Genomic DNA, 44,287 nt, shown 5'->3' with positions numbered 1-44,287 from the left:
CGTAAACGCCCCTAAAACTCGGTTTTAGGGGCGTTTACGTGCCCCTCGGCGGGTGGTGCGGGTCAGCGGGCGGCGAGGAAGGTGCGGACGGCGCCGAGGACCTCGGGGGTGTCCAGGTGGAGGCCGTGCCGGGCGTCGAGCTCCAGGATCCGCGCGTCGGGGATCCCCGCGGCCAGCAGGCGCGCGTGGGCGACCGGCGTGAGGGCGTCCTCCCGGCCGTGGATCACGAGCGTCTCCGCGCGGATCCGGCCGAGCGCCTCCCGCGCGTCGTGGTCGCGGCTCGCGGCGAAGTGCCCGCGCAGCGCCGCGCGCGTCGCGACCCGGTCGAAGAACCCGGCCACGGCCTCCGGGTTGGCCTGCGCCCAGTCCGCGTCGAAGAACAGCGGCAGCATCCGCTCCTGGTCGCCGCTCAGGAGGTCGCCGATGACGGCCGGGTCGCGCCGGCTGTGCGCACCCGCAGCCCGGTCGCCGGCCGTCGTGCCGATGAGCACCAGCCGGCGGACCCGGGACGGATGCTCGGCCGCAAGCCACTGCGCCACGCGCCCGCCCATCGAGTGCCCGAGCACGTGCGCGGCGGAGACGCCCGCCTCGTCGAGCACGGCGAGCGCGTCGTCGGCGAACTGCCGGGTGCTGTACGCGGCCGGGTCGCCCGCGCCGCTCTGGCCGATCCCGCGATGGTCGAACACGATCACGCGGAAGTCCTCGGCGAGGGCGTCCGCGAACGGCCCCCAGCCGTGCATCCCGGTCGCCTGCCCGGCGATCAGCAGCAGCGGGACGCCGCTCCCCCGCTCCTCGAACGCGATCGGCACACCGTCGTCGGCGGTCGCGAGAGGGGGCACGGCGTGTGAGTCTACCGGCCGCCACCCGCTAGCATCGCGGCATGCATGTGCGACTGCGCCCGGTGAAGGACACGGACGCCGACGCCGCCTTCGAGATGATGCGCGACCCGGAGGCCGTGCGGATGGCGGCCTTCACCGCCGCCGACCCCGACGACCGGGCCGACTTCGACGCCCGGTGGCGACGGCACCTCGGCGATCCGGCGATCACGATGCGCGCGGTGGAGGCCGACGGCGGCTTCGCGGGAACGGTCGCGGCCTTCACCCTCGACGGCGACCGGGAGGTCACCTACTGGATCCGCCGCGAGCTCTGGGGCAACGGCATCGCGACCGCGGCGCTCCTCCTGCTGGTCGCGGCGGAGCCGGGCCGGCCGCTGCACGCGCGGGTCGCCGCGGCCAACATCGGGTCGCAGCGGGTGCTGGCACGGGCCGGGTTCGTGGAGACGGGGCGGGAGACGTCCTACGCGGCGGGCGCCGGGAGGCCCGTGGAGGAGCTGCTGCTCGAACTCCGCTGAGCAGCCGTCCCGTCTCCGTCCGATCGCGGGCCCCGCACCGCCCGCGCACTCCACCTCCCCTCCTCGCGCTCCACCCGGATCGGGTGCTCGAACGCCGCGCTCACCGTCCCGGTGGTCACCGCCTCCGCGATCGGGCCGGCCGTGACGATGCGCCCGTGCGACAGAAGGAGGGCGTGCGAGGTCGTCTCCGGCAGCTCCTCCAGGTGGTGCGTGACGAGCACGCTGGCGAGGTCGGGAACCGCAACGGACAGCCCGTCGATCGTCTCCAGGAGCTGCTCCCGCGCGGCGACGTCGAGCCCGGTCGTCGGCTCGTCGAGCAGCAGGAGGCGCGGCTCGGACACGAGCGCCCGCGCGATCAGCGCCCTCCCGCGCTCACCCTGCGAGAGCGTGGGCCAGCGGGAGTCGCGCAGCCCGTCGAGGCCGATCGTGCGGATCAGGTCGCGCGCGCGGGCGACCTCCACGGGAGTGGGCTCCCAGCGCATCGGCGGCTCCAGCGTGCCGGTGATCCCGGTGAGGACGACCTCCATCACGGTGAGCGGCGACCGCACCGGATGACGCGGGTTGACGTGGCCGATGTGGCGGCGGAGCTCCTGCAGCTCGACCCGTCCGAGCCGCCGCCCGAGCACGTCGACCGTGCCGGAGGTGGGGAACGCGACGGCGCCGCAGAAGCCGAGCACGGTGCTCTTCCCTGCGCCGTTCGGGCCGAGCAGCGCCCAGTGCTCCCCCGCGCGCACGGCGAAACCGATGTCCTCGAGGATGTGGCGGCCGTCACGCCGGAAGGTCACGTCGCGCAGTTCGAGCACCGTCTCCATCCCCCCATCCTGCCCTGTCCGCCAGGTCACCCCGCCCTCCCGCCACAGGTCACGGTTCGGTCACATACGGCACATCGGCACCGGACACGTAGGTAGCGCTCAGCCTCGCTTCGTACGCTGCCCCGCTATGGGGACCCAACCGCTCCGCCTCGGACCGTTCGCCCGGCGCCGGCTGGAGCGCCGGGCGCGCCGCGACGCGGAGGCCGTGCGGCCGCCGACCGCGGAGCCGGCCGGGCTGCGCGTGCCAGGCGACCCGGCGGACGAGGCCACCTTCGGCGCCGAGCCGACGCCCACCGTCGCCGCCCTCCAGGCCAGGGCGAACGCTTACGCCCATCGCGAGGAGCAGCGCTTCCTCGCCCGGTCCAGGCGCGACCTCGCCGAGCAGCGCGAACTGTCCCAGGCGCTGGCTGCCGACCTCGACGCCTACGACGAGCGGCTCGACGCTCTGCCGCCCGCCGACCGCGCAGCGACCCGCATCACAGAGGGCGAGGGAGTGGCGTTCCAAGACCTGCGCCGGCTGCGCCGCCGGATCACCGCACGCAACGCCCGGTCGGAGCAGCTCGGCGCGCGCATCCACGCCCGCTTCACCACCGCGCGGCTGCGCGCGACGCGCCACTTCGACCGTTCGGACGAGAAGATCGCCGTCTACTGGAGCGCGTACCTGCGCGCGCTGTCGCCGCGGCTCGTGCCCGTCCGGGCGCCGGCCTTGCGCCGCGCGGACTCGCTGGCCGGCAGGGAGACCTCCGTCGACCGCTGGCATCCCGCCGGCTCCGTGCAGCCGTTCGCACCACCCACGTCACCATCCACCGAACCGGGGAGCATCGATGCGTCAACGTGACAGGATCACCGAATACCGGGTCCCCGCCACCGCGGGACTGCGACGGCGGCTGCTCTGGCGGCTGCGGAGGCTGCGCGGCGCCGTCGACGTCGAGACGCTCGAGGTCTTCGAGCACGAGCTCGCCGCGTTCGAGCGCGTCGGGGTCGCCGACCTGGAACGTCAGCGCACCCGCAACGTCTCCGACTGCTCCGCCCGCCTGGCCGAGGCGCAGTCGCGGGTCGAGCTGATCCGGCACGCCCTGGAGCGATCGGAGGCCGACATCCGCCGCGCCGAGCAGGACGCCGCCCGCCTCGACGCCAAGCTCGCCGGCGGCGACCCCGAGTTGCACAGTTACGCCTAGGAGGACCGCATGCCGAGAGACATCGTCACCAAGCCCCCGCGGGTCCGCCCGAGCGTCGGCCACCTGTCGCCGGTCGCGCACGTCCTGGTCTACGTGCTGCTGCTGGCGATGCTGACCGTCGACTACATCCTGCTCGCGCAGGCGCTCACGCTGCTGCTGCGGAACGACAGCCAGTACGGCTCGATCGGGCTGCAGATGTACGTGATCACGCTGGGCATCTCGCTCGCGGTCGTCTCGCTGCCGCACGTCGCGGCGATCCTGCTGCGGCGGGTGCAGGCGCGCGTGATGTCCCGCGGCTGGATCGTGGTCTCGGTCGCCCTGCTCCTGGTCTGGGCGGCGCTGCTGGCGGCTATCACGGTCGCGCGGATCAAGGCGGGCATGAACGCGGCGAGCTCGGGAGGCCTCAGCGGCCTGGTCGGCGGCGGGACGACGACCGCCCCCGCGTTCTCGTGGACCGCGCCCGACACGCTGATGGCGTTCCTCATGCTCGGGGTCCTGGCCACCTCCGGGACGATCAGCTTCGTCGTCGCCTGGCTGACCACGCGGCCGTTGCTGACGGCCGCGGAGAAGGCGCACGCGCACGTCGCGAAGCTCCGCACCCACCGCGACCGGCTGCTCGCCGAGGCGGTGAAGGCGGACGAGGCCGCCCGCCACGCCGCCCAGCTCGACGCGCACGACGCCGTCCGCTACACGGGGGCCCGGGTCACGTTCCACTCCCGGGTGGACGTCATCCGCGCCCGCCTCGCCACGCGTCTCGCTCAGCGCGAGCGGGACCCGGAGAGCACGAGCCAGCTCATCCGCGAGCTCCGCGCGCGCCGCGTGGTGGAGGCCGCGTCACCGGCGCCCGAGGTGCCGATGACTCCGGGGGCCGCCGCGGTGGAGGCGCCGGAGACCGCGCCGACATGGCCGTCGTCGACGACCGGGCTGGAGCGATGATGCGCCGTGCGAACTCCCGGTCGCTCGCCCGCTCCGTCCGCGCGTTCGTCGCCGTCGCCGGAGTCCTCGCCGTGGGCGCCGGCCTCACCGCGTGCACATCCGCGACCGCCGCCGGCCAGGCGTGCGACCAGTCGCACAAGCGCAACCTCGGCGTCGTCGCGGGGAGCACCGCCAACGCCCCCGCTGTCGCCGTACCCGCCAGCGCCACCGACCAGCTCAAGGCGGCCGGGACCACCAACGGCAGCGTGACAGTGGTGATCCCCTCGGGGACGCCGCAGACGATGGGCACCACGTCGCTGGGTTCCAGCGCGCAGGACGCGATCGTCTGCCAGAACGACCAGCGCACCAAGCTCACCCAGATCGGCAGCTACCTCGCGGGCCTCAAAGCCGCGACACCCGAGGTCGACTTCCTCGGCGCGATCGGCCAGGCCGCCCGTGACCTCGGCGACCATCCGCTCGGTGTGCTCGTCATCGGCAACGGCCTCCAGACCGCCGACCCCCTGAACTTCGCCGGGAGCGGCCTGCTCTACGCCGACCCGGCGCAGGTGGTCTCCGACCTCCGTTCGCGCAACCTCCTCCCCGCCCATCTCACGGGAGTCACCGTCTACTGGTCCGGCATGGGCGACACGGCGGGAGCGCAGCAGCCGCTCACCGTCCCCGCGCGCAGCAACCTGGCCGCCATCTGGACCGCCGTCATCAAGGCCGCCGGCGGGACCCTCTCGCTGCTGCCCGAGCCGGCGTCCGGCGCAGCCGCGACCGGACTGCCGGCTGTGACTCCCGTGCCGGTGGAGGCCGTGGCGACCAAGACGGACTGGTCGCATCCCGTGGTCATCCGCAACGCTGACCTCCACTTCGTCAAGGACACCGCCACCTTCTCCGACCCGACGGCCGCCCAGCAGCTCCTGTCGACCCTCGCACCGTCGATCGAGCAGAGCAGCGGCGTGATCACGATCACCGGCACCGCGTCCAAGGACCAGGCCACGAACAACACCGCCGACACCGCGCTGTCGCTCCGCCGGGCGAACGCCGTGAAGGCCGCCCTGGTGTCGCTGGGCGTGCCGGAGGCGAAGCTCGCGACCGCCGGCGTGGGCTTCCAGTGGTGCGGCTGGCAGAGCGAGACGGACGCGTCCGGCTCCTACTCGGACGCCCTCGCCGAGCAGAACCGCTCGGTCATCCTCACCTCGTCCGGAGTGTCCCTCTGCGGCTGACCGCCGCTCAGGTGTTCGGCGTCGGAGCTGGGCTCGCCGTCATGCCGTGCTTTCCCGCCCCGAGGTGCACGATGCGCGTCGCCGTGACGGAGTCGCCACTGCGTGCTCCGATCACGCCGACCCTGTCTCCGATGGCGAAGGCGGAGGCGCTGTCCGGCTTCTTCGCTGTGCCGAAGGCGGTGGTGGAGTCGACGGTGACCGTGACGGTCGCGCCCGCGGCCGACTGGATCGTCCAGGTGCCGCCCGACATGGCGGTCACGGTTCCGACCGTGCCGTGAGCGCGCTTCTGCTTGGCGGAGATCGCACCCTTCTTGGCGTGCGCCGCCGTGCTCATCGCCGCGGGCGCCGTCGAGTCGCCCCCGGCGATCGCAGCGGAAACCCCCCACGCCGTCCCGCCCGCGACCACCACGATCGCGACCGCCGCGGCCGCGATGGAGAGCCCGATCGCATGACGGCGGAAGAACGAGGGGCGATCGGCATCGACGGACTTCATCGAGTCCGTGACCGCCTGACCGGCCGAACTCGCGGGCGCGACAGGCGGAACGGACGCCGTAGGCGCTGCGTGCGCCGTGGCCGCCACCGGAACAGGCGCCACGGGCACCGGCACGGTGTCGCCGGCGTCCTCGGCATCCGGCCGCTCCACCCACCACGGCAGCGGCTCGGTGGGATGTCCGTCGCCCGCGCGCTCAATGGGTTCGGTGACGGCCTCGTCGTTCGCGGGCCCGTTCGCCGGGTCGTTCTCGGCGTCGTTCGTGTTCATGCCCACCACCGTGTCAGGCGCAGATCAGGGCGAGGCTCGCGGAATGTCAGAGGAAGGTAAAGTCACGCGGAACTCGGTCCCTCCGCCCTCGGCCGGCGACGCGGTGATCCAGCCGCCGAGCCGCCCGACGAGCGTTCGCGCGATGGACAGACCGAGGCCGGTGCCGACCGGCCTGGCCCCGCGATAGCGGGCATGGAGGGCTCCGCGGTCGAACGCGACCGCGGTGTCCTCCACGCTCAGCCCCGGTCCCCTGTCCCGGACGGCGAGCTCGACGACCCGGTGCGGGGTCAGGCCCCCGAGAATGACGATCTCCGTGCCGGCCGGCGCGACCCGCAGGGCGTTCTCCACCAGCCCGTCGAGGATCTGGCGCAGCCGCATCTCGTCGGTGTGCACCGGGATCGGGTCGCCGGACAGGTCGGCGCGGAGCGCCACGCCTGCGCCTCCGGCCGCTCCCGCCCACGCCCGCACCACGGCGCCGACGGTGTCGCGGGCGTCGAAGTGCTGCGGCACGATCGTGAACTCGTCCGCCTCCAACCGGGCCAGCTCCAGGAGGTCGTCGAGGAACCTCCTCAGGCGCTCGGACTCGGCCGAGAGCGTCCGCCCGGCCTCCGCGACATCGCCGGGAGGGATGACGCCGTCGGCCAGCGCCTCGGCGTAGCCCCGGATGGCCGTCAGCGGCGTGCGGATCTCGTGCGAGACGGACAGCAGGAACTCGCGCTGGCGGTCCTCGCTCGTCGCGAGGGCGGTGTCGAGGGTGCGCAGCGCCTGGGCGATGTCGTCGATCTCGGCGACCGACTGGGTCTCGATCGCGACACCGCGCCGCCCGCCGGCCAGTGCCCGTGCGCTGTCGGCCACCCGGCGCAGCGGGCGGCCGAGCAGTCGCGCGAGCAGCACGCCTGCTGCGGTGGCGACCGCGAGGCCGATCGCGAGGGCGAGCACGATGCCGCGGAGCAGTTCGGCGTCGCCCGCGGCGATGTCCGCCACCTTGCGCACCCCGACGATCCCGCCGCCGTTCGGGCCGGGGATGCCGACCAGCACCGCGTCCTTGCCGTTCAGGGTCGTGTTCGCCGAGACCGTCTTCCCGGCCTGGAGCATCCGCACCACGTCGGGGCCGACCGATCCGCGCGCCGCGCCGGTGACGGTGCCGTCCGGCGAGACGAGGGCGAACCGGTCGCCGACCACGCCCACCCGGCCCTCGGCAGCGCGTCCGGAGGCCACCAGCGCCGCCGCCTGCGCTTTGAGCTGCTGGCGCGCCTGGTTCTGCTCCACCGTCTGCACCACCTGCACGGCGACCAGCGCTGTCACCAGCACGGCGATCAGAGCGACGGCGAACGTCACCAGGGTGAATCGCGCGCTCAGCGATCCGAACAGCCGCGTGCGCCGCGCCATGCCCCTCAGCCCTCGTCCGCGACGCTGTAGCCGACCCCGCGGATCGTCCGCACGATCCCGGCCGCGTCGCCGAGCTTGACGCGCAACTGGGCGATGTGGACGTCGACGGTGCGGCTGCTGCTGTAATCCGCGACTCCCCACACCGACGAGAGGAGCTGCTCGCGGGTGAAGACCCGGCCGGGCTGGCTCATCAGGTGGTCGAGGAGGTCGAACTCGGTCGCCGTCAGCTCGACCCGTCCGGAGGCGGTCTCCACGCGCCGCCGCGCGCCGTCGATGCTCACGCCGCCGACGGTGCGGGTGGGTGCGGGGACCGGCCCCGCCGCACGCCGCACCATGCCTTTGACCCGCGCGACGAGCTCGCGCGGCGAGAACGGCTTGGTGAGGTAGTCGTCCGCGCCCAGCTCGAGGCCGACCACGCGATCGATCTCGTCGTCCCGCGCGGTCACGAAGATGACGGGGGTCCAGTCGTCGCGCGCCCGCAGCGCGCGGCAGACCTCGATGCCGTCGAGGCCGGGGATGCCGACGTCGAGCACGATCGCCGCGGGCCGCAGCCGATCCACCGCGGCCAGCGCCGCGTGCCCGTCGGTCTCGACGTGCACGCCGAAGCCCGCACCGGACAGGTACAGCCGTTCCAGCTCGACGATGGCGGCCTCGTCCTCCACGACGAGCACCAGCCCTCTGTCCTCACTCACCTGTCCATCTTCCCTGGTCGCGCGGCGGCGCACGGCCGTTTCCGGCGCCGTCTTACCGTTTCCTTACATTCCCCGCTCACCGCCCGAACACGGCGGGCGTTGACTCGGCGCATGTCCGCCACCTCCCGTCTCCGCAGCCCGGTCGCCCTGCTGATCGCGTTCGGCGCCGCGCTCGTCCTCGCCGCCGGCGCCGCTGCAGTGACGGCTGCGGCGGTCGCCTCGTCGGCCCCGCCGCCGCCCGTCGACACGACCGGCTTCCCCGCGGGAGGCTCGAACCCGGGCATCTTCACCGACACGTGCACCCGGTCGACCACCGCCCCGAACGATCCGATCATGGTGCCCGGCATGACCGGGATGTCGATGCAGCACGACTTCTTCGGCAATCCGGCGGTGGACGCCTCCTCAACGGCGGCGATGCTCCGTGCCGGCTCGACCACCTGCTCGACCTCCGCCGACGCCTCGGCGTACTGGACTCCGGTCGTCTACCAGGACGGCGCGGCCCTGGTCCCGCAGCGCACGCTGCTCTACTGGCGGACCCCGGCGGGGCTCGCGTCATCGACGCGCACGATGCCGGAGGGCATCAGCCTGATCGCCGGCAACGAGACGGCGACGGCGCCGCAGAGCACCTCCGTGGTCGACTGGACGTGCACGACGACCGCCTCAGACCCCCGGCCGGGACGGGCCGCGCTGCCGCAGGACTGCCCGTCCGGCTCGCAGCTCCGGCTCGTCATCACCTTCCCGGACTGCTGGGACGGCCACACGATGGACGGCCGCGACCGGGCAGGGGCGGTCTACTCCACGAGCGCGGGATGCCCGGCTTCGCATCCCGTGCACATTCCGCAACTCGTGCTGCACATCACGTATCCGACCACGAGCGGCGCGGGGATCACCCTCTCGACCGGCCCGCAGACCCAGGGACCGCCGGTCACCGGGCACGCCGACTTCGTGAGCGGCTGGCAGCAGAGCCGGATGGACGCCGACACCGCTGCGTGCGACACGGCGCAGGTGCGCTGCGGACCGGTGAAGGGGGTGGAGGCGACGCCGCAGGGTGGGAAGGCTCAGGGTGGGAAGGTGCAGCCGTAGAACGGGCTCGGCAGCCCCCTGTACATTTCCATACGGACGCAACACAATGACATAACATGAGCCATCCTCATGTGATCCGGACTCCCGATCAGCGATTACGCATCTTCGTATCGTCGACACTGCAGGAGCTCGCGGCGGAACGGCGTGCCGCCAGGGCCGCCATCGAGCGGCTGCACCTGGCTCCCGTCATGTTCGAGCTCGGCGCGCGGCCGCACCCGCCCCGGGAGCTCTATCGTTCGTACCTCCAGCAGTCCGATGTCTTCCTCGGGCTGTACTGGGAACGCTACGGCTGGGTGGCGCCCGACGAGCAGGTCTCGGGGCTCGAGGACGAGTACAACCTCTGCCCCGACGATGTGCCGCGGCTGCTCTACGTGAAGGTCTCCGACCACCGGGACGAGCGGCTCACCGGCCTGCTGAACCGGATCCGTGAGGACGATCGCGCCGCCTACAAGTACTTCGAGACCTCCAAGGAGCTGGCCCGGCTGGTGGAGGCCGACCTCGCCATCCTCCTCGCCGAGCGGTTCGACCAGAGCAGGACCGCGGTCCTCGACGAGTCCGATCCGGCGCTGCCCACCATCGGGCGGTCGGGACCCGATCCGGCGGTCGCGGACCCCGTCCGCTTGCCCATGCCGCTCACCGGGCTCGTCGGGCGGGAGCGCGACATCGCGGAGCTCCACGGGATGCTGGCCTCCGGAACCCGGTTCGTGACCTTGGTCGGCCCGGGCGGGATCGGCAAGAGCCGGCTGGCGATCGCGGCGGCGCGGGCGTCTGCGCCGGACTTCGAGGACGGGTCCGTGTTCGTCGACCTGTCGGCTGTGCACGACCCGGAACGGGTCCCCAGCCGCATCGCGCAAGCGCTCGGCGTCCGCGACACCGGCGACGCCCCGATGATGGAGAACCTGGCGACCGCACTGCGCGAGCGGAGCATCCTGCTCGTCCTCGACAACTTCGAGCAGGTCGTGGAGGCCGCACCGGCGCTCACCACCCTGCTCGCGGACGCGCCGGAGCTCGCGATCCTGGTCACCAGCCGGGTGCTGCTGCGCATCAGCGGCGAGCAGAGCTACGACGTCGGCCCGCTCGCCGATGAGCCGGCGGTGGACCTGTTCGTCGAACGCGCTCACGCAGTCAAACCCGACTTCGAGATCACGCCGGACAACGAGGAGGCCGTCGAACGGGTCTGCGAGGCCCTGGACGGCGTGCCGCTCGCGATCGAACTGGCAGCGGCGCGGGTCCGGGTGCTCTCCCCCGCCGAACTGCTGGACCGGCTCGATCGGAGGCTGTCGGTGCTGGTCGGCGGCCCGCGGGACCTCCCCGCGCGGCAGCAGACCATCCGGCGGACCATCGAGTGGAGCACGCAACTCCTCGAGAGCGACCAGCGGAAGCTGCTCGCCCGGCTGGGGGTGTTCGAGGGCGGGTTCACCCTGGAGGCCGCCGAGTCCGTCGGGTCGGCGCCGGCCGGACGTGACGACACGACCGACGCCGACCCCGACGTCCTCGAGAACCTCGCCGCGCTCGTCGACAGCAGTCTCGTCGGGCAGCACGACAGCGACGACCGGCCGCGTTTCTCCATGCAGGCGATCGTCCGCGAATACGCCAGGGAGCAGCTCGCCCGCAGCGGCGAGCAGCCGGCGACCCGCGACGCCCACGCGCGCTACTTCCTCGCGCTGGGCGACGACGCCGAGGACGACCTCCGCGGGGCAGGCCAGCGCCGATGGATGCAGCGGCTCGGCGACGAGCGCGACAACCTGCGCGCGGCCGAGCGCTTTCTGCTCGACGGCCGCGACTGGGATCGGGCGGCGCGCCTCGCCTTCAGCCTCTACCTGTACTGGTGGGTCACCGGCCTTCTCGGCGAGGTGCGCACCTGGATGGAGGAGGCGCTGGCGTCCGGTGACGAGCTCGACCCGCACACCCGCGCCATAGCGCTCTACTTCAGCCGGACCATCATGTTCTGGAAGGACCCGGACGGCAGCGTCGCCGCCGACCTCGCCGAGAGCATCGAGCTCTTCCGCCGCACCGACGACCCGAACGGGGAGGGGCTCGCGTCGATCTCCCTCGCCCTCGCTCTGCTCGCCGGCAACCCGCCTGACACCGCGCGCGCCCGCCAGGTGATGGAAGCCGCGCTCGCCCTCTACCGGTCGACCGGCAGTGTGTGGGGCGAGTCGATGGCGCTGGTGCTGCTAGGGCGCGTGGCGCTGCGCGAGAGCGACCTGGCGGAGGCGCAGGACCACTTCACCACGAGCCTCGCGCTCACGAACCGGTCCGGCGACCGCGTGGGCCAGCGCATCGCGTCGTACCACCTCGGCTGGACGGAGCTCATGCTCGGCGACGTGGCGGCGGCGCGGTCGGACTTCGCGCTGAGCGTCACGATCTCGGCCGCGGTCGGGCACCCGGAGGGCATCGCCTACGGGCTGGAGGGCATGGTCGCGGTCGCGGCGCTGCTGCACGACGACGAACGCGCGGGCGAGCTGGCCGGCGCGGCGCAGGCCCTCCGGGAGCGGAGCGGACTCCACAACGGGCCGACGTTCACGTTCCACCGCCGATACCTGGACGACCTGCTCTCGGGGCCGAACGGCGATGCGGTCGCGGCCGCCATCGCGGACGGCCGGGAGCTCACCGTGGAGCAGGCGGTCTCGGAGGCGCTGGCGGAGGGTCGCGGCGAGCAGGTGTGAGACCACCGCCCCTACGGCACCACGATGTCGAACCCGGGATCCCCCTGATCCAGCACTCCCACCAGCGCCGTCAGCACCCCGAGGTCACCCTCCACCGTCAGCCCTTCGGACTCCGTGTCGCCCGCGACCAGCCGCAGCAGCCGCGGCTTCGTCAGCGTCAGCTGCAGCGGCGCCTCCCCCGACGGCTCGCGCTCCACGTACACGAAGACCCCGTTGCGCAGGGTGAGGTGGAAGCTGCGACCCAGGTCGGTCAGCGTGAGGTCGAAGGTCAGGTCGAGGTCCCAGGCGCGCGGGCCGTCGACGCGGATCGCGACCGAGTCGAAGAGCTGTTCCGGCGAGAGCTGGATGAGCATGGCCGGCGACGACGCCGTCGTCGGGGTGCCGAAGTTGCCTTCGCGCAGCTCGGTCGCCCCGGAGAGGAAGAAGTTGCGCCAGGTGCCGTTCTCCGAACCGTAGGCGAGCTGTTCCAGGGTGTCGGCGTAGAGCGCCGTGGCCGGCTCGTGGCCGGGATCGGCGAACACGGCGTGGTCGAGCAGCGTCGCCGCCCAGCGGACGTCGCCCGCGTCGTACGCCTCCCGCGCCAGCTCGACCACCCGGTCCACGCCGCCGATCGCCGCGACGTACCGCTCGGCCAGCGCCTGCGGCGGGTGCGGCCAGAGCCGCGCCGGGTTGCCGTCGAACCAGCCCATGTAGCGTTGGTAGACCGCCTTGACGTTGTGCGACACCGACCCGTAGTACCCGTGCGTGCTCCACTCGGCGACCAGCGCCGGGGGCAGCTCGAAGTCCTCCGCGATCTCCGCCCCGGTGAAGCCGCGGTTGATGCCGCGCAGCGTCTGGTCGTGCAGATAGCCGTAGAGGTCGCGCTGCACGCCGAGGAAGTGCCGGATGCGGTCGCCGCCCCAGGTCGGCCAGTGGTGCGAGGCGAACAGCACATCGGACCGGTCGGCGAAGCGCTCGATCGCCTCGGTCAGGTAGGCGGACCAGATGTGCGGGTCGCGCACCAGCGCGCCGCGCAGCGTGAGCAGATTGTGGAGGTTGTGGGTCGCGTTCTCGGCCATGCACAGCGCGCGGTAGCGCGGCAGGTAGAAGTGCATCTCCGCCGGCGCCTCTGTGCCCGGCGCGAGCTGGAACTCGAACTCGACGCCGTCGATGGTGTGCGTCTCCCCGGTCTCCCGCACGTCGACGGTCGGGACCAGGATGCCCGCCTCGCCGGTGGAGGTCGTCTGGCCGAGGCCCGCGCCCACCTGCCCCGAGGGCCCCTTGGCGAGCGCGGCGCCGTACATGTAGCCGGCGCGGCGGCCCATCGCGGTGCCGGCGTAGACGTTCTCTGCGATGGCGTGGCCGAGGAAGCCCTCCGGCGCCACGATCTGCACCGTGCGGTGCTCCAGGTCGGCGGCCTCCACCACCCCGAGCACACCGCCGAAGTGGTCGATGTGGCTGTGCGTGAAGATCACGGCGACCACCGGACGGTCACCGCGGTGAGCCCGGTACAGGCCGAGCGCGGCCGCGGCGGTCTCCTTCGAGATGAGCGGGTCCACGACGATCACGCCGTTCTCCGACTCGATGAACGACATGACCGACAGGTCGAGCCCGCGCGCCTGGTACAGACCCTCGACCACCTCGTAGAGGCCGTGCTTGGCGACGAGCTTCGACTGCCGCCACAGGCTCGGGTTGACCGTGGCCGGCGCGTCCCCGTCGACGAAGTCGTACGCCGCCGCGTCCCAGACCGCGTTGCCGTCGGCGTCGCGGATCACCGGGTCATCGAGCGTGCCGAGGTAGCCGCGGTCGGCGTCGGCGAAATCGTCGGTGTCGGCGAACGGCAGGGCGTCGAGCAGCGCACGGTTTGCGTCGGCGATGGAGGCGGTCGGGTCGTTCTGCTTCATCGGGGCTCTCCCTCGGGGCCAGGCGGCACACGGTGCGCACACCGCCGAGGGTTCCTCAGGGACGACCGGAGCGTCTAGCCCCGACTCGCCGGATCGCGCCACATCGTCGTGACGGGGGCGCCGTCGATGATCGCGCGGAAGCGGCCGACCGGCCGGAAGCCGGCGCGCGCGTAGCGGTGGTCGTTCGCCGGGTTGGTCGACTCCAAGTAGGCGGGCAGGCCGTCCGCGTCGAACCGGGCGAGGTCCGCCGCGAGCAGTCGCTGCCCGATCCCGTGCCCGCGGTGGTCGGGATGCGTCGCCAGGAGGCTCAGGTACATGTGGGCGGGCTCGTCCGGGTGCGCGTCATCGAACAGCGAGTAGAGCTGTTCATAGGCGGCGTAGCGCTCCGGCGACAGCGCCGCGGCCAGGAGGGCGTCGAGGTCGCGCTCCTGCTCGGGCGTGAGATCGTCGGCGCCCGGTGGCAGCCAGACGGCGACGGTCGCGGCCTCCCCGTCCGGTCCGTCGACGAGCGAGACGGTCCCGTGGCCGACCGCACCTTCCACGAAGAACCGCCAGAACGGCAGGAGGTGGCCGGTGCCACCGTCCGCGGAGACGAGCGCGGGACCCCACACCGGGTCGTCGCGGAACGCGAGCGCGATGGTGCTGGTGACCGCGTCCACGTCCTCGGAGCGTGCGGTGCGCGAGTTCATACCGGGAACTGTAGCGGGGAGGCCGCCGCTCAGGCGACCGTCGTGTAGCGGCGGAAGGCGTCCAGCACCTCGTTGGCGTGGTCGGTTCGGGTGTCAGCGCACCGTTACTGCGGATGCGGCGTTTGGCCCGCCTCCAGCATCCCGATCAGCTTGGCGAGCCGGTTGCCGCGGCTGGTCGCGCTGGGCGCGGTGATGACGCGGTGGATGACGGAGTAGCGGTTCGCCGCGTTGAGCGTCGCGAACGTCGCGGCGGCCGCGGCCGAGACTTCGAGGGCCGCCGCGAGGTCCTCGGGGACCTCCGCGGTGCTCGACGGCGCGTAGGCGCGCTCCCAACGGCCATCGGCCTTGGCGCGCTCGATCTCGGCGTGGCCGCGGTCCCGCATCCTGCCCTCGGCGGTCAGCGCCTCCACGAGCCCGATGTTGCGCTGCGACCACAGCGACGCCGCGCGCCGCGGCGTGAACCGCTCGACGAACGTCGTCGCATCGCGGCTGCGCTTCTGCCCGTCGATCCAGCCGCTGCACAGCGCCTCGTCCACCGCCTGCGCGTAGCTGAGGGAGGTCGGGTCGGTCGTGCCCTTCTTGGCGAGCACGAGCCAGACACCGTCCGAGGCGTCCTCGTTCGCGTCGAGCCACGCGCGCCACCCGGCGGCGTCGGCGACGATCAGCTCGGTCATCGTCTCCGTCATTCGCGTCTTCTCCATTGGCCGGAGTCGTCCGCCCACCACTCCGACCGTTCGCTGGTCCGCTGGACGGCGTCGGTCAGCCAGTACGTCGCGTCCGGGTCCCAGCCCGCGAGCACGGTCGCCCAGTCGTCCACCACCGGGATGGCGCGGCCGGCCGTGCTCAGATAGCCGAGGACGGTGAGGTGGACGCCGTCGTACGCCTCGGCGACCCGCGGCCAGTCGGGGATCAGCCAGCGCCCGTCGCGGCCGGTGGTTCGCAGCCAATCGCCTCGGCGGGAGGCCGAGGCGTCGAGCGGGAAACGCTCGCACAGCTCCGCCCAGCTCCCTGGGCCGTCGATCTCGTAGACCCGCGCCCCGGCACGCACCGTCGTGCGGGTGAGGCCCGCGTACCGCCAGCCGAGCCCGTCCTCCACCAGGCGGAGGCCGAGCGCGCCGTCGTCCGCCAGGCCGCGGGTCGTCCGCGGCAGCATGTGCGGAGGCACCGACCACCAGGAGCCGCCGTGGTGCTCTGGCAAGTCGCCGCGGAGGTAATCCCGACGGCTGCGCTCCTCCTCCTCGCCGAACTCCCGACGCCAGTGGGCCAGCGCCTCGGCCGCAGGCGCGTAACGCTCGGGGAGGTCCTCCCCCACGGGGCCGGCATCGTCCGGCCGGTCGTCGAAGAACTCGACCGACCACTGGTCGTCCGGCTGCTGGGGCGTGGCCCACCACTGCGCGGCCTCCGCGCTCGCGATGGCATCCGCTCCTGCCCGCAGGACGGCGGCGAGCTCCGGCTCGGCCGCGAGCTGATCGTGACCGTCCGGCTCCTGCCAGTAGCGCGCGGCGCTGACAGTCTGCTCGAGCTCGTCCAGCAGCTCATCCGCATCCGGGGTCGCGACCGGCCGCGCGGCGAGCATCCGTGCGATCTCAGCGGCCGCCGGGGCCGGAGGCAGTTCGTGCGGACCGTCGCTCCCGGTGTCCGCGGGGTCATCGGTCGAGTAGAGCACGACCACGCCACCGCCTTCCCTCTCGTGCGCCGCCAGGAAGAGGGCGTCGACAAGCGGGTCCGGCTCGGTCAGCTCTCCAGTGGGCCACGGCGTCGCGACGTCCAGGCACACCCGGCGGCCGCGCGGCCCGGCGACCAGCGCCGCAGGATCGATCCCCATTCCGCAACCCTAGCCACCGCCGCCGACACCGCGGCGTCACACGTGCAGCAGCACCAGCACGTGATACACGACGTACGCCGGCCAGACGATCGCCTGCAGCAGTCCGAGCACGACGCCCCAGAACGAGCCGTCGGAGACCGACACGAAGTAGACCGCCGCGCCGATGTAGGCGATGAAGAAGAAGAACCCCCACTGCGCCGACTGCACGACCACCCGGCCCCGCCCGTTCTCGCTCATGGCCGCCTCCCGTTCCGCTCGCCGCCAGGGTAGCGCCGGATAGGCCGTCGAGGCGGCGCATAATCGGGAACTGGAACGATTCAATCCATATTTTGGGCCGTTTCGGCGGCGGATGGGCGTGTGCGTGTCACTGGTGGGGGTGCGGTGTCGTCTGAGGGGGTGAGCGAACGAAAGGTGGACAGGGTGCGGGTCTTCGTGGCAGGTGGGAGCGGCGTGCTCGGGCGGCGGCTGGTGCCGCAGCTCGTGGCGCGTGGGCACGCGGTGACGGCGTCGACGACGAGCGCGGCGAAGCTCGGGACGATCGAGGCGATGGGCGCGATGGGTGTCGTCATGGACGGGCTGGACGGCGCCTCCGTCGGCCGGGCCGTGGCCTCGGCCGAGCCGGAGGCGATCATCCACCAGATGACGGCGATCAACCCAGCGCACGCGGGCAAGCCGGACCTCAAGCATCCGGACAAGTGGTTCGCCGGCACCAACCGGCTGCGCACCGAGGGCACCGACCACCTGCTGGCCGCGGCCGAGGCGCAGGGCGTGACGCGGTTCCTCGCCCAGGGCTACGCGAGCTGGAACGGCCTCCGCGACGGCGGCTGGGTGAAGACGGAGGCCGACCCGCTCGACCTCCTCCCCGGCACGCCGGCCGAGCCGGGGATGCGGGCGATGAAGCACGTCGAGGACTCGGTCACCGCGTTCGGCGGGACCGTCCTGCGCTACGGCGCTTTCTACGGTCCAGGCGCGACGGACGACCAGGTGGAGCTCGTGCGCCGGCGGCAGTATCCGCTCGTCGGCCGCGGCCAGGGCTACAGCTCGTGGGTCCACCTCGATGACGCCGCGTCGGCGACCGTCCTCGCGCTGGAGCAGGGCGCGACCGGCGTGTTCGACATCGTGGACGACGACCCGGCCCCGGCGAGCGAGTGGCTGCCGTACCTCGCGCAGGCGGCCGGCGCCAAGCCTCCGCTGCGCATCCCGGTGTGGCTGGCGCGGATCGCCGCGGGCGACCAGGCTGTCATCATGATGACCGAGGGCCGCGGCTTCTCCAACGCGAAGGCCAAGCGCGAGCTGGGCTGGGAGTTGCGCTACCCGTCGTGGCGGCAGGGGTTCGTGGAGGGGCTGAGGTGACCGAGGGCACGCAGGAGACGTTCCAGGAGCTGCGCCCGCTGCTCTTCTCGATCGCGTACCGCATCCTCGGCAGCGTGACGGAGGCCGAGGACGCCGTGCAGGAGACCTGGCTGCGCTACGAGGCAGCGGGTGTCGAGCCCGTCTCGGTCAAGGCGTACCTGTCGACCATCGTCACCCGCGTCTCCATCGACGTGCTCTCCTCGGCCCGGGTGCGCCGCGAGGCCTACGTCGGGCCGTGGTTCCCCGAGCCGCTGCTGTCCGACCCGTACGAGGATCCGGAGCGCTCGGCCGAGCTGGCGGACTCGCTGTCGATGGCCGCCCTCCTGCTGCTCGAACGGCTCACCCCGCTGGAGCGCGCGGTGTTCGTGCTGCGCGAGGTGTTCGCGTTCGACTTCCCGGAGATCGCGGCGGCCGTCGGGCGGTCGGAGGCCGCGTGCCGCCAGCTCGCGGTGCGCGCGCGCCGCCACATGGACGCGGGCCGGCCCCGCTTCGACGCCGACCGGGCCGAGCGCGAGGACCTCGCCGCCCGGTTCTTCGACGCCTTCCGCGCGGGCGACGTGGAGGCGCTGCGCGCGCTGCTCCTCGCCGATGTCGAGCTGGTCGGCGACAGCGGAGGCAAGGCGCCGCAGTGGGCGCGGCGGATCGTCGGGGCGGGCGAGGTGGCGGGAGTGCTGGTCGCGATGGCGGGGCCGTTCGCGACGATCGGCGGCACGGTCGAGCCGCACGAGGTGAACGGCCAGCCGGGCGCCGTGTTCCGCGACCGCGACGGCCGGGTGGTGAACACGATGGTCCTGGAGATCGCCGGCGGCGGCGTCCAGACCATCCGCACCGTCATCAACCCCGACAAGCTGACGCACGTCGGCCCGGTCGCCGACGCCTGGTCGGTGCTGCGGGAGGCCAACCGGGCGCGCCTCGCGTCCGGCGGCGACCCGCTGCCTCCCCTGGCCAAACGCGTCCGGCCCGACTGAGCGGCGCGACGCGCTGAACCTTTTCCGCGCCCGCCCGCACCGATACTCTCGGCTCATGGCCTCCGTCCCGCTCACCGACGCGCAGGTGCGCGAGCTGCGCGAGAAGTACGCCGCCGGCGCGCGCCAGGTGCAGCTCGCGGCCGAGTACGGCGTGCGCCAGAACACCGTGTCGAGCCTGGTGACCGGGAGGTCGCGCCAGGAGGCCGGCGGCCCGATCATGCCGGGCAAGGCGCGCAAGGTGACGAGCGCGGAGGTGGTCGCGATCCGGGAGGCCGTCGCCGCCGGCGCCCCGCGCGCGGAGGTCTCCGAGCGCTACGGCATCTCGCACCAGATGGTCTCCAACATCGCCTCCGGCCGCGCGTTCGCGGACGTCGGCGGACCGCTCACCAGCACCGCCGCGACCCGCGCCCGGCCGCTGACCGTCGAGCAGGTGGAGCGCATCCGCGAGCGCGTCAGCGCCGGGGAGGACCGCCAGGCGATCGCGGACAGCTTCGGCGTCTCGCACTGGACGATCGCGTCGGTCGTCCGCGGCGCGACGACAGGGGTGGCGGAGGCGGCAGGCGAGGACGACGAGGTCGTCCAGATGCGCCGGCTGCACAGTGCAGGGGTGTCGCAGACCGAGATCGCCCGCCGGTTCGGCACCAGTCAGCAGCGGGTCAGCCTCATCGTGCGCGGCAGCTCGCACGCCGGGCACGGCGGCCCGATCGCCGAGCCGCACAGGAGGCGGCTCAGCGACGACGAGGTCCGCGGCATCCGGGAGGCGTACGCGGAGGGCACGCCGCTCACCGAGCTGGCGGAGCGCTACGACGTCGCGCCCGCCATCCTGCGGCTCGTGGTCACCGGCCGCACCTACGCGGACCGGCCGGGACCGATCGCGGCGGGGCCGGTCGCAGCCGACGGTCACCACCCCTGAGCGCCGCGCTGCCTGAGCGCCGCGCTGCCTGAGCGCCCCGGTGAGCGCCTGAGCGACTAACCGACCGGGGTCTCCACCACCGCCGCTGCCTCCGCACGTCGGTAATGTCGCAGCACCAGCCACAGCGTCAGTATCCCGGCCGCCGCCACGATCGCCAGCGCGACGACATAGAGGATCGTGGCGAGCGCCTCCACCTGGTTCACCGTGCTCTGCTGCAACGACCCGTTCTGCAACTGCTGCACCGCGTCGCCGTTCAGCAGCACGGCGAAGAAGGACGCCACGTCCCCCGCCGAGTCCCATGCCGCGTGCAGCAGCGACACGCACGCGTAGGTGAGGAGGATCCACCACGACCAGCGGAACCGCCTCCGGCCACGGGCCGATCCGAAGATCACCGCGCCGAGGATCGCCGTCCACAGCACGTGCCCGACCGGCGCGAGGATGGCGCGCACCAGCTCCGTCTGCAGCAGCGAGACGAGGTCGATCCCGCGGGAGGTGATGGCCGCGTTGAAGGCGTAGCCCGCGGACTCGAACGCCGCGAACCCGGCGCCGATCGTCGCGCCGAGCAGCGCGCCCTGCTTCGCGGTCTTGGGCACGGTGCGCCAGCCGAAGATCACCAGCAGCACCACTTTGACGAACTCCTCGATCAAGCCGACCAGCCCGTAGATCCAGAAGCTCTGATGGAGGTCGGCCTCCAGCAGCGACGCCCCGAGGACGCCGAAGATGCCTCCGACGAAGAACGCGAGGATGAGCTGCAGCGTGCTGATCGAACCGGTGACCCGCTCGATGGCGAACAGCACGACGCAGAACGGCACCAGGAAGCTGCCGAGCAGGATCAGCGTCGGGACGAGGTTGCTGTTGCCGGTCACCGCCGTGACGACGATGGTGACGATCCACAGCGCGAACCCGGCGATGAGCGTCTTCCACCACCAGCCGTGGTGGTGGTGCGGATGGTCTCGACTCTCGACGTTCAGCGTTTCAGCTGCGGTCATGCCGCAGACGGTACCCCGATATCGGGACGACGTCGCGGTTGGTGATCGTGAACGCGAGCTGCGCCGCCGGGCCGAAGACCGGCAGGGCACGGGCGGCGGCCGGGAGGTCGAGCACCGCGTGGATGACGTTGCGGTCCTGCGGGTCGGGCGTGAGCACGAGCTCGTCCGCCATCTGCCCGAGCTGGTTGATCGCTCCGGGGACGGCACTGTTCCAGCCCGTCCACGCCCCGAACCGGCCGTCCGCGGCGCGGCCGATGTCGACGATGAGCACGTCCTGCCAGTCGCCGACCTGCTCCAGGTTGCTGGAGAAGTCGAAGACGCCGTTGCGGGTGATGACCTGGTAGACGCGCAGGGTGAGCGCGTAGCGGGAGAGGTCCTCGCTGAGCCGGGCGTAGTCGGAGGCCGGTTGCGCGGCGGCCGTGGTCGCGGCCGCGTCCGCCGCCAGGTCGTGGGACACCGACGCGACCGCCGCCGCGGCCACCGCGGGCAGCGTCGGGTCGAGCGGGTTGTCGAGCGCGACGTTCACCGGCTCGAGCGACGGCGCCTCCCGTTCCTGCTCCTCCTCCCCCGCGGCGAGCGACTCCGCGAAGCGGTGCCACCAGCCCTGGCGTGCGGCCGGCGCGGGAGGTGCGCTCGGCGCCGGAGCGACGGCCGGCGCCGGGTCGTCGCCCACCCCCGGCGTCACGTGCGTCGGCGGCAGGTCGGTCGGCGGCTCCTTCGAGAACAGGAACGTCCCGACCAGCGGGATCGGCGCGTCCACCGAGTCGTCGCCCGGCGCGCCGGGGGCGTGCTGCGCGATCTCGGCGTTGAGCTGCACCGGGTTGTAGTGCACAGCCTTCTGCTCGGTGATCAGCACCGACAGCCCGCGGATGGCGAGCTGGAGGTCGGCCTGCCAGGCGACGTCGGGCTGCGCGGCGATGACGGAGGCGGGCGGGAGCTTGCTCAGCTCCACCTGCACCGACCAGTGGCCGAACAGGAAGCGCGACAGGTTCTGGTAGCCCTCCTCGGAGTTGACCTCCCCGTACGGCCCCGAGTGCGACTTGTAGACGAACGCCCGGTGCGCGCCCTTCACATAGGCGTTCTCGATGAGCACCAGCCCGTCGCTGCGCGGCCCGACACCGAGCTTCGCCAGGTTGTAGTCGTTCTGGTCGGTGCCGATGATGCAGAACACGTCGTCGACGTCGAAGACCTCCGGCGGGATGATCCGCGGATCCCAGGCCACCCCGATCGGCTTGTCCCCGAATTTCTTCCCGGGCGTCAGGTAGCCGTACATCTTCGGCGGCGAGAAGATGTCCGACCCGGCCGGGCCGAAGGTCTCCATCAGCCAGTTGAGGAGGCCGCCGGTGAAGACGATCCCGCCGTGCGGCGTCGCGTACGTGCAGAACTTGGCGACCAGCTCCTTCGCCGGGATGCGGCCGTCCTCCTCGCACACCTTCTGCATCATGCAGCGCGCGACCAGGCCGCCCATCGAGTGCGCGACCAGGAAGACCTTGGGCGCGCCGGTCTTCTCGCGGACCATCAGCACGAGGTCGTACAACTCGCGCGCTGCCTGCTCGATGTCGAAGCCCTGCGCGCTGGTGTGCTCCTTGACGAGGTCCTCCGTCCAGGTGATCGCCCGGTCGAACAGGTTGCCGCTGCGCGGCGTCGGCGCGGCGTAGGTGGTGGCGGCCTCGTCGTAGAAGCGGTGGATCCAGATCGACTTCTGCGGCAGCGAGCCGTCGGCGGCCGTCGCGAGCAGCTCCTTCTGGCTGCCGCGCACGAGCACCTGGTAGGCGCGCTCCCCCAGCAGCCGCAGCAGCGGACCCTCGAACTGGTAGAACATCGGGTCGCCGTCCCCGTTGACCCGGGTGTGGGTGGCGCCCTCGTTGAAGCCGTAGAAGGGATCGTTGACCGTGGAGTCGATCTGACTGGTCGGGCCGGCATACCCGCGGCAGTAGACGATCGGCAGCTCTTGCACGGACACAGGGTCCCGCCGATCGTGAGGAAGTGTCAAGACCGGACGGTCTACCGCGGGACGACGAAGGCGGCCGGCCGCAGGACTGCGACCGGCCGCCTCACGCGTCGGGAACCTCAGCCGCCGATGCGGATGAGCTTCTTGTTCACGAACTCGTCGGCGCCGAAACGGCCGAGCTCACGGCCGGAACCGGAGCGCTTCACGCCGCCGAAGGGCAGCTCCGCGCCGTCGGCGAGCACGACGTTGACGAAGACCATGCCGGCCTCGATCTGGTCGGCGACCCGGAGGGCCTGCTCCTCGTCGGTCGTGTAGAGGTAGGAGCCGAGGCCGAACGGGGTGTCGTTGGCGATGCGCACCGCGTCCGCCTCGTCCTTCGCCCGGAACACCTGCGCGACCGGTCCGAAGAACTCCTCCTTGGAGGCCGGGTTCTCCGGGGTGACGTCGGTGAGCACGGTCGTCTCGAAGAACGCGCCGTCGCGGCCGCCGCCGCGCACCAGGGTCGCGCCGTTGGCGACGGCGCGCTGCACCTGCTCGTCCAGACCCTCCGCCGCGCGGAGCGACGAGAGCGGGCCGAGGGCCGAAGACTCGCTGGTGGGGTCGGTGGCCTCCACCTCGGCGAGCTTGGCGGTGAACTTCGCCAGGAACGAGTCGTACAGCTCGTCCGCGACCACGAAGCGCTTGGCCGCATTGCAGGACTGGCCGCTGTTGTCGAGCCGGGCGTCGACCGCGTTCTGCACGGTCGCGTCCAGGTCGTCGGTCGACAGCAGGATGAACGGGTCGGACCCGCCCAGCTCCAGCACGACCTTCTTGAGGTTGCGCCCGGCGACCTCGGCGACGGCGGCGCCCGCGCGCTCCGAGCCGGTCAGCGAGACGCCCTGCACGCGCGGGTCGGCGATCACGGTCTCGATCTGGTCGTGCGACGCGTAGATGTTGACGTAGGCGCCCTCCGGGAAGCCCGCGTCCAGGAACATCCGCTCGATGGCGGCGGCCGACTCCGGGCACTGCTCGGCGTGCTTGAGCAGGATGGTGTTGCCGATGATCAGGTTCGGGCCGGCGAAGCGGGCGACCTGGTAGTACGGGAAGTTCCACGGCATGACGCCGAGCAGCACGCCCAGCGCCGAGCGGCGGACGACCGCGGAGCCGGCGCCGTCGAGCAACTGGATCGGCTCGTCCTTGAGGAACTCCGACGCGTGGTCGGCGTAGTACTCGTAGATCGCCCCGGCGAAGTCGACCTCGCCGAGCGCCTGCTCCACCGGCTTGCCCATCTCGCGCACGATGATGTCGGCCAGCTCCTGGCGGCGCTCCACGTGCAGCTCACCGACGCGGCGCACCAGGGCGGCGCGCTCCTGAACCGTGGTCGCCTTCGACCAGGTGCGGTACGCGTTCTCGGCCGACGCGATCGCGGCCTCGAGACCGGCATCGGTGATCGTGTCGAAGGTCTTGACCGTCTCGCCCGTGGCGGGATTGGTCACGGCGTAGCTCATGTTGCTCCTTATTCCTACAGTGACGGGGTCGTGGCCCTGGGGTGAACGGGGCGGAGAAGCCCTCGAGAAGACACTACGGGTCCGGTGTCGGCTCGCGCTACGAGTCGAAGCCGAGCCCCACCGCATCCAGGGTCTTCTGGAGGACGTTGCGGCGTCCTTCGTTGTGGTCGGCGCGGTTCAGCGCCCACCGGCTGAGGTTGATGCCGGTGCTCGCCAGCGGCTCCGGCGGGAACGGGCTCGGCTTGCTCCTGACCATCTTCAGCTCGGTCAGCTCGGTCGACGTCCCGCCCAGGAGGTCGAGCAGCACGCGCGCGGCGAAGCGCGTGCTCCCGACGCCGAGCCCGGTGAAGCCGCTCGCGTAGGCGACGCGCCCCGCGCGGGCCGTGCCGTAGAACGCGCAGAACCGGCTGCAGGTGTCGATCGCGCCGGCCCAGCGGTGCGTCGCCCGGATGCCCTCCAGCTGCGGGAACGTCGTCAGCAGATGACCGGCGAGCCGCTCGAACGTGGCCCTGCGCTCCTCGTAGACCGGCTCCACCCGGCGGCCGTAGTGGTAGACGGCGTCGTAGCCGCCGAACAGCAGCCGGTTGTCGCGGGAGAGCCGGTAGTAGTGGAACTGGTTGGCCATGTCGCTGAGGCCCTGGCGGTTCTTCCAGCCGATGTCGGCAAGCTGGGCGTCGGTCAGCGGCTCGGTCATCAGCACGTAGTCGTAGACGGGGACGGTCATCAGCCGGTTGCGCTTCAGCAGCGACCGGAACACGTTGGTCGCCAGCACGACGCGGTCAGCGGTCACGACCGTGCCGTTGACCGGCAGGCGCACCGGGCCTGAGCCGTCCGTCTCCACACCGCCGACCGGCGAGCCCTCGTAGAGCTCGACGCCGAGCGCCTCGCAGGCGTCCGCGAGGCCGCGGGCCAGCTTGGCGGGATGCACGAGGGCGGCGTCGCGGCGGTTCCAGACTCCGGCGAGGTAGGTCGGCGAGTCCACCTCGTCGCGCACGGCCTCCTCGTCGAGGTACTCGCCCTCCCCCTCGGCAGCGGCCTCCTCCGCCCAGGCGACCTGGTGCGGCTCGACCGCGACGTTCAGCAGCCCGGTGCGCTCGAAGTCGGCGTCGACGCGCAACTCGGCGAGCGTCCGTTCGATGGCGTCGAGGTTCTCCCTGCCGAGCTGCTGGAGGCGGTCGAACTCCTTCGGGAACCGGCCGCGGCCGTTGACCTCTCCGTGGGTGAGGCTGGCCTCGCAGAAGCCGCCATTGCGCCCGGAGGCCGCCCAGCCGATCCGCTCGGCCTCCAGCAGCACCACGCGCCGCCCCGGGTGCTCCTGCTTGGCGAGCAGTGCGGCCCAGAGGCCGAGGTAGCCGCCGCCCACGACCGCGAGGTCGGCGCGGAGCGGCTCCTCGACGGCGGGCCGCCGGGCGGCGGGCGCGTCGGCGATCCAGAACGAGCCGTGCTCGCTGCCCTCCAGGAGGTGCGCGACGGCGGAGGCGGAGGGGGCGTGCCGTTCGAAGACGGTCGTGTGGGGCATGGAGCTCCTGTCGAAAGGGTGGAAGGGGAGGTGAGGCCGCTCAGGCGACCGGGTCGGGCTCCGCCCGCGGCACCGAGTCGAGCAGCAGGCGGGTGTACGGGTGCTGCGGGTCGGAGAGCAGGTCGACGGTCGCGCCGCTCTCCACGATCTCGCCCGAGCGCATCACCACCGTCCGCTCGCAGACCGTGCGCACGACGCCCAGGTTGTGGCTGATGAAGAGCACCGTCAGGCCGCGTTCGCGCCGGAGGTCGGCGACCAGCTCGAGCACCTGCGCCTGCACCGAGACGTCGAGCGCGCTGGTCGCCTCGTCCATGACGAGCAGCGCGGGCTCGATCGCGAGCGCGCGGGCGATCGCGACCCGCTGCCGCTGGCCCCCGGACAGCGTGCGCGGCAGGGCCTGCGCGTGCGCCTCGACGAGCCCCACCTGGCCGAGCAGTTCGAGCACCTGCGAGCGCGCGCCCGCGGTGCTGAGGCCCGGGTGGTGGAGGCGCAGCGCGTCCTCCACGGCGCGGCCGGCGGTCATCCGCGGGTCGAGCGAGAGGTACGGGTCCTGGAACACCATCTGCACGCGGCGCGCGTGCCGCAGCCGGTCGGCGCGCGTGCGCGGGCGCCCGGCCTGGGCGACCCCGTCGATCTCGACCGTGCCGGAGTCCGGCCGCTCGAGTCCGACGATCATGCGCGCCAGCGTCGACTTGCCAGAGCCGGACTCCCCCACGACGCCGAGCGCCTCGCCGGACGGGATCGCGATGGTTGCGCCGGCGACCGCGCGGACCGGACCCCGGCCGCGCACCTGGTAGGTCTTGGCGAGGTCGTGCACGTCCAGCACGGGAGGCGCGCCGGCTCCGGCCCGCTCGCGCGGCTCGTCACCGGTCACCTCGATGGTGGGCGTCGCCGCGACCAGCCGCTGCGTGTACGGGTTCACGGGCTGACGGAGCACGCGGGCTGCCTGGCCGTGCTCGATGACCTTCCCCTCGCGCATCACGTAGACGCGGTCGCAGAAGGCGGCGGCGAGGGTCAGATCGTGGGTGATGAACAGCATCCCCATCGCGCGCCGGTCGCGCTGCTCGGCGAGCACGTCGAGGATCTGCGCCTGCGTCGTGACGTCGAGCGCCGTGGTCGGCTCGTCGCAGACCAGCAGCTTCGGCGATCCGGCCAGCGCGCCCGCGATCATCACACGCTGCAGCATCCCGCCGGAGAACTCGTGCGGGTACTGCCGCAGGTGCTGCTCGGGATACGGCAGGTGCACCGCCTCCAGCAGCTCCACGGCGCGGGCGCGGGCCTCCGCAGCCGGACGGCCCTCGCCGAGCCGCAGGGCCTCGGTGAGGTGGTCGCCGATCGTGCGCATCGGGTTGATCCCGGCGCGCGGGTCCTGGAACACCATCGCGGCCGTGGTGAGGCGCAGCCTGCGCAGCCCGGCGCGGCCCGCGGTCAGCACGTCCGTGCCGTCGAGCCGCACGGCGCCGGTCGTCTCCGCCCGATCGGGCAGGAGGCCGAGCACCGTGCGCGACGTGACGGACTTGCCGGAGCCGGACTCCCCCACCAGCCCGACGGTCTCGCCGTCGGCCACCGCGAGGTCGATGCCGTCGAGCAGGCGCCGGCCCATCGCTCCCTTCGCAGTCGAGGGGAGGTCGAGGGTCAGCCCGGAGATCTCGAGCAGGGTCATGGGAGGGTCCTTCCACCGATCCGGTCCGAGAGCTCCTCGCCGATCACGTTCACGGCGACCACGACGATCACCACGGCGATGGCGGGCACGATCGCGGGCAGGAAGTATCCGCCGGCGACCCCGGCCTGGGCCTCGTTGATCATCGCGCCCCAGTCGGCTGTGGGCGCCTGGACGCCCAGGCCGAGGAACGACAGTCCCGCGAGCTCGGCGAGAACGTAGCCGAAGTTCAGCGTGGACTGCGCGCCGACGGTCGGCGCAACGTTGGGCAGCACCCGCCTCACCGCGATCCACGAGCCCGCGAACCCCTGCACCCGGTACGCCGAGACGTAGGGGCGGGACCGCTCCGTCGCGACGAGCTGGCGCGTCAGCCGGGCCACGAACGGCGAGTACGCGATGCTCATCGCGATCACCGGGGCCACCAGGCCCTTGCCGAACAGCGCGACCGCCATGATCGCGATGAGCAGCGACGGGAACGCGAACAGCACGTCGAAGACGCGGGCGAGCGTGGCGTCGAGCCAGCCTCCCCGCCAGCCGGCGACGAGCCCGAGCACGATGCCGAGCAGCGTGGACGCGATGACGACCAGCAGCGGCCCGAGCAGCGCCGTGCGCGCGCCGAAGATCATCCGGCTGAGGGTGTCGCGGCCGAGCGCGTCGGCGCCGAGCCAGTGCGCGGGGCTCGGGTTGGCGTAGACGGCCGAGAAGTCGACATGGTCCGGGTCGTAGGGCGCGATGAACGGGGCGAAGACCGCCGCGAGCGCGATCACGGCGAGCACGACGAGCGCGACGGTGAAGCCGAGCCGCGCGGGCTTCCGCACGGTCGAGCGCATCACCTTCAGCGCGAGGGTCGGGGTCGGGGCGCTCATCGTCCGGCCTCCCCCGCCGCCGCGCGCGGGTCGATGACCGGCTCCAGGAGGTCGACGATCGCGTTGACCACGATGAACGCGGTCACCACGAACAGCACGATCGCCTGCACGACGGGGAAGTCCAGCCGGTCGACCGACTGCACGAGCAGCGAGCCCATGCCGGAGATGCCGAACGCCGACTCCACGATGGACGTCGCGACCAGCAGGCCGGCGACCAGCATGCCGCTCACCGTCACGATCGGCCCGATCGCGTTGCGGAAGACGTGCCGCCGCACGACTGTCGCGCGCTTCAGGCCGCGACTGGTGGCGACCTCCACGTGCTCGCGGCCGAGCTGCTCGACCATCGACATGCGCGTCACCTTTCCGATCAGGACCACGAAGACGATCGCCAGCGCGATCGAGGGGAGCACCAGGTGGTAAGCCATGTCGAGGAGGCCGGTGCCCGAGCCGAACGCGGGGAACCAGCCGAGCTGCACGGCGAAGACCGCGATCAGCACGATGGAGCCGACGAACGACGGGATGGCGCCCAGCACGGTCAGCAGGGTCAGGGTCGCCCGGTCGGCGATCCTGCCGCGGTTGAGCGCGGCGACCGTGCCGGCGACGAGGCCGACGACGGTGATCATCAGGCCGGCCATGATGACGAGCCCGAGGGTCACCGGCAGCCGGTCGCCGATCACCGTGGCGACCGACTGGCGGTACTGCAGCGAGCGGCCGAAGTCGCCGTGCAGCATCCCGCCGACCCAGTTCAGGTACTGCTGCCAGGGCGGCAGGTTCAGGCCGAACTCCGCGGTGACCTGGGCCACCGCCTCCGGGGACGGCTTGCGCCCCCGGAGGAGGAAGCCCACCGGGTTGCCTGGGACGAGGAAGCGGGAGAAGAAGACCAGGAGCGAGGCGAGGAACAGCGTCAGCAGGAGCGAGCCGAGCTTGCCCGCGACCCGCCGCGCCGCCGCCTTACCGCGCGCCAATCGTCGCCGCCCACGGGTAGTAGAGGAAGGCGACGGACGGCGCCACTCCGGTGATCTTCTTGCCGACGAACACGGTCATCGGCCCCTGGAAGAGCGGCAGCCACGGGAGCTGCTGGTTGGCGATCTTCTGCAGCTCCGCCGACTTCTCAGCGCGCGCCTTCGGGTCGGCGATGCCGACGGCCTGGTCGACCAGCGCGTCGAAGCCCGGGTCGGACCAGTTGCCGTAGTTGCTGAACTGGCCGGTGCGCAGCACGCCGTACATCTCCAGCGGGTCGGGCGTGGAGAGGTACCAGGAGGTGTAGAACAGGTCGACGCCCTGGCGCGCGGTCGGGTCGGAGAACAGCGTGGTGTACGAGTCGGGCGTCATCGTCTGGATCTTCGCCTTCAGCCCGATCGACTCGGCCGCCGCGGCCGTGGCCTGCGCGACGACGCTGAAGTCGGCGCCCATCGGGGCGGTGCGGATGGTGATCGTCTTGCCGGTGGCCCCGGCCTTCTCGACCAGCTTCTTCGCCGCGGCGACGTCGTATCTGTAGGGGTCCAGACCGCTGAACGCCGCGTTCTTCGTGGCGTCCGCCGCCTGGCCCCACACCGACTCCGTGGTGAGCGCGTTGGTGACCGAGCCGTAGCCCTTCACCGCGGCGTCCACGATGCCCTGCCGGTCCATCGCCATCAGCAGCGCCTTGCGGACGTCCAGGTCGCCGAGCACGCCCTTCAGGTTGCCGACGATCAGGCTGCCGACCGCGGTGTTGAGGCCGAAGTAGAGCTTCCCCGCGCTGGTCGCGTTCAGCTTCTGGATGGCCTCGGTCGGCACCATCCAGCCGCCGTCGACCTGGCCGGACGTCAGCGCGTTCACCCGCGCGTTCGGGTCGGTCATGAACAGGATGGTGACCTTGCCCGCCTTGGCCTTGAGCTTCGGGTCCCAGTACTTGTCGTAGCGGGTCAGCGTCACCGACTCGCCCGACTTCCAGGAGGTCAGTTCGAACGGCCCGGTGCAGTTGACCAGTCCGATCGAGTTGCCGTAGTTCTTGCCCTTCGCCGCGAGCGTGGCGGCGGACTCCACGACACCGGCGGCGCCGCTGATCCCGAGGTTGAACTGCGAGTCCGGCTTGGTCAGGGTGACCGTGACCTCCATCGGCCCGGTCTGGTCGATGGACGCGACGTTCTGGTAGACGGAGAACCACGACGATCCCACCGCGGGGTCGAGGTGGCGACGCATCGACGCGACGGCGTCTGCGGCGGTCATCGGGGTGCCGTCGTGGAAGGTGACGCCCGGCCGCAGCTCGTACACCCACGTGGTCGGCGTCGGGTTGGAGTACGACTCCGCGAGTCCGGGAGAGATCGTGTAGTCCGGGTTCAGCCGCAGCATCGACTCGCAGACGTTGGAGAGCACCTGGTTGTCGGAGTAGTCGAACGCGTACGCGTAGTCGAGCGAGTACGGCTCCGCATACGAGACCCAGGTGAAGGAGTCGATGTCGCGGGAGGGGGCGGGCGTCTGGGCGGTGAGCCGGTAGGACGGGTGGGCGCCGGACGATGAGGCGCCGGAGCCGGCGGGCGAGCACGCGGCGAGCGCGAGCCCGGTGACGAGGACGGCGGCCGTCGCGAGGACGAGACGGCGTCGGGTGCGGTGTCGAGGCATTGCGTGATCCTCCTGTGCAGTGGGGGCGGGTTGGCTGTCGGGGGTGGTCAGGCGCTCGCGGCGACCTGGTCGCGGACGTAGACGGGCACGCCGCCGACCCAGGTGGAGACGACCGTGCTCTCGTGGATGCGGCCGGCCGGCACCGCGAACGGGTTGGGCTCGATCACGACGAGGTCGGCGCGGTAGCCGGGGGCGATCGTGCCGGTGTCGTGGTCGCGGTGGTTCACGTACGCGGAGCCCGAGGTGTAGGCGGCGAACGCGGTGGCGAGGTCGAGGCGCTGCCGCTCTCCCCCGAGCGGGGCGTCGCCCGATCCCGGCGACACGCGGTTGACGGCGATGTGGATGGCGGCGATCGGGTCGGCGCTCGAGACCGGCCAGTCGCTGCCGGCGGCCAGCCGGGCGCCGGCCCGGTCGAGGTCGCCGAACGGGTACTGCCTGGCCTCCAGGCCGTCCTGGAGGAACGGCAGCGTCAGCTCGTCGAGCTGCGTCTCGTGGCAGGCCCAGAGCGCCTGCAGGTTGGCGACGGCGCCGAGCCCCGGGAAGCGGGCAGCGTCCTCCTCGGACACCACCTGGAGGTGGGCGACGTGGTGCCGGCCGTCGCTGTCGCCGTTGGCGTCGCGCGCGGCCTCCACCGCGTCCAGGGCCTCCTGCACGGCGCGATCGCCGAGCGCGTGGAAGTGCACCTGGAAGCCGAGCCGGTCGAGCTCGGTGACGTAGTCGGCGAGCCGCTCCGGGGCGATGAACGACAGGCCGGAGTTGGCCGTCTCGTGGCCGTGCGCGTCGAGGTAGGGCGACTTCATCGCCGCGGTGAAGTTCTCGGCGACGCCATCGACCATGATCTTGACCGTGCCGAGCGTGAAGCGGTCGTCCCCCAGCCGCTCGAACTCGTCGCGCCGCCGCACGATCGCGTCGACCTGCTCTGCGCCGGTGTCGCGGAGCCACCACTGGGCGCCGCGGACGTGCGCGATGAGGGTGTCCTCCTCCAGCGCTCGGCGGTAGGCGGGGAGGTTGGCCGGCATCGAGGCGACGACGCCGATCATGGCGTCCTGCCAGCCGGTGACGCCGAGCTTCAGCAGCTCGCTCTGGGCGCGCAGCAGGCCGGCGTAGGCGAGGTCGGCGTCGATGTCCGGCTTGACCGCGTCGAACAGGTCGCCCGCGCCCTCGTGGAACGTGCCGGCCGGGAAGCCGTCGGCCTCCCGCTCGATGCGCCCGTCCACGGGGTCGGGCGTGCTCGCGTCGAGCCCGGCGAGCCGGATCGCGGCCGAGCTCGCCCACAGGCTGTGGTGGTCGCGGCTGGCGACGAGCACCGGCCGGTCGCCCACTACGGCGTCAAGCAGGCCACGCGCGGGGGCGCCGCCCGGGAAGTGGTCCATCGACCAGCCGCCGCCGAGGATCCAGGCATTCGCGTCATCCGTCGCGGGATGCTCCGTCGCGTACTCGGCGACCCGGCGCAGCGTGTCCGCCGCGTCGGCCGAGTCGGCCAGCGAGCACTGCAGCAACTCGACGCCGCCGCCGACCGGGTGGATGTGCGCGTCCTGGAAGCCGGGGCTGAGCAGCGCCCCGCGCAGGTCGACGACCTCGGTGGCGGGGCCGCGGTGGGCCTCCGCCGCCGCCTCGGTCACCAGCCCGAGGATGCGGCCGTCGCCGATCAGCACGGCATGGCCGGCAAGCGGCTGCCCTGTCCCGGTGAAGATCTGACCTCCGGTCAGGATCACGTCTGCGTCGGCCATCGCCCTGGTTCCCTTCGTCATCGAGTGGATCGAGGCGATGCTAGAAGACTTTCAACACCAATGTCAACACTGCTGACATGTCTGTTGACATGGGCTAGGGTGGACGCGTGACTGAAGCGATGACGCACGACCACTCGAAGCGCCTCGATCGCGCCGCGATCGTGAAGGCCGGGTTGGAGATCGCCTCCAGCCCGCGCACCGCCACGATCTCCATCCGCGCGCTCGGCACCGCGCTCGGCGTCGACCCGACCGCGGTCTACCGCCACTTCCGCGGCAAGGACGACCTGATGAAGGCCCTGCTGGACGAGGTGCAGGCGGTCGCGCTGGCGCGCCTGTCAGATGTGGAGGGCGACTGGCGCGACCGCCTCCGCGCCCTCTCCCGCGCGACGCTCGACACCTTCGTGCAGTACCCGGCGATCGCCCTGGAGGCCACGGTCCTCACCACCAACGGCCCAGCGGAGCTCGCGACCATCGAGTTCATCCTGGCCGCCTTCGCGGAGGCCGGTCTCAGCGGCTCGGACCTCGTCCGCCACTACGCGCTGTTCGCGTCGTTCGTGCTCTCCGAGGCCGCCGGCATCGCCCGCGGCCGCACCACTCTGTCGGCGACCAGCGACGACACCCGCGTCAGCAACGCCTGGTTCGAGGGCCCCCTCCTGGTCGACCCGCTCACCCACTCCCACATCGCCTCCGTCGCCGCCGAGCTCCGCGACCTCCGCGACGAGGACATCTACCGCATGGGGGTCGACGCCATCCTCGACTCCGCCGAACGCGCCGCCCCCTAAGCCGCCCGAGCCCGCCGCCCCCGCGCCGCGGCCTTCCACCCGAAGTCGATCACCACCGCCAGCACCAGGATCCCGAGCAGCGCGAACGCCGTCGTCGGCTCGTTCACGAGCGTGGTGGTGCTGAAGATCACGAACGTCCCGAGCGTGGCCAGCAGGCCGATCACCAGCACCACGATGTTGCCGCCGGTCTCGTGCCGGATGCGCAGGTGGGCGATGCTCACCGCCGAGAACACCAGCAGGGCGACCGCGCTGCCGATGGAGGCGATCGCGTTGAGGTTGAAGAACGACACCAGCACGATCGCCAGCACCGCCATGACGACCAGTCCGGCCGGGAAAGGTCCCCACTTGCGGCCGAAGAACGGCGGGAACTGGCCGACGCTCGCCAGGTGCTGCGTCATCCCGATGGACGGGTAGAGGCCGGCGTTCACCGCGCCGGTCGTCGAGAACAGCGCCGTCACCACCATGAGCACGTACCCGGCCTGCCCCAGCACCGGCTTGGCGGCCTCGGCGAGCGCGGTCGACCCGTACTTCACGACCTCGTCGGCGGTGAGCGTGCCGAACACCCCGAGCGACACCGCGACGTACACCGTCGTGGCGATGAGCAGCGCGAAGTAGATGGCCCTCGGCAGCTGGCGCGCCGGGTTCGGGAGGTCCTTCGCCGTGAACGTGATGACGCCGAAGCCGAGGAAGGCGAAGAACGTCAGTGCGACGCTGGAGATGATCTGCTGCCAGCCCGGATAGCCGGAGGGCGCGAGGAGCGCCGGGTTCCAGGTCGCGATCGTGACGACCGCGAACACCACCAGGATGACGAGAACGACGCTCACGATGACCGATTGCACGCCCGCGACCGCCGTCGAGCCGATGGTGTTGAGCCCGCTCATCACCAGGATGAGCAGCACGCCGAGCACCTTCGCCCAGAAGGGGTCGTCGTGCGCGACGACCGAGCTGGCGTAGCTGCCGAAGGACGACGCGATCATCGCGACCACGATCGACCCTGCGGTGAAGAACAGCCACGCGCCGATCCCGGCGATGTGGCCCTCCCCGAAGCCTTTCGACAGGAACGTCAGGATGCCGCCGCCGGAGGGGTACTTGGACCCGAGCTTCGCGAACGAGTAGCCCTGCAGGAAGGCGATGATCCCCGCGATCAAGAAGGACAGCCAGACCGCCGCGCCGGCGACCGCGCCCGCAGCTCCCAGGAGGGCGAAGATCCCCGCCCCGACCATCGAGCCGACCCCGATGTAGGTCGCCTGCAGCACCGTCATGTGCTTGGCGCCCGTTGTCGAACTCATCCGCGACCTCCGATCCCACTCCCCAGCGGCGTCCGGCCGCGGGCGCCGCGCGCGGGGGGTTGAACCGCCGCGGCGCCCGGAGCCGGTGATCCGTGCGCGCTAGCCCAGCGCGCGCGCCTTGAGGTGCGCGAACTCGTCCTGCGTGATCGCGCCCGCGTCCAGCAGGGCCTGCGCCTTCGCGATCTCGTCCGCCGGGCTCGTCGTGGAGGTGACGTCGCGGATGTGCGCGTCGACCGCGGCCTGCGTGTCGACGGCCTCCTTCATGTTGCGCTCCGCCATGCCGCGGCCGCGGGCGATGAGGTAGATCAGCGCGGTGAGGAACGGCACGAAGATCAGGAAGATGATCCAGACCGCCTTCCACCAGCCGTTGAGCTTCTGATCGCGGAACAGGTCGCCGATGATCGCGAACAGCGCGAACAGGTAGGCGACGAACGCGAAGCACCAGAAGAACAGCCAGACGGTACTCCAGAAGTTGCTCATTTCGGTCCTCCCCCTCCCATGCCGGGCCACTGACCGGCGACCGGAATGTAACCCCGCCCGGACGTCTCTGGCTACACCCGGTTTTCGCGCACGATTCCCTACTTCCCATCCCGGCCGGGGTGATGCATCCTGTGGCCGGACGGGGAGCCGGCGGTGGGGAGGCCGATCATGGAAATCGCCTTGGTCATCATCGAGGGGTGCGTCGTCATCGGCGCCATCGTGCTGGGGGTCAGGACCGGCGGGATCGGCCTGGGGCTGTGGGGTGTCGTCGGCACCGCGATCCTCGTGTTCGTCTTCCGGCTGCCGCCCGGGTCGCCGCCGATCGACGCCTTCTTCATCATCATCGCCGTGATCACCGCGTCCAGCGCGATGCAGGCCGCCGGCGGCATCGACTACCTGGTGTCCATCGCGTCCAAGATCATCCAGCGCAACCCGAGGCGCCTCACCTATGTGGCGCCGCTCGTCGCGTTCGTCTTCACCGTGCTGTCTGGCACGTCGAACATCTTCTTCGCGCTCATCCCGGTCATCTACGAGACCGCGTACCGCAACGGCCAGCGGCCCGAGAAGGCGCTCGCGGCCTCCACCGTCACGTCGGGCCTGGGCATCACGGCGAGCCCGGTGTCCGCGGCGATGGCCGCCTACCTGGTGCTGATGGAGTCGAAGGGCTTCGGCCTCCCGCAGGTGCTGGCCATCACCATCCCGTCGGCGATCGTCGCCTGCATCGTGACCTCGTTCGTGCAGCAACGGGTCGGCAAGGAGCTGCTCGACGACCCGGTGTTCCTCAAGCGCGTGGAGGCCGGGACCGTGGAGGTCCCCGCCGCGCTGGAGCGCCGGTACGAGCAGCAGGTCGGCCTGGCGGCGCCCGCAGCGGCGGCCGTGGGCGAGGAGGGGGCCGGCACTCCCGCCGCCGCCCCTGCCGCCGTCGCCACCAAGCCGCCGCGCGGGGCCGGCCGGCTCTCCAAGGAGGAGGCCTCCGCCATCGAGCACCCGGTCCCGCCGGGCGGACGTACAGCCGCGTGGATCTTCGTCGTCGGCACCCTGCTCGTGGTGCTGCTCGGCCTCTTCCCGTCGCTGCGCCCGGCCTTCCCCGACGCGGAGGGCAAGCCGCAGCCGCTCGCGATGGCGATCGTGATCGAGATGGTGATGTTCACCGTCGCCCTCGTCATCATCCTGGTCCGCCGGGTGAAGCCGTCGCTCGTGGTCGAGCAGCCGCTGCTGCGCGCGGGCTATGTGGCGGCGGTCGCGCTGTTCGGGATCGCGTGGATGGCCGACACGTTCATCTCCGCCAACGAGGAGACGATCATCAAGCCGCTCGGCGAGCTCATCCAGGCGAACCCGCTGCTGCTGGCCGTCGCGCTGTTCATCGTCTGCGGTCTGACGACCAGCCAGTCCGCGACCACCAACACGCTCATCCCGATCGCGCTGACCGCCGGGCTCGCCCCCGGGGTGATCACCGCGATGTGGCCCTCCCTGATCGGCGTCTGGCTGTTCCCGGCCAACGGCTCGCAGATCGCGTCGGTGGAGACCGACCGCACCGGGTCGACCAAGCTGACGCAGGTGCCGATCTGGCACTCCTTCACCATCCCGATGTTGGTGTCCTGGGTCGCCGTCGTGGCCTCCGGCCTCCTGATCCAGCTCGTCATCCACTGACCGCCGCATCCCGGAGGAGACACCATGACCGACACCGCAGCCGACGTGACGGCAGCCGCGAAGGAGCTGATGCCCGACGTGCTCGAGCGGCTCGACGCCCTCGTGCGCATCCCGTCCGTCGCCTTCCCCGGCTTCGACCCCGAGCCTGTGCACCGCATGGGCCAGGCGGTGGTGGAGATGTTCGCGGCGGCGGGCGCGGAGGGCGTCCGCCTGCTCGACGTGCCGGGAGGCTACCCCTGCGTGTACGCCGACCTGCCCGGCCCCGACGGCTCCCCCACAGTCCTGCTGTACGCGCACTACGACGTGCAGCCGGCGCCGGAGAGCCAGGGCTGGTCCAGCCGGCCGTGGGAGCCGACCCGCAAGGAGAACGGCCGCATCTACGGCCGCGGCGCCGCCGACGACAAGTCCGGCCTGGTCGCCAACTACGCCACGCTGAAGCTGCTCGGCGCCGACCGGCCCTGCCGCGTCATCCTGCTCTCGGAGGGCGAGGAGGAGACCATCTCGCACCTGGAGGCCTTCGTGGAGGCCAACCCCGCGCTGTTCGCGTGCGACGCCGCGGTCATCGCCGACATCGGCGGCCAGGAGGTCGGCCGCCCCGGCCTCACGGTCGCGCTGCGCGGCGACGTCGCGTGCACCGTCACCGTGCGCACGCTCGCCAACCCGGTCCACTCGGGCGAGTTCGGCGGGGCGGCGCCGGACGCGATGACGGCGATGATCCGCATCCTCGACACCCTGCACGACGAGAACGGCGACACGGCGATCCCCGGCGTCGACTCCGGACGGTGGGACGGGGCTGCGATGGACGAGCCGGTGTACCGGGAAGGGTCGGCCATCCTCCCCGGTGTCGCCTTCCTGGGCACCGGTTCTTTGGCCGACCGCATCTGGATGAAGCCCTCGGTGACGGTGCTCGGGATGGACCTCCCGAACACCGCCGAGGCGTCGAACGTGCTGCTGCCGTCGGTGACGGCGAAGCTGTCGATGCGCATCATCCCCGGCTCGGACGGCGACGCCCAGCTCGAGGCTCTGATGGCGCACCTGCGGTCGCAACGGCCGTGGAACTGCGTGGTCGAGGTCGAGAAGGTGAAGGTCGGGCACGCGTTCCGGGTCGACGAGAGCCACCCCGCGATCTCGGCCGCGATGGACGCGATGCGAGAGGCCTACGGTCGCGATGTCGAGTCGATCGGCAGCGGCGCCTCCATCCCGTTGGTCGCCTCCCTGAAGAAGGTGTCGCCGGAGGCGGCGATCCTGCTGTGGGGCGCGGAGGACACGAAACAGTCGCGCATCCACGCCTCCGACGAGTCGGTCGACCCGGACGAGATCGAGCGGATCATCATCACCCAGACCCTCTTCATCCGGAAGCTCTCGGCCGCGATGTAGGCCGGCACGGGACGCGGGGACGGTCGATGCGGGAGCTCGCCAGGTTCGCGGGGGCGGTGGCAGTCGTCGCCCTGGTCGCCCTCGCGACGACCCCCGGCCCCGCGCTCAGCACAGTGCGGCTGGTGGACGCGCTGGTGGTGCTGATCGCGGCAGCGCTGTGCGCCTTCTGCGCGGGAGTGGCGGAGGTGCGGCGGGCGCGGGAGCGGGATGCGGATGGCGCAATGCTCAGCGCCGAGCGAAGTAACGCGGTGAGGTAGTCACGGTCGGTTTAGCCGCGCCCACGTAATTAGCAATGACAGGGGTGGCGGATACGATCAAGTCATGCCGGAATTCGACGCGCCGTCCCGCTGCAGCAGCGGTTCGCCTGTTCGATTTCGCTGGTTCGGCGTGCCGACCGCGGTACAAAACGAAGACCTCGACGCCGCGAGTGAGGCGTTCATGATGGCGCTGAAGCCGGAAGGACGTGTGTGGAACCCCTTTGCAGAACGGATGGTCCGAGCCGAATTCCGGGATCGAGTTCAAGCAGCATCGCGTGGAGAGCTGGTCCCTGTCGACGAGGTTAAGCCCGTCGACGTGCGTTACCCGCCTCCGCTCTATGAGATCCGATGGCAGGACATTCCGGTTACCGATCGAGTCGGCGACGACTTCGTCCACAGCACAGCCCTCGTGCGCATGTATCACTCGGAGCCCGAAGTAGCACCCAATCACTTCATCGGACACCACATTCACGAGAAACTGATCGACGTGAGCGACATCAACAGGGAACAGAACGCGGAGATCCGCGTAGCCAAGTCGTTCTACGACCTCGGGGAGTCCACCAACTGGGGGATAGCCCCCGGCGTGGATGTCGTATAGTTTTTAGTCTATGAACGAGGCAGAAATGGTGCGCATCGACGCGCTCGCGGATGACCTTGTCGCTGAGCATCGGCTTCTCATGCGGGCCCTCGTCGCCCAGCGTAAAGCGCACAACCTGACTCAGGAAACGGTTGCCGAGCGAATGAGCGTGAGCCAGCCGACCGTCGCAGCGTTCGAGCGTTACGATGCCAACCCGACGCTTTCGACCATCCGTCGTTACGCGCTGGCCGTTGGTGCCGGTATCCGACACCATGTCGACGATCGATGTAGCGATGCTGAGATCGAGCTGGGGATGATCGCAGCGGGTACCTACCAGTGGCTGCATCAGCCCGCGGCGCTGGCCTGGTCGAACAACGTGATTCTGGAGCCGGCGATTGTCTGACGACTCGACCGCGCCACTGACGGTTGTCGACCTGCTCCGCGAAGTCCAGTTGCTCGGCATCCAGCAAATCGAACTCGGCGCAGCACGCGGCACCGGCGACATGGCGGACAACCCGCAGGCAGAGCCAACCTACGGGCTGCAGATGACGGGCCGCGACGACGACAAGGCGTTCCGGGTCGGCCTGCGCACGGAGATCCTTATCGGCAACGGATCGATCCTGTCGAACATCGAAGCCGAGTACGAACTAAGCACGGTCGCCTACTCCAGCATCATTGAGCAGACCAAGATTGACTTCGCCAACGAGGTCGCCGTCATGGCGATCCTGCCCTACACTCGCCAAGCGATAGCAGACATCTCCGCAAGAGTGTTCGGTGCAGCGCTGCTGATGCCCATCATCCAGCGGGGCCAGCTGGTATTCAGCCTCCCACTGGCAACTCATTCCGCCGAGTAGATCCGCCGAACGGGATGGGGCGGTCCGGAAGCCGCCTGTGTAGTTTGGTCCTATGACCGACCTCCCGGACGCGCTCCCCGCCGACTACGAGCCCGCGCACGTCTTCCGCGTGGTCGCGATGCCGCTCGATCGCGGCTGGGGCGTGTGGCTGCGCGCCGCCGACGACAGCGTCATCCACAGCTTCGGGATCGGGCTGCCTCCGGAGATGCCGTTCCGTCCCGACGTGCTGGAGGTGCTGGGGCCGGTGCTCAACCTGCAGTTCAAGCTGGCGTACATGGACGACTCTGCCTGGGACGAGCTGGGGAACCACTGGTCGGCTGTCGTGTACGAGTACACGCGGTAGCTCAATCGTCAGCGCCCTCAGTCATCGGGCGTCGTCACCTGCTCGACGCCGTCGCCGTCCTCCACGGTGCCCGGCACGGTCCCCTCGTAGAGGTACGCCGCCGCCTCCGGCCACGCGCTGGCGTCCACCAGGCGGAACACGTCGACCGCCGCGGCGCCCTCGAACGCCGCCGCGGCCCTGATCACCGCGGGAGGCCCGGCGCCGACGATCGGGAGCCGCCTGCTGAGGCTCTCGGCGGAGTCCTCCGGGTAGAGGAGGACGGCCACGAACGTGCCGTGCTCCTCGTCCATGACCCACCCCCGAAAGTCCTCTTCGCACCGCAGCCAGGACGCCGCGCAGCCATCCGGCACCTCCCCGAACCGTGTGGCCGCATGATGCACCAGCCGTCACGAGCGCGGCAAGACGTCACGGCGCCTCGCCCGGGGGACAAAATCTCGGGAATAGCCAAGGCCGTGCCGTTGGAGGCAGAATCCGAACATGAGCGAAGCCAACGCCACCGGCCCGACCGCCCTCGGCCCCGGCACCATCCCCGGGGGCATCCCACTCAAACTCCACCTGAGCGAGCCGGAGTACGCCGCGCTCGTCCGGATCGCGCTGCACCGCCACACCACGGCGTCCCACCTCGTGGAGACGCTCGTCCTGCGCGCACTCGAACACGCCGAGGTGCCGCCGCCGGCCGACTCGTCGCCGAAACGCTCGCACACGACGTACGACGAGGCGACCCGCGGGTTCACCAGGGACGGGGAGCGGGTGACGCTGCCGGAGCGGTGAGCCGTCAGCTGTTCGTATTGAGGGTGTAGCGGGCAGTGGCGCAGCCGCTCACCAGCCAGCCGCCCGGCGCGGCGATCGTCTGCACCTTCGTGAGCCCGGTCGAGTGCACGTGGGGTCGCGCCGTGCCCGGCACCCAGACCTCCAGCCCGCAGTTCGCGCTCTGCGTCGCCCCGGCCAGCAGGAGGTCCGCGCCGTTCGCCGTCAGCATCGTCACAGTCCCCGGCGCCGAGCGCGGGTAGGCGCGGCCGAGCACGCGCAGGAGGTCGTCGCGCTGGGGGGCGTCGCCTCCGGTCGTGCAGTCCTGCACCATCAGGCCGTCGCCGGTCTTGCCGATGCCGTTCTGCGGGTCGCCGCAGGCCTGCTTCCACACCCAGTAGGCGCTGCCGAGCCGGTTCGCGTCCTCGGCCTTCGCATAGCGGGCGAGGCGCGCGTCCACATCGGAGGTGTCGCCCCAGTAGCCGTACTCCCCCGACCAGAGCGGCGCCCCGTACTCGTCGGCGACCCGCTGGGCGAGGGTGAACTGCCGGTCCAACCCGACGATCGGAGGGAGGCCGAGCGAGCGGTCCATCGTGATCGACTCCGCGTAGAGGTGCGGCGAGAACACGATGTTCCGGTCGGACGTGAAACCGGGCGTCGGCCCGCTGTCGAAGCCGAGCCCCGACCAGAGGATGCTCGGCTCCACGACCACGAGCTGCTGCGACCCGGCCGCGCGGATCGCCCCGATCGCCCGGTCGTAGAACCGGCCGAGCAGGTACGACGTGGTGACCGGCGCCGTCTCGCCGAACCCCGGCTCGTTCAGGAGGTCGTAGCCGGCGACCGTGGGGTCGTCGCGGAACACGGCCGCCAGCTTCCCCCACGTGGCGACGAGCGCCGACTGCACGCCGTCGGTGTCGAAGTAGAAGTTCTGGAACGCCCGGTCGCCGGCCGGCGAGATGTCGCGTCCGGTGAACTGGCAGCGCGGCGCGCCGTCGGTGATGGTCGCCCAGGCCGGTGCGCCGTCGTAGCCCCACATCGGGTCGGTGCCGGGCCGGCAGTCCGTCCCGGTAGGCGTCGCGCCCTTCCACCAGCCGTCCTGATGCATGTCGAGCACGATGTAGAGGCCGTGCTCGCGCGCCCAGCCGACGGCCTGCTCGACCGTGTGGAGGTAGCTGCTCGACAGCGTCCCGCGCTGCGGTTCGAGCGCCGACCAGGAGAGGTTCAGCCGCACCACGTCGAAGCCCTGCGCCGCGATCCCCGCGAAGTCGGCCTCCGTGAGCGGGCGGGTCGCCGGCACGCCCTTCGTCGGCTGGTAGAAGTCGACGAGCTGGTTGACGTTGACGCCGCGCAGCAGCACCTGGTCGCCGCGGCCGTCCGTGATGACCCGGCCAGAGGCGCGGAGGAAGCCTGCCGGCGCCGCACCCGGGCTCGCACCGGCCGCGGAGGCCGGCGCCCCCGACGGCACCGCGACCGCGGCCACCAGGCCGATCACGACGATCGCCGCGGCCGTCGCCTGCGCCACGCGCACGCGGCCCGCGGCCGGGATGCGCTCCACCACGAGCGCGGCGACCCCCGCCACCCAGCCGACGCACGCACCGAACGACAGCCCGTCGGCGATCATCACGTAGGCGGCCATCCCAGGCCACAGGTCGCCGTTCAGGCCACCGTCGACCGCGAACGCGACGACCGCCTGCACGACCCCGACCAGCCCGCCCGCGACCAGCGCCGCGAGCCAGCCGCCCAGGACGCCGGGGACGCGCCGCCGCATCCAGTTCAGGCACAGCAGCGTCGCGAACGCGATCAGCAGCACCGCGACGATCACCGACAGCGGCCCGTGGTCGGAGCGCGCCACCGGGGCGCCGGGAGCGTACGCGGCGCTCGTCCACGAGACGCCCGCGAGCAGCGGGGCGGCCGCCGCGACGAGCGCGGCGGGGATCCACGGCGGCCCGCAGCGGTGCACGACCCGTCGGGTCGGGCCGCCGAACCATCGTGCGAAAGCCGCTACGAACAGCGCGGCGGGAACCGCCTTCGCCGTCACGTAGCCCGCCGCCCACGCGCTGACCGCGAGGTTCCACGTCATCACGAGGGCGGCCGCCGCCTGCGCGAGCAGGACCGCCAGCACGATCCCGGCCACCAACGTCCAGTACCGCTCGCCGGCGCGGAGCGCTGCCCACCACGTCATCCCGAGCAGGACGGGGAGGAACACCAGATACGGGGCGACCGGCCAGATGCCCGCGGCCACGGACGGCTGCGCCCCCGGCCAGCCGACCAGCGCGAGCAGGCCGGTCGGGTCGAGGACGGCCTGGAGGACGACCAGGAGCAGCGCGGCGGATACCGCTACAAGGGGACGGCGGACCGACTTCATGGCACTCCATCGTGTCAAGGCTTCAGGCGCATGCCGACGATGGCAGCCAGCACAGAATCCTTTATTTGGCACTCAGTGTCAAGTTGCGCCGGGTGGGAGGATGAAACCGTGACCGAATCGATTCTGCTCGTCTCCGGAACGTCTTCCGGCATCGGCCTCGCGACCGCGATCGCCGCCGCCCGCCACGGGTTCACCGTCGTGGCCACGATGCGCGACCTCGGCAAGGCGTCCGCGCTGCAGGCTGCGGCCGACGCCGCCGGCGTCTCGCTCGACCTTCAGCCGCTGGATGTGACGTCGCCCGCCTCCATCGAGGCCTGCCTCGACCACATCCGGTCGACCTACGGCCGCCTCGACGCCCTCCTCAACAACGCGGGCTCCGGGCATCTCGGGACGGTGGAGCTGGAGTCCGTCGACGACGTGCGCGCCGTGATGGAGGTCAACTTCTTCGGCGTCGTCGCCGTCACCAAGGCAGCCCTGCCGCTGCTGCGCGAGAGCGGCGGCCGCGTCGTCACCGTCTCCAGCGTCGGCGGCGTGGTGGGCCAGCCGTTCAACGAGGCGTACTGCGCCGCGAAGTTCGCCGTCGAGGGCTTCATGGAGTCGCTGACCCCCGTCGCCGCGACCGTCGGCGTCCGCGTCAGCGTGGTCGAGCCCGGCGCCGTGACGACCGAGTTCGTCGCGAGCGTGCAGGCGCAGGAGCCGCCGGCCGTGGCCGGGACGCCGTACGAGAGCGCGCTGAGCGCGTACCTCGCCCGCACCGCCGCCGCGTTCGACCCGGCCACGGCGCAGACCCCGGAGGGCGTGGCCGAGGTGATCGTGGAGACGCTGACCGCAGCAGAGCCTCCCGCGCGCGTGCAGACCTCCGAGGCGGCGCGGCGCTTCGCGGGCGTCAAGCTCGCCGACCTCGACGGCGCCCACGTCCAGGCCGTGACCCGGCACTGGGTCACCACCGCCTGAGCCGCCCTCCTGGCGTCGAGGGGCACGTAAACGCCCCTAAAACACGCTTTTAGGGGTTCCTTCAGAGGAGAGGCTGACGGGAGGGGGTGGTGCTCGGGAG

43 protein-coding genes are annotated in these 44,287 nt (G+C 71.7%); 20 read left to right on the top strand and 23 right to left on the bottom strand.

Features of this window, described 5'->3' with window-relative positions:
* Positions 1-62: 62 nt before the first annotated feature.
* Positions 63-839 (bottom strand): alpha/beta fold hydrolase, encoded by a 777-nt coding sequence (locus ACFQ9V_RS17985; protein WP_382460491.1) that lies wholly within the window; start codon positions 837-839, stop codon positions 63-65.
* Between the two features lie 41 nt (positions 840-880).
* Between ACFQ9V_RS17985 and ACFQ9V_RS17980 the strand changes: the two genes are divergently transcribed.
* On the top strand, positions 881-1,351 hold the full coding sequence (locus tag ACFQ9V_RS17980) for a GNAT family N-acetyltransferase (RefSeq protein WP_382460490.1): 471 nt from the start codon (positions 881-883) through the stop codon (positions 1,349-1,351).
* Here ACFQ9V_RS17980 and ACFQ9V_RS17975 read toward each other — a convergent pair.
* Entirely contained in the window at positions 1,297-2,163 is an 867-nt protein-coding gene (locus ACFQ9V_RS17975; protein ID WP_382460489.1) for an ABC transporter ATP-binding protein, read from the bottom strand. The two genes, ACFQ9V_RS17980 and ACFQ9V_RS17975, sit on opposite strands and share 55 nt — an antisense overlap.
* A gap of 127 nt (positions 2,164-2,290) precedes the next feature.
* On the opposite strand from ACFQ9V_RS17975, the gene ACFQ9V_RS17970 reads away from it, so the two are divergent.
* Genes ACFQ9V_RS17970 through ACFQ9V_RS17955 form a run of 4 tightly spaced genes read left to right on the top strand, consistent with a single transcriptional unit; the run spans position 2,291 to position 5,485 of the window.
* Positions 2,291-3,001 (top strand): hypothetical protein, encoded by a 711-nt coding sequence (locus ACFQ9V_RS17970; protein WP_382460488.1) that lies wholly within the window; start codon positions 2,291-2,293, stop codon positions 2,999-3,001.
* A complete protein-coding gene (locus ACFQ9V_RS17965) occupies positions 2,988-3,341 on the top strand; it encodes a hypothetical protein (protein WP_382460487.1) in 354 nt (117 codons plus the stop codon). The genes ACFQ9V_RS17970 and ACFQ9V_RS17965 overlap by 14 nt, the downstream gene beginning before the upstream one ends.
* A gap of 9 nt (positions 3,342-3,350) precedes the next feature.
* Positions 3,351-4,277 (top strand): hypothetical protein, encoded by a 927-nt coding sequence (locus ACFQ9V_RS17960; RefSeq protein WP_382460486.1) that lies wholly within the window; start codon positions 3,351-3,353, stop codon positions 4,275-4,277.
* A complete protein-coding gene (locus ACFQ9V_RS17955; protein WP_382460485.1) occupies positions 4,244-5,485 on the top strand; it encodes an OmpA family protein in 1,242 nt (413 codons plus the stop codon). The genes ACFQ9V_RS17960 and ACFQ9V_RS17955 overlap by 34 nt, the downstream gene beginning before the upstream one ends.
* Before the next feature lie 7 nt (positions 5,486-5,492).
* Here ACFQ9V_RS17955 and ACFQ9V_RS17950 read toward each other — a convergent pair whose 3' ends face one another.
* The 3 genes from ACFQ9V_RS17950 to ACFQ9V_RS17940 are packed head-to-tail and all read right to left on the bottom strand — an operon-like array spanning position 5,493 to position 8,326.
* Positions 5,493-6,245, bottom strand: coding sequence for a DUF5666 domain-containing protein (locus ACFQ9V_RS17950; protein ID WP_382460484.1), 753 nt, complete (start codon positions 6,243-6,245; stop codon positions 5,493-5,495).
* Between the two features lie 24 nt (positions 6,246-6,269).
* The gene (locus tag ACFQ9V_RS17945) at positions 6,270-7,634 is read right to left on the bottom strand and encodes an ATP-binding protein (RefSeq protein ID WP_382460483.1); all 1,365 of its coding nucleotides are present in this window, start codon (positions 7,632-7,634) and stop codon (positions 6,270-6,272) included.
* Between the two features lie 5 nt (positions 7,635-7,639).
* Positions 7,640-8,326 carry a response regulator transcription factor gene (locus tag ACFQ9V_RS17940; protein WP_382460482.1) on the bottom strand — a complete coding sequence of 229 codons (687 nt, stop codon included), beginning with the start codon at positions 8,324-8,326 and terminating at the stop codon, positions 7,640-7,642.
* 111 nt (positions 8,327-8,437) lie between these two features.
* On the opposite strand from ACFQ9V_RS17940, the gene ACFQ9V_RS17935 reads away from it, so the two are divergent.
* Together ACFQ9V_RS17935 and ACFQ9V_RS17930 are read left to right on the top strand one after the other, a co-directional pair.
* Positions 8,438-9,409 (top strand): DUF1996 domain-containing protein, encoded by a 972-nt coding sequence (locus ACFQ9V_RS17935; RefSeq protein WP_382460481.1) that lies wholly within the window; start codon positions 8,438-8,440, stop codon positions 9,407-9,409.
* A 56-nt stretch (positions 9,410-9,465) separates the two neighbouring features.
* Positions 9,466-12,078: a DUF4062 domain-containing protein gene (locus ACFQ9V_RS17930; RefSeq protein WP_382460480.1), complete on the top strand. Its 2,613-nt coding sequence runs from the start codon at positions 9,466-9,468 to the stop codon at positions 12,076-12,078.
* 11 nt (positions 12,079-12,089) lie between these two features.
* On the opposite strand, the gene ACFQ9V_RS17925 is transcribed toward ACFQ9V_RS17930, so the two are convergent.
* From ACFQ9V_RS17925 to ACFQ9V_RS17905, 5 genes are all read right to left on the bottom strand, one after another.
* Entirely contained in the window at positions 12,090-13,961 is a 1,872-nt protein-coding gene (locus ACFQ9V_RS17925; RefSeq protein ID WP_382460479.1) for an alkyl/aryl-sulfatase, read from the bottom strand.
* Between the two features lie 74 nt (positions 13,962-14,035).
* Complete coding sequence (locus tag ACFQ9V_RS17920) at positions 14,036-14,650, bottom strand: GNAT family N-acetyltransferase (protein ID WP_382460478.1); 615 nt, start codon at positions 14,648-14,650, stop codon at positions 14,036-14,038.
* A gap of 104 nt (positions 14,651-14,754) precedes the next feature.
* Positions 14,755-15,336: a YdeI family protein gene (locus ACFQ9V_RS17915; RefSeq protein ID WP_382460477.1), complete on the bottom strand. Its 582-nt coding sequence runs from the start codon at positions 15,334-15,336 to the stop codon at positions 14,755-14,757.
* Complete coding sequence (locus ACFQ9V_RS17910; RefSeq protein ID WP_382460476.1) at positions 15,333-16,475, bottom strand: hypothetical protein; 1,143 nt, start codon at positions 16,473-16,475, stop codon at positions 15,333-15,335. Before ACFQ9V_RS17910 ends, ACFQ9V_RS17915 begins: the two co-directional genes overlap by 4 nt.
* 36 nt (positions 16,476-16,511) lie before the next feature.
* Entirely contained in the window at positions 16,512-16,712 is a 201-nt protein-coding gene (locus tag ACFQ9V_RS17905) for a hypothetical protein (RefSeq protein ID WP_185278082.1), read from the bottom strand.
* Between the two features lie 159 nt (positions 16,713-16,871).
* On the opposite strand from ACFQ9V_RS17905, the gene ACFQ9V_RS17900 reads away from it, so the two are divergent.
* From ACFQ9V_RS17900 to ACFQ9V_RS17890, 3 genes are read left to right on the top strand one after another with little or no spacing between them, the layout of a single operon-like run.
* Positions 16,872-17,828, top strand: a complete 957-nt coding sequence (locus ACFQ9V_RS17900; protein ID WP_382460475.1) for an NAD-dependent epimerase/dehydratase family protein — start codon at positions 16,872-16,874, stop codon at positions 17,826-17,828.
* Positions 17,825-18,796 carry an RNA polymerase sigma-70 factor gene (locus tag ACFQ9V_RS17895; RefSeq protein WP_382460474.1) on the top strand — a complete coding sequence of 324 codons (972 nt, stop codon included), beginning with the start codon at positions 17,825-17,827 and terminating at the stop codon, positions 18,794-18,796. The genes ACFQ9V_RS17900 and ACFQ9V_RS17895 overlap by 4 nt, the downstream gene beginning before the upstream one ends.
* Before the next feature lie 55 nt (positions 18,797-18,851).
* A complete protein-coding gene (locus tag ACFQ9V_RS17890) occupies positions 18,852-19,709 on the top strand; it encodes a hypothetical protein (RefSeq protein ID WP_382460473.1) in 858 nt (285 codons plus the stop codon).
* A 56-nt stretch (positions 19,710-19,765) separates the two neighbouring features.
* On the opposite strand, the gene ACFQ9V_RS17885 is transcribed toward ACFQ9V_RS17890, so the two are convergent.
* The 9 genes from ACFQ9V_RS17885 to ACFQ9V_RS17845 form a co-directional block, all read right to left on the bottom strand.
* A complete protein-coding gene (locus ACFQ9V_RS17885; protein WP_382460472.1) occupies positions 19,766-20,698 on the bottom strand; it encodes a PrsW family intramembrane metalloprotease in 933 nt (310 codons plus the stop codon).
* Entirely contained in the window at positions 20,685-22,655 is a 1,971-nt protein-coding gene (locus tag ACFQ9V_RS17880) for an esterase/lipase family protein (RefSeq protein WP_382460471.1), read from the bottom strand. Before ACFQ9V_RS17880 ends, ACFQ9V_RS17885 begins: the two co-directional genes overlap by 14 nt.
* 113 nt (positions 22,656-22,768) lie before the next feature.
* Entirely contained in the window at positions 22,769-24,136 is a 1,368-nt protein-coding gene (locus ACFQ9V_RS17875) for an NAD-dependent succinate-semialdehyde dehydrogenase (protein ID WP_382460470.1), read from the bottom strand.
* Between the two features lie 97 nt (positions 24,137-24,233).
* Complete coding sequence (locus ACFQ9V_RS17870; RefSeq protein WP_382460469.1) at positions 24,234-25,655, bottom strand: NAD(P)/FAD-dependent oxidoreductase; 1,422 nt, start codon at positions 25,653-25,655, stop codon at positions 24,234-24,236.
* Between the two features lie 40 nt (positions 25,656-25,695).
* The gene (locus tag ACFQ9V_RS17865) at positions 25,696-27,318 is read right to left on the bottom strand and encodes a dipeptide ABC transporter ATP-binding protein (protein WP_382460468.1); all 1,623 of its coding nucleotides are present in this window, start codon (positions 27,316-27,318) and stop codon (positions 25,696-25,698) included.
* Positions 27,315-28,181 (bottom strand): ABC transporter permease, encoded by an 867-nt coding sequence (locus ACFQ9V_RS17860; RefSeq protein WP_382460467.1) that lies wholly within the window; start codon positions 28,179-28,181, stop codon positions 27,315-27,317. The genes ACFQ9V_RS17865 and ACFQ9V_RS17860 overlap by 4 nt, the downstream gene beginning before the upstream one ends.
* The gene (locus tag ACFQ9V_RS17855; RefSeq protein WP_382460466.1) at positions 28,178-29,146 is read right to left on the bottom strand and encodes an ABC transporter permease; all 969 of its coding nucleotides are present in this window, start codon (positions 29,144-29,146) and stop codon (positions 28,178-28,180) included. Before ACFQ9V_RS17855 ends, ACFQ9V_RS17860 begins: the two co-directional genes overlap by 4 nt.
* Positions 29,133-30,782 carry an ABC transporter substrate-binding protein gene (locus tag ACFQ9V_RS17850; protein ID WP_382460465.1) on the bottom strand — a complete coding sequence of 550 codons (1,650 nt, stop codon included), beginning with the start codon at positions 30,780-30,782 and terminating at the stop codon, positions 29,133-29,135. Before ACFQ9V_RS17850 ends, ACFQ9V_RS17855 begins: the two co-directional genes overlap by 14 nt.
* Before the next feature lie 47 nt (positions 30,783-30,829).
* A complete protein-coding gene (locus tag ACFQ9V_RS17845) occupies positions 30,830-32,512 on the bottom strand; it encodes an amidohydrolase (protein ID WP_382460464.1) in 1,683 nt (560 codons plus the stop codon).
* 107 nt (positions 32,513-32,619) lie between these two features.
* Here ACFQ9V_RS17845 and ACFQ9V_RS17840 point away from each other — a divergent pair, with 107 nt between their 5' ends.
* Positions 32,620-33,294, top strand: a complete 675-nt coding sequence (locus tag ACFQ9V_RS17840) for a TetR/AcrR family transcriptional regulator (protein ID WP_382460463.1) — start codon at positions 32,620-32,622, stop codon at positions 33,292-33,294.
* Here ACFQ9V_RS17840 and ACFQ9V_RS17835 read toward each other — a convergent pair.
* Together ACFQ9V_RS17835 and ACFQ9V_RS17830 are read right to left on the bottom strand one after the other, a co-directional pair.
* Positions 33,291-34,583: an APC family permease gene (locus tag ACFQ9V_RS17835; RefSeq protein WP_382460462.1), complete on the bottom strand. Its 1,293-nt coding sequence runs from the start codon at positions 34,581-34,583 to the stop codon at positions 33,291-33,293. The genes ACFQ9V_RS17840 and ACFQ9V_RS17835 overlap by 4 nt on opposite strands.
* Positions 34,584-34,682: 99 nt before the next feature.
* On the bottom strand, positions 34,683-35,063 hold the full coding sequence (locus tag ACFQ9V_RS17830; RefSeq protein ID WP_382460461.1) for an SHOCT domain-containing protein: 381 nt from the start codon (positions 35,061-35,063) through the stop codon (positions 34,683-34,685).
* A 168-nt stretch (positions 35,064-35,231) separates the two neighbouring features.
* Here ACFQ9V_RS17830 and ACFQ9V_RS17825 point away from each other — a divergent pair, with 168 nt between their 5' ends.
* The 7 genes from ACFQ9V_RS17825 to ACFQ9V_RS17795 all read left to right on the top strand — a co-directional run bounded on the left by ACFQ9V_RS17825 (position 35,232) and on the right by ACFQ9V_RS17795 (position 40,121).
* Positions 35,232-36,713: an anaerobic C4-dicarboxylate transporter family protein gene (locus ACFQ9V_RS17825; RefSeq protein ID WP_382460460.1), complete on the top strand. Its 1,482-nt coding sequence runs from the start codon at positions 35,232-35,234 to the stop codon at positions 36,711-36,713.
* A gap of 24 nt (positions 36,714-36,737) precedes the next feature.
* Positions 36,738-38,090 (top strand): M20/M25/M40 family metallo-hydrolase, encoded by a 1,353-nt coding sequence (locus ACFQ9V_RS17820; RefSeq protein WP_382460459.1) that lies wholly within the window; start codon positions 36,738-36,740, stop codon positions 38,088-38,090.
* Between the two features lie 56 nt (positions 38,091-38,146).
* On the top strand, positions 38,147-38,347 hold the full coding sequence (locus ACFQ9V_RS17815; RefSeq protein ID WP_382460458.1) for a hypothetical protein: 201 nt from the start codon (positions 38,147-38,149) through the stop codon (positions 38,345-38,347).
* A gap of 64 nt (positions 38,348-38,411) precedes the next feature.
* The gene (locus ACFQ9V_RS17810; protein WP_382460457.1) at positions 38,412-38,945 is read left to right on the top strand and encodes a hypothetical protein; all 534 of its coding nucleotides are present in this window, start codon (positions 38,412-38,414) and stop codon (positions 38,943-38,945) included.
* Between the two features lie 10 nt (positions 38,946-38,955).
* On the top strand, positions 38,956-39,327 hold the full coding sequence (locus ACFQ9V_RS17805) for a helix-turn-helix domain-containing protein (protein WP_382460456.1): 372 nt from the start codon (positions 38,956-38,958) through the stop codon (positions 39,325-39,327).
* Positions 39,320-39,778, top strand: a complete 459-nt coding sequence (locus tag ACFQ9V_RS17800; protein WP_382460455.1) for a hypothetical protein — start codon at positions 39,320-39,322, stop codon at positions 39,776-39,778. The genes ACFQ9V_RS17805 and ACFQ9V_RS17800 overlap by 8 nt, the downstream gene beginning before the upstream one ends.
* A gap of 52 nt (positions 39,779-39,830) precedes the next feature.
* On the top strand, positions 39,831-40,121 hold the full coding sequence (locus tag ACFQ9V_RS17795) for a hypothetical protein (protein ID WP_382460454.1): 291 nt from the start codon (positions 39,831-39,833) through the stop codon (positions 40,119-40,121).
* Between the two features lie 17 nt (positions 40,122-40,138).
* Here ACFQ9V_RS17795 and ACFQ9V_RS17790 read toward each other — a convergent pair whose 3' ends face one another.
* Positions 40,139-40,411: a hypothetical protein gene (locus ACFQ9V_RS17790; protein ID WP_382460453.1), complete on the bottom strand. Its 273-nt coding sequence runs from the start codon at positions 40,409-40,411 to the stop codon at positions 40,139-40,141.
* Between the two features lie 187 nt (positions 40,412-40,598).
* Here ACFQ9V_RS17790 and ACFQ9V_RS17785 point away from each other — a divergent pair, with 187 nt between their 5' ends.
* Positions 40,599-40,892 (top strand): hypothetical protein, encoded by a 294-nt coding sequence (locus tag ACFQ9V_RS17785; RefSeq protein WP_382460452.1) that lies wholly within the window; start codon positions 40,599-40,601, stop codon positions 40,890-40,892.
* A gap of 4 nt (positions 40,893-40,896) precedes the next feature.
* On the opposite strand, the gene ACFQ9V_RS17780 is transcribed toward ACFQ9V_RS17785, so the two are convergent.
* The gene (locus ACFQ9V_RS17780) at positions 40,897-43,233 is read right to left on the bottom strand and encodes a glycoside hydrolase family 5 protein (protein WP_382460451.1); all 2,337 of its coding nucleotides are present in this window, start codon (positions 43,231-43,233) and stop codon (positions 40,897-40,899) included.
* Positions 43,234-43,341: 108 nt separating this feature from the next.
* Between ACFQ9V_RS17780 and ACFQ9V_RS17775 the strand changes: the two genes are divergently transcribed.
* The gene (locus tag ACFQ9V_RS17775; RefSeq protein WP_382460450.1) at positions 43,342-44,187 is read left to right on the top strand and encodes an SDR family NAD(P)-dependent oxidoreductase; all 846 of its coding nucleotides are present in this window, start codon (positions 43,342-43,344) and stop codon (positions 44,185-44,187) included.
* The last annotated feature ends 100 nt before the right edge of the window (positions 44,188-44,287 follow it).

The organism is Leifsonia sp. NPDC056665, from assembly GCF_042791795.1.
GTDB lineage: Bacteria > Actinomycetota > Actinomycetes > Actinomycetales > Microbacteriaceae > Leifsonia.
The sequence above is the reverse complement of the archived record's forward strand: the minus strand, read 5'-3'. Positions and strand labels throughout refer to the sequence as shown.

What these genes read in the sequence shown, in the direction of transcription:
- ACFQ9V_RS17980 (WP_382460490.1), top strand. Translation starts at nt 881, where the DNA reads ATGCATGTGCGACTGCGCCCGGTGAAGGACACGGACGCCGACGCCGCC.
- ACFQ9V_RS17975 (WP_382460489.1), bottom strand. Translation starts at nt 2,163, where the DNA reads ATGGAGACGGTGCTCGAACTGCGCGACGTGACCTTCCGGCGTGACGGC.
- ACFQ9V_RS17970 (WP_382460488.1), top strand. Translation starts at nt 2,291, where the DNA reads ATGGGGACCCAACCGCTCCGCCTCGGACCGTTCGCCCGGCGCCGGCTG.
- ACFQ9V_RS17965 (WP_382460487.1), top strand. Translation starts at nt 2,988, where the DNA reads ATGCGTCAACGTGACAGGATCACCGAATACCGGGTCCCCGCCACCGCG.
- ACFQ9V_RS17960 (WP_382460486.1), top strand. Translation starts at nt 3,351, where the DNA reads ATGCCGAGAGACATCGTCACCAAGCCCCCGCGGGTCCGCCCGAGCGTC.
- ACFQ9V_RS17955 (WP_382460485.1), top strand. Translation starts at nt 4,244, where the DNA reads ATGGCCGTCGTCGACGACCGGGCTGGAGCGATGATGCGCCGTGCGAAC.
- ACFQ9V_RS17950 (WP_382460484.1), bottom strand. Translation starts at nt 6,245, where the DNA reads ATGAACACGAACGACGCCGAGAACGACCCGGCGAACGGGCCCGCGAAC.
- ACFQ9V_RS17945 (WP_382460483.1), bottom strand. Translation starts at nt 7,634, where the DNA reads ATGGCGCGGCGCACGCGGCTGTTCGGATCGCTGAGCGCGCGATTCACC.
- ACFQ9V_RS17935 (WP_382460481.1), top strand. Translation starts at nt 8,438, where the DNA reads ATGTCCGCCACCTCCCGTCTCCGCAGCCCGGTCGCCCTGCTGATCGCG.
- ACFQ9V_RS17930 (WP_382460480.1), top strand. Translation starts at nt 9,466, where the DNA reads ATGAGCCATCCTCATGTGATCCGGACTCCCGATCAGCGATTACGCATC.
- ACFQ9V_RS17925 (WP_382460479.1), bottom strand. Translation starts at nt 13,961, where the DNA reads ATGAAGCAGAACGACCCGACCGCCTCCATCGCCGACGCAAACCGTGCG.
- ACFQ9V_RS17920 (WP_382460478.1), bottom strand. Translation starts at nt 14,650, where the DNA reads ATGAACTCGCGCACCGCACGCTCCGAGGACGTGGACGCGGTCACCAGC.
- ACFQ9V_RS17915 (WP_382460477.1), bottom strand. Translation starts at nt 15,336, where the DNA reads ATGACGGAGACGATGACCGAGCTGATCGTCGCCGACGCCGCCGGGTGG.
- ACFQ9V_RS17910 (WP_382460476.1), bottom strand. Translation starts at nt 16,475, where the DNA reads ATGGGGATCGATCCTGCGGCGCTGGTCGCCGGGCCGCGCGGCCGCCGG.
- ACFQ9V_RS17905 (WP_185278082.1), bottom strand. Translation starts at nt 16,712, where the DNA reads ATGAGCGAGAACGGGCGGGGCCGGGTGGTCGTGCAGTCGGCGCAGTGG.
- ACFQ9V_RS17890 (WP_382460473.1), top strand. Translation starts at nt 18,852, where the DNA reads ATGGCCTCCGTCCCGCTCACCGACGCGCAGGTGCGCGAGCTGCGCGAG.
- ACFQ9V_RS17885 (WP_382460472.1), bottom strand. Translation starts at nt 20,698, where the DNA reads ATGACCGCAGCTGAAACGCTGAACGTCGAGAGTCGAGACCATCCGCAC.
- ACFQ9V_RS17875 (WP_382460470.1), bottom strand. Translation starts at nt 24,136, where the DNA reads ATGAGCTACGCCGTGACCAATCCCGCCACGGGCGAGACGGTCAAGACC.
- ACFQ9V_RS17870 (WP_382460469.1), bottom strand. Translation starts at nt 25,655, where the DNA reads ATGCCCCACACGACCGTCTTCGAACGGCACGCCCCCTCCGCCTCCGCC.
- ACFQ9V_RS17865 (WP_382460468.1), bottom strand. Translation starts at nt 27,318, where the DNA reads ATGACCCTGCTCGAGATCTCCGGGCTGACCCTCGACCTCCCCTCGACT.
- ACFQ9V_RS17860 (WP_382460467.1), bottom strand. Translation starts at nt 28,181, where the DNA reads ATGAGCGCCCCGACCCCGACCCTCGCGCTGAAGGTGATGCGCTCGACC.
- ACFQ9V_RS17850 (WP_382460465.1), bottom strand. Translation starts at nt 30,782, where the DNA reads ATGCCTCGACACCGCACCCGACGCCGTCTCGTCCTCGCGACGGCCGCC.
- ACFQ9V_RS17845 (WP_382460464.1), bottom strand. Translation starts at nt 32,512, where the DNA reads ATGGCCGACGCAGACGTGATCCTGACCGGAGGTCAGATCTTCACCGGG.
- ACFQ9V_RS17835 (WP_382460462.1), bottom strand. Translation starts at nt 34,583, where the DNA reads ATGAGTTCGACAACGGGCGCCAAGCACATGACGGTGCTGCAGGCGACC.
- ACFQ9V_RS17830 (WP_382460461.1), bottom strand. Translation starts at nt 35,063, where the DNA reads ATGAGCAACTTCTGGAGTACCGTCTGGCTGTTCTTCTGGTGCTTCGCG.
- ACFQ9V_RS17825 (WP_382460460.1), top strand. Translation starts at nt 35,232, where the DNA reads ATGGAAATCGCCTTGGTCATCATCGAGGGGTGCGTCGTCATCGGCGCC.
- ACFQ9V_RS17820 (WP_382460459.1), top strand. Translation starts at nt 36,738, where the DNA reads ATGACCGACACCGCAGCCGACGTGACGGCAGCCGCGAAGGAGCTGATG.
- ACFQ9V_RS17810 (WP_382460457.1), top strand. Translation starts at nt 38,412, where the DNA reads ATGCCGGAATTCGACGCGCCGTCCCGCTGCAGCAGCGGTTCGCCTGTT.
- ACFQ9V_RS17805 (WP_382460456.1), top strand. Translation starts at nt 38,956, where the DNA reads ATGAACGAGGCAGAAATGGTGCGCATCGACGCGCTCGCGGATGACCTT.
- ACFQ9V_RS17795 (WP_382460454.1), top strand. Translation starts at nt 39,831, where the DNA reads ATGACCGACCTCCCGGACGCGCTCCCCGCCGACTACGAGCCCGCGCAC.
- ACFQ9V_RS17790 (WP_382460453.1), bottom strand. Translation starts at nt 40,411, where the DNA reads ATGGACGAGGAGCACGGCACGTTCGTGGCCGTCCTCCTCTACCCGGAG.
- ACFQ9V_RS17785 (WP_382460452.1), top strand. Translation starts at nt 40,599, where the DNA reads ATGAGCGAAGCCAACGCCACCGGCCCGACCGCCCTCGGCCCCGGCACC.
- ACFQ9V_RS17780 (WP_382460451.1), bottom strand. Translation starts at nt 43,233, where the DNA reads ATGAAGTCGGTCCGCCGTCCCCTTGTAGCGGTATCCGCCGCGCTGCTC.